The sequence below is a fragment of the Enterobacter cloacae complex sp. P24RS genome (assembly GCF_014982165.1).
Classification (GTDB): domain Bacteria; phylum Pseudomonadota; class Gammaproteobacteria; order Enterobacterales; family Enterobacteriaceae; genus Enterobacter; species Enterobacter quasihormaechei.
The window spans coordinates 1-57252 of sequence record NZ_JADCKU010000006.1 but is presented as its reverse complement, the minus strand read 5'-3'; the positions used below and the strand labels follow the sequence as shown (position 1 = coordinate 57252).

Below are 57252 nucleotides of genomic sequence, written 5' to 3'. Positions count from 1 at the left end.
GCGTCTCGGACATGTACAGGTTGCCCCAGTCGTTGATGGCCGCGCGCACCACGTAGACCAGCACGTAGCAGAGGGACAGCAGCCAGATGTACGGATTTTTCAACACGTACTTGGTGAGGATCTCCTGGCGGGACAGCCCGGCGCCCTCCTGCTGCTGGGCGATCTCCATCTCGTCGTGCCGCCAGTCGCCCACCGCAGGCAGGCCGACGGTTTGCGGCCTGTCGCGCAGGCGCCAGCAGAGGAACAGCCCGGCGACAATCGCAAGAGCACCGGCAATCATCATCCCCGTGCGCCAGCCGTAGTGCAGCGCGGCAGCCCCCACCACCATCGGGATCAGCGCCCCGCCGACGTTATGCGCGGTGTTCCATATTGCCCACCAGCCGCCGCGCTCGTTGCGCGAGTACCAGGCGGTGAGCAGGCGGGCGCAGACCGGCGCGCCCCAGCCCTGGAAAAAGGCGTTCAGCGCCCACAGCAGGGCAAAGGCCCATAGCGAGGTGGAAAAGCCGAACAGGATGTTCACCACGCCGGTGGCGATCAGCCCAACGCCCATGAAATAGCGCGCGTTGGAGCGGTCGCTGACGATGCCGGAGAAAAACTTCGACAGGCCGTAGGTGATGTAAAACAGCGTCGCCAGCAGGCCGATATCGGTGCGCGTCATCACGCCGCTGGCGAGGATTTCCGGCGCGGCGGCGTTGAAGCTTTTGCGGGTGAAGTAGAACAGGGCGTAGCCGAGCCAGAGGGTGATCAGGATATGGCGACGCCAGTAGCGGTAGCGGGCGTCGATTTCCGCTTTGTTGCTTAACGGGGCTATGCTGGCGGGCGTTTTAAACATGATGCGTCCTTAACGGCAGGCTGACGCTGACGCGCGTCCCGTGGGTGCAGGAAAGGTTCAGCGTGCCGCCCAGCGCCTTGACGCGCTCGCGCATCCCCGCCAGGCCAAACCCCTGCTGGCCGGAGCCCGGCGGCAGGCCGCAGCCGTCGTCGTCTATCACCAGCATCAGTCGCTCGTCCTGCTGCCAGCCCTGGATCGTCACCGCGCTGGCATTGGCGTGTTTGACGATGTTGTTCAGCCCTTCCTGACAGACGCGGAACAGCGTCACGCGCTGGCCTTCGCTCAGCCCAGGCTCGTTAATACGCCAGTCGAGATGGCTGACAATGCCGCGGCTTTCGAGCTCCATCTCACGCATCAGGGAGCGTATCGCCTGCTCCAGCGACAGGTCATCAAGCTGGCGCGGACGCAGCCGTCCCAGCAAGCGACGAACGGCGTCATAGACGCCCAGCGAAAGCTGTTCGATATGCGCCCCGCCCTGCTTCACGCTCGCGTTATCCGCCGCCAGACGCTGGACGATGCCCGCCTGCGTGCGGATGGCGGTAATGGTCTGCCCGATATCGTCGTGCAGCTCGCGAGCCACTTCCTGACGCACGCTCTCCTCGGTTTCCAGCAGACGCTCCGCCAGACGACGGTTGCGCGCCAGCTCGGCTTGCAGGGACTGGTTCAGCTCGCGAAGACGCTGAATGCCCGCCCCGAGCAGCAGCCCGGTCAGGCTCTGGGCCAGCAGCGAGAGCAGCAGATCCACCGGATGATCGTGCCAGGTCTGGCTGGCGATCAGCGCGATGGCATTCATCAGCGTGGCGATCAAAGCGCCCTGCCAGCCGTAGTGCCAGGCCAGAGCGATAATCGGCAGCGCCAGACAAAACGGCGTGAAACGCGATAATTCAGCGGGCAGACCCAGCTGTAGCCACAGGCTCACGACAAACAGCAGCAGATACCAGATCAGGTGCCGGGCGCGCCAGTTCACCGGCTGGGAGACCAGCGCCGGGCCGAGCGGCTGCCAGACGGTGCTGGTAAGGTAGTGCCAGATCACAAGGCAGGTCGGGGCCAGCGTCAGTCCGCCAGTCAGGGTCAGCAGCAGGGCGTTGAGCACCTCCTTTTCGCCCATCCACGGCAGAGACTGCAACAGCGCGGCGGCAATCAGCGCCGCCCCCTGACGCAGCAGCGTGCGCCAGTCGCGCTGGTGGCGGTAGCGGGAAATCAGGGCAACGGGGAGAAGCGTGAGCAGGCTTCCGGTCATCAATAAGGGAAGATGCGCGAGGGCCACTTCCTGCGCCAGCCAGATCAGCATCACCCACTCCGCGCCCAGCAAAACCGGCCAGTATCCGCGCGGGCACTGGAGCATTAATCCCAGACGCAGGCCAAAGGGAAACAGCAGCACCGCCAGCTCCGGGCGTTCCACCAGGTGCAGGCTGATGCTCCACAGGCAAAACCACGCGGCGGAGAAGATAAAAAAGCTGGCAGCGACGGCGATCAGCCTTGAAAACAGGGAGTTCATTGCCAGCTGTCAAACATGCGGCGCGCCAGCTCAACGTCGTTGCTGACGTTGAGTTTTTCCATCAGGTTGGCGCGATGAACGTGTACGGTTTTGGGCGACAGGCCCAGCTCTACGGCAATCTCTTTTACCGACATGCCCTGGGCAAGCTTCTCCGCCACCTGGCGTTCGCGTCTGGTGAGCGGATCTTGCCGTCCGGCCGCCAGCTTGATGGCGATATCCGGCGTCAGGTAGCAGCCGCCGGTAGAGACAGTGCGCACGGCGGTAATCAACTCGTCCGGGCTACAGCGTTTGGAGAGGAAGCCGCGCGCGCCCGCGTTGAGCGCCTGCTCGACCAGCGCCGGGCTGTCGTGGACCGAAAGCATGATCGTCGCCATCCCTTTCGGCAGCTGGCTCAACAGCTCCAGCCCGGAGAGATCCGGCATCGAGATGTCGCAGATACAGACCTGCACCCCGCGCCCCGGCAGGCCCGCCAGCGCCTCGCGCCCGGAGCCAAACTCGGCCACAACCTGAAAATCCGGTTCGAGGTTGAGGAGCTGGGCAAAGCCGGAGCGGACGATAAGGTGGTCGTCGATGAGAGCGATGGTGGTCATGTGTGTTCCTGCGGTCTGAAATGCCGGATGACGCTGCGCTTATCCGGCAAAAGCCTCTTACCTTAAGTGATTTACTCGAAAAACACCGCAATTTTGTTAAACATGGTGGGATCGGACTGGTTGCGCGCCACTTTGGTGACATCTTCCAGCTTGTCGATCTGCGCCATCATCTGCTCCAGACGCTGGTCGTCGTTCACCAGTAGCCAGATGCGGCTGTGCTCGCTGCCCTGAATCGGCAGACACAAAATGCCTTCTACGTTAAACGCCCGGCGGGCAAACAGCCCGCAGACGTGCGTCATAACGCCAGGGTGGTTGCGGACGGTGAGTTCCAGAATGACGTTATCGTGTTGTTTCTGCATGGCTTATTCCCCCACCATCTCAGTATTGGCCGCACCCGGCGGCACCATCGGATACACTTTTTGCTGCGCGTCGATACGCACGTGGATCAGCGCCGGGCCCGGACGAGCAATCGCCTCCTGCAACGCCGCGTGGGCATCGTCTTCGGCGTTCAGATCGCAGGTGTGCAGGCCAAAACCGGCGGCAATTTGCATGAAGTTGATCGTCCCCGGATAGGTCGCGGCAAACACGCCCTGCTTGTAGAACAGGCTCTGCTGCTGGTGCACCAGGCCCAGCGCCTCGTTGTTCATCAGGATGATTTTGACGTCCAGCTGGTTTTCGGCCGCGGTCGCCATTTCCTGAATGTTCATCATCAGGCTGCCGTCGCCGGAGAAGCAGATAACCTTGCGGTCCGGGTTGGCGAGCGCCGCGCCTACTGCCGCCGGCAGGCCGAAGCCCATGGTGCCGAGGCCGCCGGAGGTCAGCCACTGGCGCGGGCGGTTCAGCGGATAGGCCTGCGCGGTCCACATCTGGTGCTGGCCGACGTCGGTGGTGATGATCGCGCTGTCGTCCACGCAAGCGGCCACGGCGTTGATCAGCCCGTAGTGGCTCAGCGGGTCGTCCTCGGTTGGGATGGCGCCCGGGAACTCGCGTTGCAGATCGGCCACCAGCTGGCGCCAGTCGGCGCGGTCAGCTGCGTCCGTCTGCGGGATCAGCTGCGCCAGCACGTCGGCCACGTCGCCCTGAATCGCCACGTGCGGCTGCTTGATTTTACCCAGCTCGGCGCGGTCGATATCCACATGAATAATTTTGGCGTTCGGGCAGAACTCCTCGGTTTTGCCAATCGCCCGGTCATCAAAACGTGCACCCATAACAATCAGCAAATCCGCCTCTTGCAGGATGTAGTTGGTGCTGCGCGCGCCGTGCATGCCCAGCATGCCTAAAGACAACGGATGCGCTTTGGGCAGCATGCCCAGCGCCATCAGGGTCATGGTGGTCGGCAGGTTGGCTTTTTCCGCGAACGCACGGATTTCATCCGCGGCGTTAATCGCCCCGCCGCCCAGATAGAGCACCGGGCGTTTCGCCGCGTTAATCATGGCGGCGGCGTCGCGCACGCTCTCAGCGCTGAATTCCGGTGCGGGGGCACGCTCGCCCGGCGCAGGCAGCACGTCGATCTCGATCTCTGCGGTCTGTACGTCCTTAGGAATGTCTATCCACACCGGACCCGGGCGGCCAGACTGCGCAATGCGGAACGCATCGCTGATCACCTGAGGCAGCTCGCTGATATCGCGAACTAAATAGTTATGTTTGGTGATGGGGATAGAGATGCCGTAGGTGTCCACTTCCTGGAACGCATCGGTGCCGATCATCGAGGACGGGACCTGGCCGGTAATGCAGATGAGCGGAATGGAGTCGAGACGCGCGTCGGCGATGGCGGTCACCAGATTAGTGGCGCCCGGCCCGCTACAGGCCATACACACCGCAGGTTTGCCCTGAGTGCGCGCCATGCCCTGAGCGATAAATCCGGCTCCCTGCTCGTGACGCGCCAGTACGTGGCGGATCTGTGTACTTTGGCTTAACGCATCATACAGCGGCAGCACGGTTCCACCCGGGATACCCGCAACCGTGGTGATGCCCTGTCGTTCCAGTAAATGAACAATCAGCTGCGCGCCTGTAAAACGCGTCTTTGTGGATGTTGTGCCCGAACTTGCCATGCTCCAGTCCTTTTCTTCTGAGCCAGCCTTCCGGGGAGGGTCCTAAACGAAAAACCCCGCCCGGTTTGCGCCGGCGGGGTTTTGGATTCGTGTGTTGATCCAGTCCCTACGGCGCATTGCCGACGACCACCACCACACGCACGACGACCACTGCGGCTGGTTGCGCAGTTTTTAGTAGGGTCGAAGTGAAGATGGATGAAGTCATTGGGGACCTGTGTTTAGAATCATTGATTGAATTTATACAAACACAGGTTTTCGGGCGTGACAATGGAAATATTTTCATCTGCGCAAAAATGCGTCAGGGATCACGTTTCGTTTGTTGGGTGATGAAACCATAAAAAGGCTTTTATCTCACTCAATAAACAGCGCAGGCGAAACGCCAAAGCGGGCCGCCAGTTTTTTTATATGGTTCAGTGTGAGCTGACGCTGCCCATTGAGTACCCTTGAAACCATTGATTTACTACCTATTTCGTCCTGAAAATCCGAAATAGTGAGTTTGTGCTGATCCATAAGCGTTCTTAACACCGCAATCCCCACGGGAACAGATTCCATCTCCTGGCGTAGCGCGACAATTTCAGGCCGGTTTGCTTCGTAGCGGCTGATTCTCGCACATACAATATCCAGTAAAGGGCTGCCAGGTTCATGCATGAGCAGATACTCAACCAGCTCAAGTGCGTCCTGGTAATCCTTCTCGTTAGGATGTTCACCCAGCAGAGGAACAGCCGCAACAAGGTCATGCGTAGCTTTTAGTGCATCAGCAACGATCATCATTTCTTCCCCTTAGTGCGATGTTTCTCCGTAAAACGGTCATATTCCTTATGAGTAAAAACATGGCGCACATAAAACTTTTGGCTTTCAAAGAAAATGAGAGCCACTACTCTGAGATTGTTATTTGCAATATCAATAACATAATGCTTATCGAGATACTTGAAGTTATCCAGCGTTGGAAACAGTTTTCTTAGCGCAGCAGGCGTCGGGCAATGGCTTTTTTCGATAACTCTTCCCAAAAAGAGAAGTTCATCCCTGTATTGTGGAAACTGGCTTACCGCCTCACAAACTGCCTTCATTGAGATTAAATGCATACTGCATGCCTGCCGCGTCCGTTGCCATAATGGCAACAATAACATGCATTGCCAATATGTCAACGCCCGTCAATTTTTTGTCTAACCTCAGAAAACAAAAAACCCCGCCTAAGCGAGGTTTTTTTCAGGGTTTTGCGGTTGGTCGCCGCAGAACACACTGTGTTACGTCAACGCGAAAAGTATACGCGATCGAAGACGAACGCGCAATTCCGGCACGGATTTTGACGTTTTTGAGTATGGATCGCCTTCCAAATTTTGTCCATAAAATACTGTTCATGCATACAGTATTTATCTATACTGAGGGTGTTCGCAGTGAGCGAGGGGGCCGCAGTTTACCGGCGCAACGAAGTCCTGGCTGAAACGGGTGGTGCCGTCAGTGCCTTAACCCCTGAAGTGAGCACACTGTGTTACGTCAATCCAGGTGCTGGCCACAGGCGGCGGAAAGGTACGCCAGCATCGTGCTCCTTTTAACCAAAAGGAGACGCGTATGAGCGTCGTGGATATGGTCATACTTGTCCTCAAACTCATTGTTGCTGTATTGCAACTGCTTGATGCTGTCCTGAAATACGTTCGGTGATTCAGGTTCAAGTCGCACCTGAGAGGGGCGGGCAACCGCCCCTCTTTAATAACGAGGGAATGCTATGTCGCGTCTGTTAATTGAGCCTGTTACGCCTGATGAGCCGGGCTATATCGCCCTGAAGGCCGAGAGTATCGCGTTGAATTTCAACATGCTGCGCCGGCTGGAAGAGAACTGGCAGCGGGGTGAAAACCGCTTTAATGCCCCGGGTGAAAAGCTGCTGGGGGCGTTTCTTAACGGCAAGCTGGTGGGCGTGTGCGGTCTTAATCGCGATCCGTTCAGCCAGCAGCCGCGCGCCGGACGTATTCGTCATCTCTATGTCAGCGAAAAGTGCCGCGGGCTGGGCATTGGAAAGCAGCTTTTGACCGTGGTGATGGCGGATGCCAGCATCTGGTTTGATTTTCTTAATACCCATGCGCCGGAAACTGCGTACGGATTTTATCATCGGGCAGGCTTCAGGCTGGTGTCAGACGAACCCCGGGTCACGCACCGCCTTTTTTGCGCAGTGTAAGCGTCTGGCAGCATCGAAGGGTGAATGTTACAGTTGGATGACATTTCACCATTTGAAACGCCATGACCATCACCGTTTTCTGCATTTTACTGTTCGCCGCACTGCTGCATGCCAGCTGGAACGCCATCGTTAAGGCCGGAACGGACAAGCTCTACTCTGCGATCGGCGTCAGCGGTTCAGCCGCGCTTATTGCCCTGATTTTACTGCCTTTCTCTCCCCAGCCGACGGCTGCAAGCTGGCCCTATTTGTTCGTCTCCTGCGCGTTACAGGTGGTGTATACGGTACTGGTGGCAAAAACCTATCAGGTCTCCGACATGAGCCAGACCTATCCGCTGATGCGCGGTACCGCCCCGCTGCTGGTGGCGCTGATCAGCGTGCTGGCGCTCGGCGACCACCTCTCCTGGCTTGCCTGGTCCGGTATCGGCGTCATTTGCCTGTCAATTCTGGCGATGGCGATGAATGGCCGCATGCAGTCGCGCAAGGGGATCTGGCTGGCACTGCTTAACGCCTGTTTTATCGCCGGGTATACGCTGGTGGACGGCACCGGCGTGCGGTTATCAGACTCGGCGCTGGGCTACACGCTCTGGACCTTCTTCATGAACGGCTTCTGCCTGCTGAGCTGGGCGATGGTAGCCCGCCGCCGTGAAGCGTCAGCCTATCTGCGCCTGCACTGGAAAAAGGGGCTACTCGGCGGCGTCGGGACGATGGGATCTTACGGTCTGGCGCTTTGGGCGATGACGCAGGCGCCGCTGGCGGTGGTCGCGGCACTGCGTGAAACCTCGATTCTCTTCGGCGCATTAATCGCATTTGTGCTTTTAAAAGAGAAAGTTGCCGGCCTGCGCATCGCGGCGGCGCTGGGTATAGCCGCCGGTGCGGTCCTGCTTCGCCTGGCGTAATTCGCTGGCAACATTAGTTGCCGATCTTGTTTACAAATCCTGACTTCACGCCCTCTGTCATTCATCACAGTAATGCTTAAATTGTCATCTCACTGTGGTAGATTCCTCGCGCATTTATGGGAATGCGTAGTCACTTATTCTTTATTTCTCTCTTTTGGCAAAAGTATTCAGCGACATGAAAAAGCAACGGAACGTGAACTTATTGTTGATGCTGGTGTTACTGGTGGCCGTCGGGCAGATGGCGCAAACCATCTATATTCCGGCGATTGCCGATATGGCAAAAGATCTGAACGTCCGCGAAGGGGCGGTACAGAGCGTGATGGCAGCCTACCTGCTGACCTATGGCGTTTCACAGCTGGTTTATGGTCCCCTGTCCGATCGCGTCGGGCGTCGCCCGGTCATTCTGGTGGGCATGAGCATTTTCATGGTGGCGACAGTCATTGCCATTACCACCCATAGCCTGACCGTACTGATTGCCGCCAGCGCTCTTCAGGGTGTGGGCACCGGCGTCGGCGGGGTCATGGCGCGTACCCTGCCGCGAGATATGTATCAAGGCACCCAGCTCCGTCACGCCAACAGCTTGTTAAACATGGGTATCCTCGTGAGCCCGCTGCTCGCGCCGCTGATCGGTGGCCTGCTGGACACCGTGTGGTCCTGGCGCGCCTGTTACGCCTTCCTGCTGGTGCTGTGCGCGATCGTCACCTTCAGCATGGCGCGCTGGATGCCGGAAACACGTCCGCAGGACGCGCCGCGCACGAAGCTTATCGCCAGCTATAAAACGCTTTTCGGCAACGGGTCGTTTACCTGTTATTTATTGATGCTGATCGGCGGTCTGGCGGGCATTGCCGTGTTCGAAGCCTGTTCCGGCGTGCTGCTGGGCGCAGGCCTTGGCCTGAGCAGCATGGTGGTGAGTATCCTGTTTATTCTGCCGATCCCGGCGGCGTTCTTCGGCGCATGGTTCGCCGGACGTCCGAACAAACGCTTCTCCACGCTGATGTGGCAGGCCGTGATCAGCTGCCTGCTGGCCGGGCTGATGATGTGGATCCCGGGGCTGTTTGACGTGATGTCGGTCTGGACGTTGCTCGTCCCGGCGGCGCTGTTCTTCTTCGGCGCGGGCATGCTGTTCCCGCTCGCCACCAGCGGCGCAATGGAGCCGTTCCCGTTCCTCGCGGGTACCGCTGGTGCCCTGGTGGGCGGTTTACAGAATATCGGTTCCGGCGCGCTCGCCTGGCTCTCCGCGATGATGCCGCAGACCGGGCAGGCTAGTTTAGGCTTGCTGATGACTCTGATGGGGCTGCTGATTTTGCTGTGCTGGCTGCCGCTGGCGTCGCGTGTCTCGCATCACGAACAGCCTGTTTAACCGCATGATGGCCCGGCTTCTCGCCGGGCTTTTCACACCCGGGCGCAATCATCGCCTGCAATAGCCGCTCTGGCGCAGGACGCCACGCCCCCTCTTCCCCGTCATAAAACTGAACATCGGCGTTTATCGCATACGGAATAGCAGCCTTTTGCAGCTCGCAGGCCATAAACGTGGCAAACGCCATCTGCGAGGCGGTTGGCGTCAGGGTTTTCGACTCGCCCACACCCCAGCCACCTACCCAGCTCACGTGCCCGGTTTTTTGCTGCCAGCGCAGGGCGGCGTTGATTCGGTTGCGAATAGCCGTTTTCTCCGCCGCGGTTCCGGACGTCCACGGATATTTGCCGTTCGTTTTCAGCGGACCCCACGGGAAAATATGCCACTCTGCCAGCAGGTAATTCTGGCTGTGCGCGGGCAGCTTCAGGCTGGATAAATCCTCTGGCGCGGCGCGCAGGCGAGGTGCGATAAAAATCATGCGGCTGGCATCAATGGCGTGAATGTCTTTGATCGCTTTCTCATACACCCGGTTGAGGGAAACCATGTTGTGGTTGAGCTTGTCCGCCGGTTCGTAGATCAGGTCAAAGCCCAGCAACGGCGAACGCTGACCAAAATAATGCGCCACGGCAATCCACCAATCAATCACCGCTTTTTCGGTATCCGCTTTCGGGTCGTTTTTATATTCATCTGCCTGATAAGCGACGATGGGGATGATGCCGTATTGCTCGCAGGCCTCCACCAGCTTACGCAGGTGAATCAGTCGCGCTTCCGTGGGTTCGCCCGCCACCCGAATGCGGACATGACGTATGCCTTTCGCCCGAAAATCACGGACCACCAGCGGATCAAACTCGCGGATACCGCGCTCGGTGCGGGCCCAGTCGACGTCCATCCCGACACCCAGCATCTGGGCGTAACGGGCAGCCGTCAGCGGCGGCTCAGCGGCACAGGCCCAGCCGGAAGCGATCGCTAACACGGTGACAATGAAAGGCTTCAGCACGTCGCACCTTGCGAAAATCAAATCGTTAGCCTGTATTTAGCACGCTTTTTCGCATTTGGTGTAGAGCCAAAGCGTAATAATTCTTCAGTTCGCCCGCTCTTTCAGCCAGCCGATAAAGGCGTCAATTTTTGGCCATTGCCGACCCGAAAGCGTTGAGACGTAGTAGTGCTGATGACATTTAAGCGTCTTTTCGCCGAAAGGAGCAATCAGCTCGCCGCGCGCGAGATGCTTTTGCACCAGCCTTTTTCGCCCCATCGCAACGCCGGCGTGGTGCGTCGCGGCAATAATCGCCAGATCCGCACGGTCGAACCCAATCCCGGATGAGGGCGGCATATTCACGCCAAAATGCGTCGTCCAGCTTGACCATTCATCCGTGGCGGAATCGTGACTCCAGGCCTGACGGTCATGGAGCAGCGTACAGCGGTGAAGGTTATCGGGATTTTGCACCAGCGCGTGCTCCCTGGCATATTCCGGTGAGCAGACCGGCAGGATCGCTTCATCCATCAGGTAGTGATAACCGAGCTGCTTCGGCGGTGAATCATCGAAATAGAGCGCCAGATCGACGCCCGTTCGCTGCATATTCACGTCTTCATTGCCCGTCAGCACGTTCAGCGAAATAGAAGGATAGCGTTGGGTAAAGTCGCCAAGCATCGGCACCAGCCAGCACTGGGCGATCGACGGACGGGAATAAACCGTCAGCGTGCCCGACAGCGCCTGGTTTTTAATGTCCAGTACCTCCTGGTTCAGCGCGTCGAGCGAGGATTTTAGCGTCCAGTACACGCGCTTCCCCTCCTGCGTCAGCTCAACTTTGCGGTGCGAGCGTGTAAACAGCTGAATGCCCAGCTCGTCTTCCAGCAGGCTGATGCGGTGGCTTACCGCGCTGGGGGTCAGGGACAGCTCAGCGGCTGCCAGCGCAAAAGATTCATACCGGGCAGCCGCTTCAAAGGTATGCATTTTGGACAGCTGCCAGCCGTTTAGCCGTCGCTTATCTTCCACCATCGCCCTCATCTCTTCGTGGTTGGTTCAATCTGGTTCACCTGAAACGCAATTTATATCATTTGTCAGTATGCCTCTTTTTTATGCTTAATACCGGATGACCCCCCTTGCGAAGAGATGGACGATGAAAAGCGCAACGATCAACGCGTTAACCGCACGGTTTCCTCTGGTTGAGGATCTGATTACCCTGAAAGAAACCACCTGGCTCAACCCGCGTACCACGACGCTGGCTGAAGGGTTGCCCTATGTCGGGCTGACCAAAGCCGACGTTGACGACGCCCACGCGCGCCTGGAACGCTTCGCGCCGTATCTGGCGAAAGCCTTCCCGGAAACGGCGGCTGCGGGCGGAATTATCGAATCTGAACTGGTCGCCATTCCGGCAATGAAAGCGCGTCTGGAGCAGGAATATGGCGTAACGATCCCCGGCACGCTGCTGCTGAAAAAAGACAGCCATCTGCCGATCTCCGGCTCCATTAAAGCGCGCGGCGGCATTTATGAAGTGCTGGCTCACGCGGAGAAACTGGCGCTGGCCTCAGGCTTGCTCAAGCTGGATGACGATTACAGCATTCTGCTGGAGCCGCGCTTCAAGGACTTCTTCAGCCAGTACAGCATCGCCGTGGGCTCAACCGGCAACCTTGGGCTGTCCATCGGCATCATGAGCGCGCGCATCGGCTTTAAGGTTACGGTGCATATGTCTGCCGACGCCCGTGAATGGAAAAAAGCCAGGCTGCGCAGCCACGGCGTGATCGTTGTGGAATACGAGCAGGATTACGGCGTGGCGGTGGAGCAAGGGCGCAAAGCAGCGGAAAGCGATCCGAACTGCTTCTTTATTGACGATGAGTACTCCCGCACGCTGTTCCTGGGCTATGCGGTGGCGGGCGAGCGCCTGAAAGCACAGTTTGCCGCACAGGGGCGCGTGGTGGACGCTGAACATCCCCTAAACGTCTATCTGCCGTGCGGCGTCGGCGGCGGGCCCGGCGGCGTGGCGTTTGGCCTGAAGCTGGCCTTTGGCGACAGCGTGCACTGTTTCTTCGCCGAGCCTACGCACTCGCCGTGCATGCTGCTGGGTGTCCACACCGGTCTGCACGATGAGATCGCCGTACAGGATCTGGGTATTGATAACGTGACGGCGGCGGACGGGCTGGCGGTAGGCCGCGCGTCAGGCTTCGTGGGTCGCGCGATGGAGCGTCTGCTTGACGGGTTCTTTACCCTCTCCGATCAGAGCATGTATAACCTGCTCGGCTGGCTGGCGCAGGAGGAAGGCATTCGCCTGGAGCCGTCGGCGCTGGCGGGGATGGTGGGGCCGGTACGGATAAAGTCAGATGCCAACACGACGCACCTGGTCTGGGCGACCGGCGGCGGCATGGTGCCGGATGACGAGATGGCGAATTATCTGGCGAAAGGGAAGTAATTATGCCGGGCGGCGGCTGCGCCTTACCCGGCCTACAGGTGCAAAATTTGTCGAATATGGGTTACCGCAAACAGCAGCGACAGGGACAGCACGGCCAGGGCGATCAGGAACTTATCCCGCACCGCCCCTGGCTGTGCGAAATCACTGTGCGCGACGTCCATCAGGTTCCGGCTGCGGGTATAGCGCCATAAAATAATGGCTACCAGCGCCAGCACAACGATGGAGATCCAGAATGGCATCCCCGTGCGGTGCCAGTTGTGCTTAATGGCAAGCGCAATCAGCGCGCCATACCCCAGCAGCGTGCGTAGCCAGGCCAGCGAGGTACGCTCCGGCTGAAGCCCGGGGTCTGCTTCCCTCCGCGCTTTGCGGCTATCCGGCATAGAACACCAGTAACATCACGATGCCAGCCACCAGCAGCAAAATCGTACTGATGATAAGCAAACCGCGTGTGTAAGGGAGATCCTGCTTCAGACGCATCGCCTTTTCGTTGCGCAGCCACCGCAGGTAGCCGTAGATCGCCAGCACGCCGGCTAACAGACACAGCAGCAGGGACAGCGCTTCGCGGATCAGCGGGGTGGCAAAATCAGGGGCGAGCTGATCAAGGCCAACGCCTGCGGCCAGAAAGCCCAGGGCAGTACGGATCCACGCTAAAAATGTACGCTCGTTAGCCAGTGAGAAGCGGTAATCCGGTGCTTCACCGAGGCGGGAAATGTTCATGAAGGTTCCTTGTCGTACCAGAAGCAGGCTTCAGCATAGCGTAAATTAACGGGGACAAGGAGACCGGCATCGGGTGATGCCGGTCAGCGAGGCTAGCCCATCCCCCAGAACAGCACCGCCAGTAGCTGTGGGGTAATGATGCGCAGAAACATCACCAGCGGATAAACCGTGGCGTAAGACAGCGCCGCCGCACCGCTGGTGGCGTGCAGGTTATTGGCGAACGCCAGCGCGGGCGGATCGGTCATAGAGCCAGCCAGCATGCCGCACAGCGTGAGATAGTTCATTTTAGCGAACATACGCGCCAGTAATCCGACCGTTATCAGCGGGATGGCGGTAATAAATATGCCGTATCCTACCCAGCTCATTCCTTCGCCGTTCACCAGGGTATCGACAAAATCGCCGCCGGATTTCAGCCCCACCACCGCCAGAAACAGCACAATGCCTAACTCCCGCAGCGCCAGGTTAGCGCTCGGGGGCATAAACCAGTAGAGCTTACCGATGGAGCCGATACGCCCGAGGATCAGCGCCATAATGAGCGGCCCGCCAGCCAGACCCAGCTTCAGCGCTACCGGGAAGCCGGGCACGTACAGGGGGATGGAGCCAAGCATCACCCCAAGCCCGACACCGATAAAGACCGGCAGCATCTGCACCTGCTGGAGTTTTTGCTGCGCGTTTCCCACCATGTTCGCTACGGCATCAATGGATGACGGACGCCCGACCAGGTTGAGAATATCACCAAATTGCAGGCTCGCATCCTGGCTGGCCACCAGCTCCACGCCAGCGCGATTAAGACGGGAGATCACCACGTCATAGCGCTCTTTAACCTGCAAATCGCGTATTTTCTTGCCCAGCACCTTCTCATTGGTCACCACCACGCGCTCCACGCGCATATCCGTTCCACGGGTTGAGAGCGAAGTATCTACCTCCTGACCAATCACCAGCCGGGCATTGTTTAAATCCGCCGGTTGCCCTACCAGATGCAGAAGATCGCCGTGTTGAATAAGGGTATCGGGCGAAGGCACCATCAGCGTGTCATCGCGTTTCAGGCGTGAACAGATAATGGTCGCGCTGTTCAGAATGGGAACATCCTGTATCGCCATATTGTTCAGGTTGGGGTTTTCGACGCGAATGTTGATGGTTTTAATGAGCGCATGGCCGTTGGTCAGGGTGCTTTCATGCTCCTTCGCCTCCTGTTCAACGTTAACGCGGAACAGCACGCGCACCAGCCACATCGAGAGCAAAATACCGCAAATACCAAACGGATAGGCCATGGCGTAGCTCATCCCCATCTGATCGACGACATCAGCCGGGATACCCAAATCGCGCAGAATTTGCTGACCCGCCCCGAGCGCAGGCGTGTTAGTGACGGCTCCGGAGAAAATACCCAGCACGACGGGCAACGGAATAGCGAAGAGTTTATGCAGGATCGCGGTGACCAGCCCACCCATCACAACAATGCCGAAAGCAAAGAGATTAAGGCGTAAACCGGAGACGCGCAGCGAAGCGAAGAAACCCGGACCCACCTGAATGCCGATGGTATACACAAAGAGGATCAGGCCAAATTCCTGAATGAAATGCAGCATATCGGCGCTGAGCACCCACCCAAGCTGGTCGGCAAAATGGCCGACAAAAATCCCGCCGAACAGCACCCCGCCGATACCAAACCCGACGCCGCGGATTTTGATATTCCCCAGCCACAACCCGACTACCGCGACAAGGGCCAACACGCTCACGGTTAACGCGATATCACTCATGATCCACATCCTGTGTATAACCATAGTTATAATAAGGATTCTCTCAGAGCCAGCGGCGGCTGTATGGGGGATGGCGCACAAAAAAGCCCTGCCGGGGCAGGGCTTCGTGCAGTCTGTGGGTAGTGTCGGATGGCGGCTGCGCCTTACCCGACCTTCAGGATCGGCAGGTTTTGCGCAGCCTCTACCCGGCAAAAAATGTATTAGCTATTCAACGCCGGACGTTCGCTAATGGCGATGCGCTGCGGCGCAATGGCTTCGGGCACGTTACGCGTGAGGTCAATATTCAGCAGCCCGTTGGTAAACGTCGCGCCAGACACTTCCATATGGTCTGCCAGCGTAAAGCTCAGGCTGAACGGCTGAGTGACAAGCCCCTGATGCAGCCATTTGGTCTCGGTGTCTGGTTTTTCCGGCGACCCTTTCACGGTCAGGCGCGTGCCCTCAAGCTGGATGTCGAGATCTTCCTGACGGAACCCGGCCAGCGCGAGCGTGATGCGGTAGTGATTATCATCGCTTTTTTCGATGTTGTACGGCGGAAACGTCTGCTGTTCGGTCGCGCTTTGCAGCGCGTTAGCCAGTTTGTCAAAACCGATCCACTGACGCAGTAGAGGGGAAAAATCATAGTTACGCATACTAAATCTCCTTCTGAGAAGCGAGTTCGGCACAGTTTAATTTTGTGCGCAGTTGTACCTGCAAACCCTTACGGATTCGCATATGCTCCCTTTACGGCAAGCAATTTCAGGTGGGCCGCGTTAGCGACCCGCATAATTAGTTGATTTCGATACGGCGTGGTTTTTTCTCTTCCGGAATCACACGTTCCAGTTCGATAAACAGCAGGCCGTTCACCAGGTTCGCGCCCTTGACGTGGATGTTCTCAGCCAGCTGGAACTTGCGCTCAAAGTTGCGCTCTGCGATGCCCTGGTAAAGGTAGGTTCGTTCTTTCTGCTCGCCCGCATGGGAGCCTTTCACCACCAGCAGATTGTCCTGGGCGGTGATCTCCAGTTCGCTCTCTGCGAAACCGGCGACAGCAATCGCAATGCGGTAGTGGTTTTCGTCAACCAGTTCAACGTTGTAAGGAGGATAGCCGTTGCTCTGGCTCTGGTTGTTTTCTAAGTGGTTGAACAGACGATCAAAACCAATGGCAGAACGGTATAGCGGAGAGAGATCGAAGTTACGCATAGATAAAAGCTCCTGAAATCAGCGAGAAAATGTAGCCTTCCACCATGGACAGGCTTCCGTTCCCCCGAACACCCATCAGGCGTGTCCGTTATCGGGGTACATCCTTAAAATGGGTCTGGATACGGGCTTTTCAAGCGTATTAATGCGAGATTTTTTTGCACTTTGCTGGATGTCGCATAGACTCAGGGGCACAGCACAAAGGGTTAAATTGCGAGGGCGACCACAGTGCAGATGTTTTGGACTGTCCATTTTGGACGCGCCTCGCTATAACCCTGAGTTGCAGGTCAATGCCGTGCTACTAAAGATGACTGAGTGATGATGAGAAATGTTCTGATTAAGCTGGCGACGTTCAGCGGGGTTGTTTTACTTTGCGGGTGTTCGAGCGTGATGTCGCACACCGGCGGTAAAGAAGGAACATATCCGGGGACGCGCGCCAGTGCCGCCATGATCTCTGATGATGAGACAAACTGGGGTACCAAATCTCTGGCGATTCTTGATATGCCGTTTACGGCGGTTGCCGATACGCTTCTGCTGCCGTGGGATATGTTCCGCACCGACAGCTCAGTGCGCTCGCGCGTTGAGAAAAGCGAGCAGGAGACGCTGGCAACCAACTCCGTCATCCCGCCCGCAGAGATGCCCCCGCGCTAATTCCGTGCGGTTTCCGTTAGCCACAGCTGGCGGAAACCGTCCTTCTCTTCCATCCACGCGATAAAACGCCCGTCCGGGGAAAAGACCACTGCGTCAGCAGACGGCTGATTGCCATGATCGGACGTCAAAAACGTCACCTTTCCGGTCTGCGCATCGCAGCAGGCAATGCGGCTTTCGAGCACAAACCCAAGTGTGCGGCCAGAAGGATGCCAGTTAAAGGCCGACTGGATATCACTCTCACTGCGGGTCAACTGGCGCGGCTCGCCGCCCTCAGGTGAGATAAGCCACAGCTGCACAACGCCGTTATCGTCCCGCATTAAAAACGCAATCTGCGTCCCCTGCGGATTGCTGCGCACCCAGTGGCGCGGCACGTTCACCAGCCCCGGATACGCCTTCTGATGGGTGAAGGTTAAGCGGCGTTGCGTGATGCCCGCAGGAGGCGCGGGCATCGTCTCAGGCGTTCCCTGCAACGGCGCCTCGCCTGCTCGTTTCCAGCCCTGCTCATCTTTGGGGAGGTCCACAATAAACAGTTCCGGCACCTTTTCGCCTTTCGCTGACACCGTATCGCCGATAAACGCCAGCCTGTCGTTGCCCACCCAGCCCTCTTCATAGGCGCGGTTAATCTCATCGCTGCCCGGTTGCGGGTTCGGCGTTGTACGGCTTACCAGCACGCTCCAGAAGGTGCCAGCATATTCCCGCGGATGGTTCCCCTGTGGGTTTACCGGACCGAAAGGCGCAGCTACCCCGACGTTACGCAAATTCAGCTTTGGATCGCGCTCGTGCAGCACATGGTCGTTGTAGGTAAAGCTGACGAACTGCCCGTTCGGGCTAAAAACGTGGACGTGGCTGCCGCCACGCAGCGCGCCAGCCGTGTAAGGCGCGGTGATATCCATCGCATCGAGATTGCTCACCTCGCCGTTGTGCACAATCACTCCCTGACGATGGTGAAAATCATACTGCCAGTCTGCATCGGGGTTTTTCGGGCCGTGGATAAATACATATTTATCCTCAGCAGGATGAACGGTTACCACGCCGACATGCGCGCCGTCAGCGGCACGGTAGATCACCTCAACCTCACCCGTACTGACATTGACCCGCTCAATGGTTTTACCGGTAAACGACGCGCCGGATGGCCGCACGTCATAGACAAGCCACTGGCTGTCTGGCGTCCAGGTGTTGATATTGGTGAGCTGGTGGTGGCGGGAAGCGAAGGTGATTTGTTTCATAAGGATACCCTGATGCGCGGTTATCGCATCAGGGTAAAACATCCTAAGGCGTTAGCCTACTCGTTTCACGTCGCCCACCAGCAGGATGTAGGAGAGCGCGCCGATCAGCGCCACGGCAGAGATATACACCAGAGCCGGACCAAAGCCGTAGTCCTGCGCAAGGTAGCCGATAACCAGCGGCACGGTGATCCCGCCCAGCCCGCCAACGAAGTTAAACACGCCGCCGGTCAGGCCGATCAGACGCATCGGCGCCAGGGACGACACCAGAGACCAGGTGATGGAGGCAAAGCCGTTCCCGAAGAATGCCACCGCCATCAGGGTCATAATCCACACCGGATCGTTGGTGTAGTTCGCCCCCATGATGCAGGTAGAGATCAGCAGCCCGCAGATAATCGGTGTTTTACGCGCCACGCCCAGCGAGAAGCCTTTTTTCACCAGCTTGTCCGCCAGCCAGCCCGAGAGCAGTACGCCGAAGAAGGCCGCCAGGAACGGCACGGTGGTCATAAAGCCCGCCTTCAGCGCGGTGATCCCTTTTTCCTGCGTCAGGTAGTTCGGGAACCAGGTGAGGAAGAACCACAGCGTGGAGGTCACCGCGAACTGTCCCAGATACACGCCCACCAGCTTACGGTGGAAGACCAGCTTCCAGTCCGCTTTGGTTAACGGCTGGCGCGCCTCTTTTTTCACCGGAGCATCGCCGTCTACCAGACCGCCACCGTCGCGGATGTAGTCCAGCTCGGCTTTGGTGATGCTTTTGGTCAGACGCGGCGGCTGATACACCTTGAACCAGATGAGCGACCAGATAATGCCGATCCCGCCGGTGACGATAAACACCCAGTGCCAGCTCAGCAGCTCCTGGATCCAGATTAAGAGCGGCGTCAGAAATGCCAGGCCCACAAACTGCCCGGAGGTGTAAAAGCCTACGGCAGAGGCACGCTCATGTTCCGGGAACCAGCTGGTCACCATGCGGTTGTTGGTCGGGAACGCGGGCGCTTCAAACACCCCGGTGATGGCGCGCAGGCCAATCAGCGACATCAGCCCGGTGGCGAAGCCCTGGAACAGGGTCGCCACGGACCAGCCCAAAATAGCGATAAAGTAGGTCAGACGCGATCCCACACGGTCAAGGAACCAGCCGCCGGGGATCTGACAGAGCGTATACAGCCAGGCAAACGCCGAGAAGACATAGCCCATTTCCGCTTTGGTGATGCCGAACTCTTCCTGAATATGAGCCGATGCCACGGCGAGGTTGGCGCGGTCGACATAGCAAATGACCACGGTAATAAAGATCATCATCAGCGTCAGGTAACGGCGACGCCCGGTTTTTGCAGCAGTAACTGGAATATCCATCGCAATCTGTCTCCAGATTTTGGGCATAGCGAAGCCGCTCACCATGCCCTGTAATTTACAGAGGGTTATATTTTTGTATGTATGTTTTTTTGCCCGGTGGCGCTTCGCTTACCGGGCCTACGGGAGAGTAGGCCGGATAAGCGTAGCGCCATCCGGCTTTACCACTCGGCTACGGAACCGTCCTCATGACGCCACAGTGGGTTACGCCAGTCCGGCGTATTTTTACTCAGCTCAATGACTTTGGCTTCGTCAATTTCCACGCCAAGGCCCGGCTTCGTTAACGGTTTAAAGAAACCGCCTTCCATGCTGAAGTCTTCTTTGTTTTTCACAAAGTCGAGCAGTTCCGCGCCCTTGTTATAGTGAATGCCCATGCTTTGTTCCTGGAACACCGCATTGCGGGAGACGAAGTCCACGTGCAGACAGGCTGCCAGCGCAATCGGTCCAAGCGGACAGTGCGGCGCCAGCGCCACATCGTAGGCTTCTGCCATGCCAGCAATTTTGTAGCATTCGGTGATGCCGCCCGCGTGGGAGAGGTCCGGTTGCAGGATCGCAATGCCGCCCGCTTCCAGCACGCGTTTAAACTCGAAGCGCGAGAACATGCGTTCACCCGCCGCGATGGGAATGTGCGTCTGTTCTGCCAGTTTCGGATAGTATTCCGCCTGCTCGGCCAGTACAGGCTCTTCGATAAACAGCGGGCGATACGGCTCCAGCTCTTTAATCAGCACTTTGGCCATCGGCGCGCTGACGCGGCCGTGGAAGTCCAGGCCAAACTCAATCTCGTTGCCGAAAGCCTCACGGATTTGCGCCACGGTGTTCACCGCCCGGTCTACCGCGCGCGAGTTGTCGATAACGCCCATCTCTTCGCAGCCGTTGAGTTTGAAAGTGTCAAAACCAATGTTGCGCAGCTGGCGGATACCGTCGATGACTTCCGCAGGGCGGTCGCCACCCACCCAGCTGTAGGCTTTGATTTTGTCACGCACCAGACCGCCCATTAATTGCCAGACCGGGGCATTCAGCACTTTGCCCTTGATATCCCACAGCGCCTGGTCGATACCGGCGATGGCGCTCATCAGGATCGGACCGCCACGGTAAAATCCCGCCCGATACATGACCTGCCACAGGTCGTTGATGCGCGCCGGATCCTGGCCAATCAGGTATTCACCCAGCTCGTGAACCGCGGCTTCCACCGTACGCGCACGGCCCTCAATCACCGGCTCGCCCCAGCCGACCACGCCTTCGTCGGTTTCGATTTTCAGGAACATCCAGCGCGGGGGTAAACGGTACGTGGTGAGTTTGGTTATTTTCATTGCACTGCCTCTCGATACGCTTTCACAAATGCTGTCGCCTGCCGGGCGGTACGCTCAACGGACTGGCCTGCACGAAAGAGATCGCTGCCCAGCCCCGCGCCCACACAGCCCGCGTTTATCCACTGCACCAGGTTTTCCGGCGTGACGCCGCCCACGGCAAAGACCGGCACGCTGGCGGGTAAGACCGCCTTCAGCGCTTTGATGTAATCCGGACCAAAAGCCGACGACGGGAAAATTTTGAGCGACTGTGCGCCCGCATCGAGAGCGGCAAAGGCTTCTGTGGCCGTGGCGCACCCCGGGCAAACGGTCATGCCGTAATCCACCGCCCGGCGGATAACCTCGGGGTTGATATTGGGTGTGACGATAAGCTTGCAGCCCATTTTCGCCAGGTCATCCACCTGCTCCGGCTGCAACACGGTTCCTGCGCCAATCAGCGCCTTATCACCAAACGCCGCCACCACTGCCGGAATGCTTTTTTCCCACGCCGGTGAGTTGAGCGGGATTTCCACCGCGTCGAACCCGGCGTCGATAACCGCGCCAACGTGCGCTAACGCCTCGTCGGGTGTGATGCCGCGCAAAATCGCGATAAGGGGAAGATCAGTTTGCCACTGCATGAGCGATGCTCCTTATGCCTGCCTGAAATGCCGTGTCGCCCTCCACCGCGGCAACATCCCGTCCGATAGCGTGGAACGCCTGGCGGTAACGAGACGTCAGCGATGAACCCGCGACGAGCGTGATGGTCTGCTGCCCGGCGAACGCGTCGCTCAGGGTGGCGACTTCGGCGCCAATCAGCAGGCCGGACAGAAATTCGCTAACCTGCTCGCGCGGAAGATTTCCCAGCACGTGCGAGGCGCGAACCTCAAAAAGTTGCGGCAAAACGGCAGGAGATGCGATCCCGCGCTCAAGCCCGGCGGCAAACGCCACCGGCGAAGGGTTCTGCTCCGGCAAACCGGCCCCTACCAGCGAATGCGTAAGCAGCAAATGATGCAATTCGCCGGTCATCACGGTGCGAAAATCATGAATTTGCTCAGCATCCGCCTGGACCCATTTGCAGTGCGTCCCGGGCATGACGTAGACAGAAGAAGGAGAAAGGGTGCGCGCCCCGAGCAGCTGCGTCTCTTCGCCGCGCATCACGTTTTGGTTATCGTCGCGAGAGACGCATAAACCGGGAATAATCCAGACATTGTCACCAACGGACGTTAACTGCTCACCAACGGAGGCGAAATGAACCGGAACCGACAGGTAAGGTGCGACCTTCCAGCCCACGTTACTGCCGACCATTCCGGCCATCACCACCGGCGTATTACCGTCGCGCCAGCTTTGTGTCACCTCTGCTAACACCGCTTCAGGGGATTTACCGTTCAGACGCGTGACGCCTGCTTCTGATTGCCTGCTTTCCAGGCACTGCTCGCCCTGGTAGAGCCAGGCGCGCAGATTGGTCGATCCCCAGTCAATTGCGATGTAGCGTGATGTCATGTGATTTCCTTCAACCTTCGTGTCGAGCTGGCGATCATGGTTAGCGCCGCCTGCTCTGCCGCATCGCCGTCCTGATGCCGTATCGCATCGAACAGCGCTTTATGCTCCTGAAGCGTTTTCGGCATGTTGGCCTCATCGCCCATCCAGGTACGTTCAAATACTGCTCGCTGTAGCGAGCTGATCGCCACGCTAAGCTGCTGTAAAACCGGGTTATGCACCGACTGCAATACCGCCTCGTGATAGCGAATGTCCGCTTCGTTGAACGCCTCCCGATTCTGGTTATTGGCGATCATGTCGTTCAACGCTGACTCAATCTGTGCCAGGTCACCAGACGTTGCGCGCTCTGCTGCCCAGCGGGCAATGGCTGGTTCCACCAGATTTCGGACTTCGCTCATCGCGCCGATAAGCCGTGGGTCGTAGTCGTTTTCCAGTACCCATTGCAGAACATCGGTATCGAGGTAGTTCCACTGGTTACGCGGCGCAACAAACGCCCCGCGATAGCGCTTCATTTCAATCAGCCGCTTCGCCATTAGCGAGCGGAACACTTCCCGGATGATGTTGCGCGAGGTTTCAAACTCTTCGCACAGTTCGGCCTCTGCTGGCAGCGGCGAACCGGGAACGTATTTGCCACCCACAATCTGGGTGCCCAGCGTGATGACAATGCGATCGGTTTTATTGAGTGTCATGGAGAGTCCTTGTGCTCTGTAAGTCCATCACTACTTTACCGCGACCGCTGAATTTCGCCTCACTTTTGCAGTACAAACGTGAGGCCATTCGTCTTTGCCGTGGTGACAATGTAGTACAATCATTTAATGTTGTACTACAATCCAGATCACAAAAAGAACAATTCGATAAATTCAGGGCAAAAAAAAGCCCCGGTTGATAACCGGGGCTGATGATTTAAGCGTTTGTTACGACAGAACGAATTTCTCGATCGCCCAGGCAACGCCGTCTTCCAGGTTAGATTTGGTAACGAAGTTCGCCACGTCTTTTACCGACGGGATCGCGTTATCCATCGCCACGCCCATGCCTGCATACTCGATCATCGCAATATCATTTTCCTGGTCGCCCAGCGCCATGATCTCCTCAGGCTTAATGCCCAGCGCATCGGCAAGCGATTTCACGCCCGTGCCTTTATTGACGCGTTTATCAAGGATTTCGAGGAAGTACGGCGCGCTTTTCAGCACGGTGTATTTCTCTTTTACCTCAGCCGGAATACGTGAGATGGCTTTGTCGAGGATCGCGGGTTCGTCGATCATCATCACTTTCAGGAACTGGGTTGCCGGATCCATGTTTTCCGCTTCGCAGAATACCAGTGGAATGGTTGCAACGTAGGACTCGTGCACCGTGTAGTAGCTAATATCGCGGTTGGCGGTGTAAAGCGTATTACGATCGAGCGCGTGGAAGTGGGAGCCTACTTCGCGGGACAGTTTTTCCAGGAACAGGTAGTCATCATAGCTCAGTGCAGTTTGCGCCACCGTGCTGCCATCGGCTGCCTTTTGCACCAGCGCGCCGTTATAGGTGATGCAGTAATCGCCTGGCTGGTTCATGTGCAGCTCTTTCAGGTAGCTGTGCACCCCGGCATACGGGCGTCCGGTGGTGAGCACCACGTTCACGCCTTTTTCGCGTGCAGCGGCGATCGCGTTTTTAACGGCTGGAGAGATGGTGTGGTCCGGCAGCAGCAGCGTGCCGTCCATATCGATTGCAATGAGTTTGATGGCCATGAGGTCCCCGGGATAAATGAGTGCTACCTCATGCTAACGCGATTAAGCCCACAAAAATAGAGCTACTTTGCGCAACAAAAAGCCCCTTTTATGTTTATCCCGGGAACGGGAACTCACTCGCGGGTGAGAACAATTTTGCCAAACGCGCCGCGATCAAGATGTTCAAACGCCTGTTCCAGCTCGTCAAAGCGGTAGCGATGCTCAATCACCGGTTTTAAGCCAGTGACGTCAACCGCACGGACAAAATCTTCCAGCGCCCGACGGTGTCCAACCCCAATCCCCTGAATGACAGGGGATTTCAGCAACAGTTCGCTCGCGGGCAGCGAAATGTCTGTCCCGGCCAGCACGCCAATCACTGAGATACGCCCGTGAACGGCAACGGCGCGCAGGGAATGCTTCAGGTTCTCGCCTCCCACGGTTTCAATGATATGGTCAATGCCGCGATCCTGCGTGAGTACCAACGCATTTTCAGCCCAGTCGCCTTTCAGCCGATTAATGCCCTGGCTGGCGCCCAGTTTTTTGGCCAGCGCCAGTTTTTCATCACTCCCCGACGTGACAATCACCTCGGCGCCGTGCGCTTTTGCTATCTGCAAAGCGAATAGCGCCACGCCGCCCGTCCCCTGTACCAGTACCGATTGCCCGGCGCGTAAATGTCCGCGCTCCACCAGCGCGAACCATGCGGTAAGCCCTGCGCAAGGAAGCGTGCTGGCCTCAGCGTCATCCAGGCTTTCCGGGGAGGCCACCAGCGCGTTTTCACTCACAATCACATATTCAGCCAGCATGCCCTGGAAGTATCCACCGGACGTTTTGTAGGGCAAATCGCGCGCGTCTGCCTGCGGCTTGCCGTCGATCCACTCGGGGAAAAAGGTTGAGATGACGCGTGCGCCGGGTTTGAAGCGTGTCACCCCGTCGCCAATGCTGTCCACCACGCCCGCCATGTCAGACGCCGGGGTAAACGGGAAGGAAAGCGGAATCGGCATCGTGCCTTCGATAACCATTTTATCCCGGTAGTTGAGCGCAACGGCATTTACCCGTACGCGAACCTCACCCGGGCCTGGCTGTGGAACAGGCTCCTGAACAAGCTGAAGGCTCTCGCGCCCAAGGGCGTTCATTGACCAGCGCTGCATTGTTTCTGTCATTTTTTTCTCCTGTCATCAGATGATTTTCAGTTCTGACAGTCTACCGTTGACTCTGCGTCGCCAGTGGCGATAAGTTTTCCCACTATTGATGACCAAAAAGATACAATCAGTTCATGACCGATACGCTGAAAGATATTCCCGTTTTCGTTGCCTCCGTAGAAGCAGGAAGTTTTGCGCAGGCCGCCGTTCGTCTGAATTTGTCGCGCTCGGCGGTAGGAAAAAGTATTGCTCGTCTTGAAGAAAGGCTGGGGGTTCGTCTGTTTCATCGGACCACGCGCAGTCAGAGGCTGACCGATAACGGCGCGCTTTTTTATGAACGCTGCCTGCGCGCGCTGGAGGAGATTCGTGGCGCTGAATCGCTGCTTGAAACCGGAAAACATCAGGTCAGCGGCCGCCTGCGGGTTGCCATGCCGGTGCTGTTTGGTCGTCAGTGTATCGCCCCGCTGCTCACAGAGCTGACGCAGGAACACCCCGGACTTGAGCTTGAAATGTCCTTCAGCGACCGCATCGTGGATCTCGTGGAAGAAGGGTTTGATATGGCGGTGCGCAATGGCACCCTGGCTGACAGCGCCGTGCTGGTCGCCAGAAGGCTGGGTGAGCACCGAATGGTTCTGTGTGCCGCGCCGGATTATCTGCTTAAGAATGGCCAGCCGCAGGCCGTTGATGATTTACGCCAGCATACGGCCATTAACTACACGCGTGCGGGCAGAGTCTTACCCTGGCAGCTGATGGATTACGATGGCACGTCGCGCACGTTTATTCCCCGCTCATCACTCAATATGGATGATTTACAGGCGATCTGCGACGCGGCGCTGGCCGGCCACGGCCTTGCGTGGTTACCCTGCTGGATGGTCATCAAAGAAATTCAGCGGGGGAACCTTGTCCCGCTCTTAAATCAGGCCCCGGATGTACGCTTCGACGTTCATGCCGTCTGGCAGCAGACGCCGCACCTGCCGCTAAGGGTAAGAATTGCCATAGATAAGCTGGCGAGCCGTTTACCGGCAGTGATGTCGCTGGACCTTCCTGCTTCCATAAAAAAGCCGCGCTAAAGCGCGGCCAGTTATGTTGCCGTAAAGCGACGATTAAATATCGATATTCGCCGCCTTCAGGGCGTTCTCTTCGATGAACGCACGACGTGGTTCAACCGCATCGCCCATCAGGGTGGTGAACAGCTGATCCGCTGCAATCGCATCTTTAACGGTGACGCGCAGCATGCGACGGCTTTCCGGATCCATGGTAGTTTCCCACAGCTGATCCGGGTTCATTTCGCCCAGACCTTTATAACGCTGAATAGAGAGGCCACGACGGGACTCTTTCACCAGCCATTCCAGCGCCTGCTCGAAGCTGGCTACCGGCTGACGACGCTCGCCACGTTCGATAAACGCATCTTCTTCGATCAGACCGCGCAGCTTCTCGCCGAGGGTGCAGATACGGCGGTATTCCGGACCGGTCACAAATTCGTGCTCCAGCGGGTAGTCGGTATCGACGCCGTGGGTACGCACGCGCACGATCGGCTCGAACTGCTGCTCAGCGTTCTGCTGAACGTCGAATTTCCACTGGCTGCCGTGCTGCTCTTTCTCGTTCAGCTCGCTCACCAGGGTATTCACCCAGCGGGTTACGGCCTGCTCGCTGCTCAGATCGGCTTCGGTCAGGGTAGGCTGGTAAATCAGCTCTTTCAGCAGCGCTTTCGGATAGCGGCGCTCCATGCGGCCAATCATTTTCTGCGTGGCGTTGAACTCGGAGACCAGACGCTCCAGCGGCTCGCCGGCCAGCGCTGGCGCGCTGGAGTTCGCGTGCAGGGTCGCGCCGTCAAGGGCGATCGCGATTTGGTACTGATCCATCGCCTCGTCATCCTTAATGTACTGTTCCTGTTTGCCTTTTTTCACCTTGTACAGCGGTGGCTGCGCAATGTAGACGTGGCCGCGCTCAACGATTTCCGGCATCTGACGATAGAAGAAGGTCAACAGCAGCGTACGGATGTGCGAGCCGTCGACGTCCGCATCGGTCATGATGATGATGCTGTGATAGCGCAGCTTGTCCGGGTTGTACTCGTCGCGCCCAATGCCGCAGCCGAGCGCGGTGATGAGCGTCGCCACTTCCTGAGAAGAGAGCATCTTGTCGAAGCGTGCTTTCTCAACGTTAAGGATTTTACCCTTCAGCGGCAGGATCGCCTGGTTCTTACGGTTACGGCCCTGTTTCGCAGAACCGCCCGCGGAGTCCCCTTCCACGAGGTACAGTTCAGACAGCGCCGGGTCGCGTTCCTGGCAGTCAGCCAGCTTGCCCGGCAGGCCTGCCAGGTCCAGCGCGCCTTTACGACGGGTCATTTCACGGGCTTTACGCGCCGCTTCACGGGCACGTGCCGCATCAATAATTTTGCCCACCACGATTTTCGCGTCGGACGGGTTTTCCAGCAGGTATTCGCTCAGCAGTTCGTTCATCTGCTGCTCAACCGCCGATTTCACCTCAGAAGAGACCAGCTTGTCTTTGGTCTGAGAGGAGAACTTCGGATCCGGCACCTTCACGGAAACCACGGCAATCAGGCCTTCACGGGCATCGTCGCCGGTGGCGCTGACTTTCGCTTTTTTGCTGTAGCCTTCTTTGTCCATGTAGGCGTTCAGGGTACGGGTCATCGCCGCGCGGAAGCCCGCAAGGTGAGTACCGCCGTCGCGCTGCGGAATGTTGTTGGTAAAGCAGTAAATGTTTTCCTGGAAACCGTCGTTCCACTGCAATGCCACTTCAACGCCGATACCGTCTTTTTCGGTAGAGAAGTAGAAGATATTCGGGTGAATTGGCGTTTTGTTCTTGTTCAGATACTCAACGAACGCCTTGATACCGCCTTCGTAGTGGAAGTGGTCTTCTTTGTTGTCGCGTTTGTCGCGCAGACGAATCGACACGCCGGAGTTCAGGAACGACAGTTCGCGCAGGCGTTTCGCCAGGATGTCGTACTCAAACTCGGTAACGTTGGTGAAAGTTTCGAGGCTCGGCCAGAAACGCACCATGGTACCGGTTTTATCGGTATCACCCGTCACGGCCAGCGGAGCGTCAGGCACGCCGTGCTGGTAGATCTGACGGTGAATTTTGCCTTCGCGCTGGATAACCAGCTCCAGCTTCTGCGACAGGGCGTTTACCACGGAAACGCCTACGCCGTGCAGACCGCCGGAAACCTTATAGGAGTTATCATCGAACTTACCGCCTGCGTGCAGCACGGTCATGATCACTTCCGCAGCCGATACGCCCTCTTCCGGGTGAATACCGGTTGGGATGCCACGACCGTCATCGGTAACGGACACGGAGTTGTCCGCATGGATCGTGACCACGATGTCTTTACAGTGACCCGCGAGCGCTTCGTCGATAGCGTTATCTACCACCTCGAATACCATGTGGTGCAGACCGGTGCCGTCATCCGTGTCGCCGATATACATACCCGGGCGCTTACGCACCGCATCCAGCCCTTTCAGGACTTTGATACTGGAGGAGTCATAAGAATTCGACATCAACGTTTCTCGCTCATTTCAACTTGGGTTAATCCGTTATTTTACCCTTTTCCACGGTAAACATCTTCGAATTTTCGTCCGACATGTCCATAACGTGTTCAGCGCTAATGGCGCTGACGAAAACCTGCGACTGCGTGGCTTTTAAGCGGCTGGCAAGCAGCCCACGCCGCGCGTCGTCAAGTTCCGAGGCAAAATCATCTATCAGGTACAGGCAGCGTCGCCCGCTTTCGCGGGTGAGGAACTCCCCCTGCGCCAGGCGCAGCGCGCACATCAGGAGCTTCAGCTGCCCGCGCGACAGCGTATCTTCCACCGGCGCACCGTCGGCACGAATGCGGAAATCCGCCTTGTGCGGGCCGTGCGCGGTATAGGTCAACATGCGGTCGCGCTCGAAGCTTCTCTCTAACACCTCGGCATAATCCGTCTCTTTCTCCCAGCCGCGCTGGAAGGAGAAGGTGAGAGAGAACTCGGGTAAAAACTGTTTGCAGGTGTCGGCCATGTCTTCGGCGATACCTGCGCTGTATTCGGCACGCCAGCGGCTGATCTGTTCCGCGAGAGGGATGAGTTCCATGTCCCACGGACGCAGCTGGGCGTAGCGCGTGACCTGGCGCAACGCGGCGTTACGCTGTTTAAGCAGACGCTTCAGGTTGCTCCAGGCGTTAAAGAAACCGGCTTCATTGTGAAAGCATCCCCAGTCGAGGAACGCTCTTCTGTATTTGGGGCCGCCATTGAGTAAAGTAAACCCCTCGGGCGTAATCAGCTGCATTGGCATCAGTAGCGCCAGCTCTGCCACCTTGTGGCCATCGGTGCCGTCGATGCGGACCTTGCTGTCGCCCTGCTTGTCTTTGGTCAGGCCGATGGCGGTTTCCCGCTCTGCGCCCTGCAAACGCCCGTGCAGAACAAAAGAGTCCTGCTCGTGGCGAATCACGCGACCAATCTGCAAACTGCGAAACGCCCGGCCATGGCCGAGCGTATAGATGGCTTCCAGCACGCTGGTTTTGCCGCTGCCGTTCGCGCCAACCAGGAAGTTAAAGCCGGGGGATAAAGCGAGATCCGCGCTTTCGATATTGCGAAAGTCGCGGATCAACAGACGGGTGAGCGACATTACAGTCTCATTGGCATGACAACATAAGCCGCGCTTTGGCTGGCCGCATCTTCAATCTGTACGCTCGAAACGGAGTCGGTCAGCAGAATGCGCACATTCTCGCATTTCAGTGCATTGAGCACATCCAGCACGTAGCTGACGTTGAAGCCGATTTCCATCTCAGCCCCGGCGTAGGTGACGTCCAGAATCTCTTCTGCCTCTTCCTGCTCCGGGTTGTTGGCGGTGATTTTGATCTGGTTTTCACTCACGTACAGACGTACGCCGCGGAATTTCTCGTTAGAGAGAATGGCCGCGCGGGCAAACGCCTGCTTGAGGATATCGCAGCCCGCTTCCAGCGTTTTGTCCGGGTTCTTCGGCAATACGCGGCGATAATCCGGGAAACGGCCATCAACCAGCTTCGACGTAAAGACAAAATCACCCACGTGGGCACGGATGTTATTGCTGCCAATCTGCACCCGCAGCGGCGTGTCACCGCCGTCGAGCATACGCATCAGTTCAATCACGCCTTTACGCGGCACGATCACCGAATGGTTCGGCAGCGAGTCGCCAATCGGCATGGAACAGACCGCCAGACGGTGGCCGTCGGTGGCCACGGTACGCAGCTCTTCACCTTCGGTTTCGAACAGCATGCCGTTTAAGTAGTAACGAACGTCCTGATGCGCCATGGAGAACTGCGTGGCTTCAATCAGACGCTTCATCGTCGCCTGCGGCAGGGTAAATTCAACTTCGCTCTGCCAGTCGTCCAGGTTCGGGAAATCCGCAGCGGGCAGCGTGGAAAGGGAGAAACGGCTGCGGCCAGAGCGCACCAGCATGCGGTCGCCCTCCAGCTGCACGGCGATTTCAGCGCCTTCCGGCAACCCTCGGCAGATATCAAAGAATTTACGTGCCGGAACCGTGGTCGCGCCCGCGTCGTGCGGCTGAGTCAGCGTAACGCGCGCGATCATTTCCATTTCCAGATCTGTGCCGGTCAGCGACAGCGTACCGTCCGCGACCTGAAGCAGCAGGTTTCCAAGAATAGGCAGCGTTGGGCGGCCGCCTAACGGGCCACTCACCTGTTGCAGCGGTTTTAATAAATGTTCACGTTCAACGGTAAATTTCATAGCGTCACGATGATAATGTTCTGATTAAATTGGAAAAATCTTCTTTTATGTCGTGGCTTTCTTCGCGTAACTGCTCAATCTTGCGACAAGCGTGCAGCACGGTCGTATGGTCACGGCCACCAAACGCATCGCCGATTTCCGGCAGGCTGTGGTTGGTTAGCTCTTTTGCCAGCGCCATCGCCATCTGACGCGGACGCGCCACCGAGCGGGAACGACGTTTAGACAGTAAATCTGCCACTTTGATCTTGTAGTACTCAGCCACCGTCTTTTGAATATTGTCGATAGTGACCAGTTTTTCCTGCAATGCCAACAAATCGCGCAGCGCTTCACGCACAAAATCGATGGTGATCGCACGACCGGTGAAATTGGCGTTAGCGATAACGCGGTTCAGCGCCCCCTCCAGTTCACGAACGTTGGAGCGCAGGCGCTTGGCAATAAAGAACGCCACTTCGCCCGGCAGGCGAATGTCGTTCTCGTCGGCTTTTTTCATCAGGATCGCGACGCGGGTTTCCAGCTCCGGTGGCTCGATCGCCACGGTCAGGCCCCAGCCGAAGCGGGATTTCAGACGATCTTCAACGCCGTTGATCTCTTTAGGATAACGATCTGAGGTCAAAATGATCTGCTGATTGCCTTCCAGCAGGGCGTTAAAGGTGTGGAAAAACTCTTCCTGCGATCGTTCTTTATTGGCAAAGAACTGAATGTCATCGATCAGCAGCGCATCAACGGAACGGTAGTAGCGTTTAAACTCTTCGATCGCATTGTTTTGCAGGGCTTTTACCATGTCCTGAACGAAGCGCTCGGAGTGCATATACACCACTTTCGCATTCGGCTTACGCGCCATAATGCCGTTACCCACCGCGTGCAGAAGGTGCGTTTTACCGAGACCCGTGCCGCCATAAAGAAACAGCGGGTTATACGCGCCACCGGGGTTATCAGCTACCTGGCGAGCCGCCGCGCGCGCCAGCTGGTTCGACTTACCTTCAACGAAGTTATCGAACGTGTGCTTCACGTTCACGTTAGAGCGGTAGGTTGGCTCTGCGGGGGCCGGAACGTTATCCCAGCCCTGACGAGCCGGTGCAACGCGGGGCGCTGGAACGGGCGCCGCCTGTGCAGGGGCTGCCACATTGACAACTTCACGAACGGTTTGGGTGACCGGCTTTGTGCCCACTTCAAAACGCAGCTGTGGGGCATCTGACCCGCAAAAATCGTTCAGCAGTCCATTGATGTTATTAAGGTATTTATCCCTTACCCAATCGAGCACGAAACGGTTTGGCGCATACAAAGCCAGCGTGTTATCGCTCAGTTCCGCCTGCAACGGGCGGATCCACATACTGAATTCTGTGGCTGGTAACTCATCCTGCAATCGGGCAAGACACTGCTGCCAAAGCGAAAGTGACACGGCGGACTCCACTCGAACAATAAAAGAAAACTATTGAATATTCATGATTGTTGGCGCACATCGACATGACCCCATCAGGGTGATGTGCGAACCGCTATCTGCGGTTATACACGCTATCGTTGATACAACCTGAACGATGTTGTGTTTATGTCCGACCAGGATCGCTGGATCCCGATCGGGACCGCGGATCATAGCCTAAACTGAGCCAGAGATCTTCTGTTTCTCACAGATTCTTCCCGATTTATCCACAGGATGATCCGGAATCGGGTAAGTGTAAACGATCCTGACGCGAGTGCCTCGCGATTTAGCCCGCATATTGGAAAATTTAATGAGCACAGACGATTTTTGGCTTAAATGATCTAACGAAGATCCGGGACGATCCTTGCGCTTTGTGGATGACTCCGTATAATCCTCGACCCGGCGCGTGATGCTCATCTTCCTGCGTCGTCCGTTGCTCATTTTCCACGCGAAATCGTGCGGAAATACGCGGGAAATAAGGAAAGAGAATTGACTCCGGAGTGTACAATTATTACAATCCGGCCTCTTTAATCACCCACGGCTTCGGCGTCCGTCATTCGAAACTCGGTCGGGCATCCGCAAAAGTCATGAATTTTTTCAAGTTTAGGTAGAAATCGCCATGAAACGCACTTTTCAACCGTCTGTACTGAAGCGCAACCGTTCTCACGGCTTCCGTGCTCGTATGGCTACTAAAAATGGTCGTCAGGTTCTGGCACGTCGTCGTGCTAAAGGCCGCGCTCGTCTGACCGTTTCCAAGTAATAAAGCTAACCCCTGAGTGGTTAAGCTCGCATTTCCCAGGGAGTTACGTTTGTTAACTCCCACTCATTTCACTTTCGTCTTCCAGCAGCCATTACGGGCTGGCACGCCGCAAATCACCATCCTCGGCCGCCAAAATTCGCTGGGGCATCCCCGTATCGGTCTCACAGTCGCCAAGAAAAACGTTAAGCGTGCGCATGAACGCAACCGGATTAAACGTCTGACGCGTGAAAGCTTCCGTTTACGTCAGCACGAACTGCCTTCTATGGATTTCGTGGTGGTGGCTAAAAAAGGGGTTGCCGACCTCGATAACCGTGCTCTCTCGGAAGCGTTGGAAAAATTATGGCGCCGCCACTGTCGCCTGGCTCGCGGGTCCTGATAGCCCTTATCAGGGTCTATCAACGCCTGATTAGTCCGCTACTCGGGCCACATTGCCGTTTCACCCCTACCTGCTCAAGCTACGGAATTGAGGCATTGCGCAGGTTTGGAGTGATAAAAGGCAGTTGGTTGACGGTGAAACGCGTATTAAAATGCCACCCTTTACACCCAGGTGGAGACGACCCCGTCCCTCCAGGACCCTTTGATACCAGAGAACACTAACGATGGATTCGCAACGCAATCTTCTTATCATCGCTTTGTTGTTCGTGTCTTTCATGATCTGGCAGGCATGGGAGCAGGATAAAAATCCTCAACCCCAGCAGCAGACCACGCAGACCACGACCACCGCAGCGGGTAGCGCCGCCGACCAGGGCGTACCGGCCAGTGGCCAGGGGAAACAGATTACGGTTAAGACCGATGTGCTTGAGCTGACTATCAACACCCGTGGTGGTGATGTTGAGCAGGCGCTGCTGTTGACCTACCCGAAAGAGCTGAAGTCTACCGAACCGTTCCAGTTACTGGAAACCACGCCTGAATTTATCTACCAGGCACAGAGCGGCCTGACCGGTCGTGATGGCCCGGATAACCCGGCTAACGGTGCGCGTCCACTGTATAACGTCGAGAACGACACGTTTGTGCTGGCTGATGGTCAGAACGAACTGGTTATTCCGATGACCTACACCGACGCGGCAGGCAACACCTTCACCAAAACCTTCACCCTGAAACGCGGTGAGTATGCGGTGAACGTGGGCTACAGCGTACAGAACGCCGGTGCGAAACCGCTGGAAATCTCTACCTTTGGTCAGTTGAAGCAGTCCATCAATCTGCCGTCTCACCGTGACACCGGAAGCAGCAACTTTGCGCTGCATACCTTCCGTGGCGCGGCATACTCCACGCCAGATACCAAGTACGAGAAATACAAATTCGACACCATTGCCGATAACGAAAACCTGAACGTCAGCTCTAAAGGCGGCTGGGTCGCAATGCTGCAACAGTATTTCGCGACGGCGTGGGTACCGAACAACGACGGTACGAATAACTTCTACACCGCGAACCTCGGCAACGGTATTGCAGCCATCGGCTACAAATCTCAGCCGGTTCTGGTACAGCCGGGTCAAACCGGTAAGCTGGCAAGCACCCTGTGGGTCGGTCCGGAAATCCAGGACAAAATGGCTGCCGTTGCGCCGCACCTGGATCTGACCGTTGATTACGGTTGGTTGTGGTTCATCTCTCAGCCGCTGTTTAAGCTGCTGAAGTTCATCCACAGCTTCCTGGGTAACTGGGGCTTCTCCATCATCGTTATCACCTTTATCGTTCGTGGCATCATGTACCCGCTGACGAAAGCGCAGTACACCTCCATGGCGAAGATGCGTATGCTACAGCCGAAGATTCAGGCTATGCGTGAGCGTCTGGGCGATGACAAGCAGCGTCAAAGCCAGGAGATGATGGCCCTGTATAAAGCAGAGAAAGTAAACCCACTGGGTGGTTGCTTCCCGCTGCTGATTCAGATGCCAATCTTCCTTGCGCTGTACTACATGCTGATGGGTTCCGTTGAGCTGCGCCACGCGCCGTTCGCCCTGTGGATCCATGACCTGTCCGCACAGGACCCGTACTACATCCTGCCGATCCTGATGGGCGTGACGATGTTCTTCATCCAGAAGATGTCTCCGACCACCGTGACCGACCCGATGCAGCAGAAGATCATGACCTTTATGCCGGTCATCTTCACCGTGTTCTTCCTGTGGTTCCCGTCAGGTCTGGTGCTGTACTATATCGTCAGCAACCTGGTGACCATCATCCAGCAGCAGCTGATTTACCGTGGTCTGGAAAAACGTGGTCTGCATAGCCGCGAAAAGAAAAAGTCCTGATTCGGTAAGTTAACGCTAAAATAAGGGCGGTCGATTGACCGCCTTTTTTATTTGTATTGAACGAGAGCAACCATGAGCCATAACGACACTATCGTCGCCCAGGCAACCCCACCGGGACGCGGTGGTGTAGGCATTCTGCGTATCTCCGGCCTGAAGGCGCGTGAGGTGGCCGAAGCGGTGCTGGGTAAACTGCCAAAGCCGCGCTACGCTGATTATCTGCCGTTTAAAGATGCCGACGGCACCCCGCTGGACCAGGGCATCGCGCTGTGGTTCCCCGGCCCGAACTCCTTTACCGGCGAAGACGTGCTGGAACTTCAGGGCCACGGCGGTCCGGTGATCCTCGACCTGCTGTTAAAACGTATTCTGACCCTGCCTGGCCTGCGCATTGCGAAGCCGGGCGAATTCTCCGAGCGTGCGTTCCTGAACGACAAGCTCGACCTGGCGCAGGCTGAAGCGATTGCTGACCTGATCGACGCCAGCTCCGAACAGGCGGCCCGCTCCGCGCTGAACTCGTTGCAGGGCGCATTTTCCGCACGCGTAAATCATCTTGTGGAAGCACTTACTCATCTGCGAATCTATGTCGAAGCGGCTATCGACTTCCCGGACGAGGAGATCGACTTCCTTTCTGACGGCAAAATCGAAGCCCAGCTGAACCAGGTGATGAACGATCTGGATGCCGTCCGCGCCGAAGCGCGCCAGGGCAGCCTGCTGCGTGAAGGCATGAAGGTGGTCATTGCCGGACGCCCCAACGCCGGGAAATCGAGCCTGCTGAACGCCCTGGCGGGCCGTGAAGCGGCAATCGTGACCGACATCGCCGGCACCACCCGTGACGTGCTGCGCGAGCATATCCATATCGACGGCATGCCGCTGCACATCATCGATACCGCCGGCCTGCGCGATGCGAGCGATGAAGTCGAGCGTATCGGCATCGAACGCGCCTGGCAGGAGATTGAGCAAGCCGATCGCGTGCTGTTTATGGTAGACGGCACCACGACCGACGCCGTAGACCCGGCAGAGATTTGGCCGGACTTTATCGCCCGACTGCCGGCTAAACTGCCGATCACCGTAGTGCGCAACAAGGCAGACGTGACCGGCGAAACGCTTGGCATCAGCGATGTGAATGGTCACTCACTTATTCGCCTGTCGGCCCGTACCGGGGAAGGCGTGGAAGACTTGCGTAACCATCTCAAACAGAGCATGGGCTTCGACACCAGCATGGAGGGTGGCTTCCTGGCGCGTCGTCGTCACTTGCAGGCGCTGGAAGAGGCGGCTCGCCACCTTGAGCAGGGCAAAGCCCAGCTGATCGGCGCGTGGGCCGGTGAGCTGCTGGCGGAGGAACTGCGACTGGCGCAGCAGAATCTGAGCGAGATTACCGGAGAGTTTACGTCGGACGATTTGTTGGGAAGGATCTTTTCGAGCTTCTGTATTGGCAAGTAAGTTTTAGTCCATCCTCGTCCGTGAACGTTCACTAACCCGCATTAACTACCTGTTAATGCGGGTTTTTACTTTCCGTACTCGTCCATAGTCGTACGGATTCATCCGCGATTCTTGTGTCCTGAATTGTGCCCATCTTTAAATCCCCCGTGTGCCATTGTTTATTTTTTGCGCTAAAAATCACATCAAATGGACACAAAATCTCGGACGCTCAGGTATTGTTCAGCGCAGCATGCTTTTCCCAATCACGCGCCATAAAATTGAGTAGAGAGTAATTATGTTGAACTTAAATACTCATGGAAAAACTCGTCCTGCCGGCTGGTAGCAATTTTAAAAGAGGACATGATCGTCTCGTACGAAAAGGTACTATTTCAAAAATGATAAGCTGTATAATTAACCACTTAGGTCAAGTTGATTACATCTGAGACCACTCTGGTAATACGAAGAACCAGCCAGTAGGCACGTTCCAAAAGGAGCCTTCCATTATGCGCATCACCGCAACTCATCTAATCCAATGGTCAGACAAGCGTGAAGCACAAGGAATGCTTCCGATCCTGGTAAGGCGGCTTATATCTGTTACATCACGTATTACGGCAATTACCATGCCAGGTGGCGATTCTGTGAATGTTCCTGGCTGGGATGGTGTTGTCGATGTTGCGCAAGGAAATCCCTGGGTTCCAGATGGGCTCAGCTACTGGGAGCTAGGCACCTCAAAAGATCCGGCATCCAAAGCCAACAGCGATTTTGAAAAGCGTCTGGAACAGATTTCATCTGCTCAAAAAGCACAAGCAACCTTTGTTTTTGTAACACCTCGTCGCTGGCCAGGCAAAAGTACTTGGCAGGAACAGGCAAGGAAAAAAAATGCCTGGGCGGATGTACTAGTTTGGGATGCTGATGATCTGGAAGCATGGCTGGAAACCTCTCCAGCGACCAGTTTATGGCTAGGCATGCAGCTTGATATTGCCGGTCATGGCATTGAAGCAGTAGAAAACTACTGGGAGCACTGGAAAAATCAATCCTGCCCCGCAATTACTGCACCTGCGCTATTTCATGGTAGAGAGCAGTCAAAGCTTACGTTACAAAACAATATTAATCAGCATGACCCGTTGATAACTGTAATGGCTGACAGTCAGTCCGAAGCAGTTGCTTTCGTTTGCGCATTGTTGATTGAAGAAGGCCATTTCTTACGTGCTGCCTGTATAACTTCAGAACAAGGATGGCAGTTCATTGATGCTAATCCCGGCATTGAATTGGTGGTCATTACCAATAACCAGTTGAGCAAGCGACGAGCCCCACGCGAAGGTATGAGCTTAATAGTACCGATGGCATTTGGAGACCAGGCCTTCAATCTCATGGGAATTGGGTGCCAAGCAATAGATCAGAAAATAGTGGAACTTAGACGTCCGCAACCTGAAGAGTTTGAAAAATCCCTTTGCGAGCTTGGGATCGCATCCTCTGATGCCGCACGGTATACCCACTCACTGGGAAGGTCATGGACGGTTTTTCGTCGATGGCATGCGCAAAATCCTGTGTTCAAAAAACCAGATTGGATTGAAGGTGCCAACGCCAAAAATTTGTTGCTACTTACTCTCGTGGGTGCCTGGAATAGCGACTCCGAAGGGGACAGGGCTTGTGTTGAGCAGATTGCCAACCGCACCTACGAAGACATTGAAAATGAGCTATTAAGTTTAGCTGCGCTTGATGATGCACCAGTCGTAAAAATAGGTTCTCTCTGGAAAGCGAAAGCGCCAATGGAGCTATTACATCTAATGGCCCCCAAACTAACGAACACCATTCTGGCAAGATTCTTTCAGGTAGCTCGAGCTATATTTGAACAACCGGATCCTGTGCTGGAACTGGAAGAGGACAAACGATGGATGGCCTCAATCTATGGCAAAGTTCGCGAACAATCCGGTGTTGTTTTGGAGGCTATGGCGGAATCAATTGCCAAACTCGGCTATTTTTCAGACAATTTTCAGCATGTTGTTATTGGCAATTCTGTACGAGGCTTTATTACTCAACTCCTGGAAGATGCCAATGAAGAACGTTGGCTCTCCGTTTCATCCTTTCTTCGAGCGCTAGCAGAAGCGGCTCCTGATGAGTTTCTGAACGCCGCTCAAAACAGTTTGCATAGCCCTGATAAACCAGTCACTCGCCTGATTACGGAAACAACATCATCAGGTATATCAGGCCGCTGCTGGCATGCCAACCTACTTTGGGCTTTGGAATTGCTGGCATGGTATCCCGCCAGACTCGGACGAGTTGCGAATATCCTTGCGGAACTATCAAATATAGAAATAAAGGGGAATTGGGGTAATACACCATTTAATACCCTGGTTTCCTTTTTTCGCTCTTGGTATCCACAAACAGCCGCGTCCGTCGATATAAGACTCCGAGTGCTCAGAAATGTCGTCGACAAATATCCCGAAGTAGCCTGGAAACTTTTGTTGGCCCTACTACCCAACCGACATGATATGGTTTCACCCAATGCAAAACCTCGCTGGCGTGACGATGATGCGGGTACCAACGAGAGCATCACCTATGGTGAGATTCAACGCTTCATACTACCTGTTGCAGATTTATTGTTAGAGAAAGCTCAGGACAATGCCCAACATATCGCTGATCTTGTCCCGAAAATAAATGATATGGATACCAATTTCAGAGAAAAGGTAATAGAACTGGTAGGTAAAGCTACAACTTTACCCGATGATCAGCGAGAAACAGTTCGCACTGCCGTCAGACAATTTCTGAACTGGGAAAACTCTTTTAACCAAGACGGTGATAAACACGATCGATATTCAGCTGATGTGTTGAGACCATTTTTTGACAAGCTAGCTGCGGATGATCTGGTCGTCAGGCATTCATGGATTTTCTCCAATGGATGGATTGAACTCCCAGACGGGCATGAAGAAGATCATGAAAAAGCGAACAAGACAAGAAATGCATTGTGCACCTTCGCCCTTCGAGAAATATTCCAAGCATTGGGTTGGTCTGGTATTCATAGACTAGCTAAACGTTGTGGAGATCCGCGACTTGTTGGCTGGGAGCTTATTAAAGAACCATTCGAACGTGAAGAAATGGCGGAATGGCTGTGTCAATGGTATCTGGAGGCATCACAGGGTTCATCGTTATATGATTCACTGACCAGCGGTGTACTTCATGCGCTACCTCAAGCAGAACTCCTTGATTTCCTCGATACATGCTTATCTCAACTCGAGCAAAAATCCGCCTCTTCCGAAAAGATGGCTGGTTTCATGGTAAATGCTCCGCAAGGAATGAGCTTGTGGCAACTTATTGAAAATCAATATCAAATGCTTCTCGATCATTTCTGGTTGAATGTTCGACCGTCTTATTTCCAGTCGAATAAGGAGCAATTGCTCTTTTGCATCGAAAAACTACTTGCCGCAGGAAGGCCGCGAACAGCTATAAATGCTATGGGAGATCGTTCTAGTGACTTACCAGGGGAATCGCTAATCTTGATTCTAAAAGGCATCGCTGCTGGCCAAGAAGAAGATGCCGAATTCCCTCGTTCATGGCACATTTCTCGTATATTCAAGGCGCTTACTGACGCAGGATACAATCCTGCAGAAATGGTAAGTCTGGAGTTCATTTACTATCCACTGCTTAAAAGAGACGAATATGGCGCACCATATTTAATGGCTGAAATACTGGGTAATCCGGATTTTTTTATAGAGCTCATCTGTCTCGCTTACAAACCTCATAATACAGCACGCGAACCTTTACCTGAGCATCTACAAACAGCAGCTCGAACAGCCAGTAGACTACTCCACGAAGAACGCGGCGTTCCCGGTATGAACCACAATGGAGAAATAAATAGTGAGTTATTTTTCTCGTGGATCAACAGAGTTCGAGAGTTGGCAAAAGAAAACGATCGGGAGGTTGTCACGGACCTGACTATGGGAGCCTGGTTTTCTGACTGGCCTTTAAATAAAAATGTTGAATGTTGGCCACACCCAATCATTGCCGATTTATTGGATCAGGATGAATGCAAAGACATTAGGCGAGGTTTTAAAACCGGAGTTCATAACACTCGAGGTGTCACTACCCGTATGCCATATGACGGTGGAACGCAAGAACGACAGGTTTCGGAAAAATTCAGATACTTAGCGAACCATTGGAAGGATACTAAACCTAACGTTGCCATCATGATCGAAGCTCTTGCAAAATCTTACGAGTATGAAGCGCAGATGCATGATGAAGATGGTTTATGGAATCAAGAATCATGAAAATCCAAACTAAACAAATGATTACTGAAAAAAACGATCTATCAGTAGAACATCAGAATGGGGTTAAAAAAGAGTATTACGTTGTGTAACAAGCGAACTTTCTGCAGTAGAAGTACTGATTATTCATTATATACTTTTATGTCCTTGAATGTGCCCATAGCCATGTCTTCAAGGTAACGTATCGCTGATAGATTAACGAGTTAGTTCGATTTTCCAGCTTCTGTATCGTTTCCGCTAATTAATGGTGATTTCCTCTCAGGAAATCACCATTGTCCAAATGGCAACTCGCCTAATCCCTTTTCACCCCCTATTCTGCATGCCTGCATCTATGGGGGGTTTATGGCGCGTTTTCTGTTTTGTAGTTTCGCATTAGTTCTGCTTTATCCGTCCGGCATTGATATGTATCTGGTGGGATTACCGCACATCGCACGCGATCTGGGTGCCAGCGAAGCGCAGCTGCACATCGCGTTTTCGGCCTACCTCGCAGGAATGGCGTCGTCGATGGTCTTTGCCGGCAAGATCGCGGATAAGGCTGGCCGTCAGCCCGTCGCAATAACCGGAGCCATCATCTTTGCCCTGGCCTCTCTTCTCTGCTCACAGGCGCAGAACAGCACCGTGTTCCTTTCAGGACGCTTCGTCCAGGGCATTGGAGCCGGCGGCTGTTACGTGGTGGCGTTTGCCATTTTGCGCGACACCTTAAGCGCCCAGCGCCGTGCTAAAGTGCTCTCCATGCTGAACGGGATAACCTGCATCATTCCGGTGCTGGCACCGGTTGTAGGCTATCTGATCATGCTGAAATTCCCGTGGCAGAGCCTGTTCTGGACCATGGCTGCAATGGGCACTCTGGTCTTTGTGCTGTCGATCGCCGTACTGAAAGAGACCCACCCGGGCTCGCAGAATCCCAGCCATACCGCGACCATTCATCCGGCAGAGAAACTTCTCAATCGCTTTTTCCTCAGCCGTCTGGCCGTAACCACGTTAAGCGTGGCGGTGATCCTGACGTATGTAAACGTTTCCCCGGTTTTATTGATGGAGACCATGGGCTTCGATCGCGGTGAGTATTCAACGGTGATGGCATTAACCGCCATGGTCAGTATGGCCGTCTCATTTTCTACCCCCTTTGCGCTGAATCTTTTCCGCCAGCGCACGCTGATGCTGACCTCGCAGGTGCTGTTTCTCGCCGCAGGCGTGGTTCTGGCCAGCACCAGCTCGCATGCGCTGATGCTGGCGGGCATTACCCTCATCTGTGCCGGGTTCTCGGTTGGCTTCGGCGTGGCAATGAGTCAGGCGCTTGGCCCGTTCTCACTGCGGGCTGGCGTGGCGAGCTCGGTGCTGGGCATTGCGCAGGTCTGCGGGTCGTCGCTGTGGATTTGGCTGGCGGCAGTGATCGGCCTTCACGCGCTGAATATGCTGATCGGGGTGCTGATTGGCTGTAGCATACTTAGCATTATCTTACTTATGGTCATCCAGCCCGCGGCGCACTATGAAGAAGCCCATCAGCAGTCTCGATCTTAATCTTTTACTCTGTCTGCAACTGTTGTTGCAGGAGCGCAGCGTCACCAAAGCCGCGAAGCGGATGAACGTGACGCCGTCCGCGGTGAGTAAATCGCTGGCGAAGCTGCGCGACTGGTTCGACGATCCGCTGTTTGTGAAAACGCCTTTAGGGCTACTGCCCACGCCGCTGACGGTGAGCCTGGAACAGGACCTGGCCGACTGGATGCAGATTGGTAATCAGATTGTCGATAAATCCCACCATAGCTCTCCTGGCGGGCTCAAGTTTGTGCTTGCCGCCGAAACGCCGCTGATGCTGATTCGCTTTAACACCCTGCTGGCGCAGGTGAATCAGCGCTACCCGCAGGCGACGGTGAAGTTGCGCCAGTGGGATTACGATTCGCTGGACGCCATTACGCGCGGGGAGGTCGACCTCGGTTTTACCGGCCGCGAAACGCACCCGCGCTCCCGCGAGCTGCTGAAGCTGATGCCATGGTTTATTGACTACGAAATCCTGTTCAGCGACCGTCCGTGCGTCTATTTGCGAGAAGACCATCCGGCACTTCGCGAAGCGTGGAACCTCGAGACGTTTCTGCGCTACCCACACATCAGCATCTTCTGGGAGCGCAGCGATACCTGGGCGCTTGATGAGGTGCTAAAGGAGATGGGCCGCGAGCGCAACGTCGCCATGTGCCTGCCCGGCTTTGAACAGTCGATGTTTGTGGCGGCCCAGCCGGACCACAACTGCATTGCCACTGCGCCTTACTACTGCCATCACTACAATCAACTCCACCAGCGTAAACTGGTCTGCCTTCCCATTCCTATCGATGAGGCACAGGCAGAAAAGTTGACCGTCCCCTTCACGCTCATCTGGCATAAGCGGAACAGCCATAATCCGAAAATTATCTGGCTGCGCGAAACCATAAAAGCCCTGTATACCGCGCCAGGTCAGGTTTTTGCCTAAGATAATGTAAAGTTCGGTCCTCAGGCTTCTCTTATTTCTATTTACTGATTAAAACAGAAGCTGAGTTAAGCGATAATCATGTAACCGTTTAACCGACTACGACCATTATCAAGGAGCGAAAAATGGCTACGCACTTTGCACGAGGAACATTAGCGGAAGGGCATCTCGTATCGGCCAGAATGTCTTCAGCCTGCCACAGTGAGGCGCTCAAGCTACCTGAACACCGCAGGACGCGGTTTTTAGCCTCCAGAGCACTTCTCGCAGAACTGCTTTTTATGCTGTACGGCACCAGCGAATTACCGGACATACTCACCCAGCCAGAAGGTCGCCCGGTTTTTGCGGACCCGGCACTCCCCCATTTTTCCATTGCGTACACCGGCAACATTGTTGGCGTCGCGCTGACCACCGAAGGCGATTGCGGGCTGGATATGGAGTTGCAACGCGTCACGCGCAGCTTCCACGGGGCTAACGCGCTTGATGAATACCCGCTCTCCAGCAATGAAATGCTGTGGATACGTAACCAGAACGACCCCGTTGAAGCCAGAGCGCAGCTCATTACCCTTCGCCAGAGCATCCGCAAACTGAGCGGTGCGGCGTCAGACGACGCCAGCCTGTTGCAGCTGCTGCCTGGCTCCGGACGCCTGCGGGCCACAAAAGCCTCGCTGGTAGAGGCGCTCAGCGACGCTGAGGACGTGTTGATCTGGTCTGTTGCGGTGAGTCCCGCCATCGAACGGCTGAAAATCTGGGAATTTGACAGTATTCGCGGTTGGCGTAGTCTTCCGGATGTCCCCGAGCGCGCCAACGAGCCCGCCGCGCGCCTGATGCGATTAACCAGTTTACCGGCAGAAAAAGCATACACCCATAGCTGATCCGTCCAGGATCATCATGATGAAACAGGAGTAATCATGTCTGATACGTTGAAAGTTGTTACGTTACTGGGAAGCCTGCGCAAAGGTTCTTTTAACGGGATGGTTGCCCGTACGCTGCCGCAGCTGGCGCCTGCGGGAATGGAAATCAGTGCCCTGCCGTCTATTGGCGACATCCCGCTTTATGATGCTGACGTTCAACAGGAAGAAGGGTTTCCGCAGAGCGTGGAAGCGATAGCCGAGCAGATCCGCCAGGCTGACGGCGTGGTGATTGTAACGCCAGAGTATAACTACTCGGTGCCGGGTGGCCTGAAGAACGCGATTGACTGGTTATCCCGTTTACCGGAGCAGCCGCTGTCAGGCAAACCGGTGCTGATCCAGACCAGCTCTATGGGCGCCATCGGCGGCGCGCGCTGCCAGTATCACCTGCGTCAGATCCTGGTATTCCTGGATGCGATGGTCATGAACAAGCCGGAATTTATGGGCGGTGTGATTCAGAACAAGGTCGACCCGCAGACGGGTGAAGTGGTGGATCAGAGCACGCGTGACCATCTGTCTGGCCAGCTGACCGCGTTTGGGGATTATATTAAGCGGGTTAAAGCCTGATAAAAAAGCCCGGTGGCGCTAGCGCTTACCGGGCCTACACGCGTCAGTAGGTCAGGTAAGCGAAGCGCCATCTGACACCACAAACCGCACCTTAGTGCGCGTCAATAAACACAATCTTCAGCACAAACAGCAGCGCCACAATCATCACGCACGGGCTGAGTTCGCGGAAGCGACCGGTACCGATCTTCATCACACAGTAAGAGATAAAGCCCAGCGCGATCCCTTCGGTGATCGAGAAGCTGAACGGCATCATCACGGCTGTAATAAAGGCTGGCACCGCTTCGGTTAAATCTTCCCACTTCACGCGCGCCAGGCTCGAGGTCATCAGCACGCCGACATAAATCAGCGCACCCGCCGCCGCGTACGGTGGCACCATCCCGGCGAGTGGAGAGAGGAAGATCACCAGCAGGAACAGCAGACCCACCACCACCGCCGTCAGGCCGGTACGGCCGCCCACGGAGACGCCGGAAGAGGATTCAATGTAAGCGGTAACAGACGAGGTGCCGATGAAAGAACCCGCAACGGAAGAGATGCTATCCACATACAGCGCCTGCTTCATGCGCGGGAATTTGCCTTTCTCGTCCGCCAGACCCGCTTTGTCCGTCACGCCAATCAGCGTACCGGAGGAGTCAAACAGGTTGACCAGCATGAAGGAGAAGATCACCCCCGCCAGGCCCAGGTTCAGAGAGCCCGCCAGATCAACGTGACCAATCACGGTAGAGACGCTCGGCGGCGCAGAGACAATACCGCTGTAATGCACGTCACCCAGCATCCAGCCCAGCAGCGTGGTCACGATGATAGAGACCAGCACCGCAGCGTGGATGTTGCGCGACGCCAGGATCGCGATGATGAAGAAGCCCAGCACGCCCAGCAGCACGCTGTGCGAGGTCAGGTTACCGATGCTCACCAGCGTTTCCGGGTTCGCCACGATCACACCGGCGTTTTTTAGCCCCATCATGCCGATGAACAGACCGATACCGCTGGTGATACCCACGCGCAGGCTCACCGGGATATTGGCAATCATCCAGTAGCGGACGCGGAAGATGGTCAGCAGCAGCAGGCCGACCGCACCCCAGAAGATAGCGCCCATACCAACCTGCCACGGCAGGCCCATCGCCTGAACCACCACGAACGCGAAGAACGCGTTCAGACCCATCGCCGGGGCCAGCGCCACGGGCAGGTTAGCGAAAACGCCCATCAGAATGCTGCCAAGGGCCGCGATCAGACAGGTGGTAACAAAGACGGCGCTGGTGTCCATGCCAGCCACGCCCAGAATTTGCGGGTTCACAAAAACGATGTAGACCATCGTCAGGAAAGTAGTAAAACCGGCGATCACTTCGGTGCGTGCCGTTGTGCCGTGCTCGCGCAGTTTGAATACGCGCTCAAGCAGACCCTGACCAGATGTCTGGGTTGTGTGTTGTTGACTCATCATCAATTTCCGAACAAGGAGGGAAAATTCGTCGCTATCCTATACCAAAATGCGACAATAGTGGCGGTTACGGGATACTTTTTTCATTGATTTTGCTTATACGGCAACGATTGCGTCTCGTAAATCTGTCGTACGTAAACGTTAAACTTGTTAAAAGGGAAGGGCATGTCCGGAATTGAAGCGGTATTTTTCGACTGTGACGGTACGCTGGTCGACAGTGAGGTCATTTGTTCCCGCGCGTATGTCGCCATGTTCCAGGAATTTGGCATTACGCTCGATCTCGAAGAGGTGTTCAAACGCTTTAAGGGCGTGAAGCTGTACGAGATCATCGACATCATTAACGAAGAGCACGGGGTGGATCTGGCGAAAGCGGATCTGGAACCGGTGTACCGCGCCGAGGTCGCACGCCTCTTCGACGCCGAGCTGGAGGTTATCGCCGGCGCTAACGCGCTGCTTGATGCGATGACGGTGCCGATCTGCGTGGTCTCTAACGGCCCGGTCAGCAAAATGCAGCATTCGCTCGGCAAGCTGGACATGCTGCACCACTTCCCGGAAAAACTGTTCAGCGGCTACGATATCCAGCGCTGGAAGCCCGATCCGGCATTGATGTTCCACGCGGCGAAGGCGATGAACGTCAACGTGGAGAACTGCATTCTGGTGGATGACTCGTCTGCGGGCGCGCAGTCGGGGATTGATGCAGGAATGGAAGTGTTTTACTTCTGTGCCGACCCGCACAACAAGCCGATCGATCATCCAAAAGTGACGACCTTCACCGACCTGGCACAATTGCCAGAGTTGTGGAAGGCGCGCGGGTGGGATATTACGCGTTAAGCTAACGTAGGGCGGGTAAGCGCTAGCGCCACCCGCCACAAACATCACTCTTTCGGATCTTTACCCGCCAGCAGCTTGTCCAGCTCGTCGCCGCCCACGTGACGGAAGTCCTGCCCCTTCACGAAGTAGAAAATGTATTCACAAATGTTCTGGCAGCGGTCGCCGATACGCTCGATTGAGCGCGCGCAGAACAGCGCGGTCAGCACGCTTGGAATGGTACGGGAATCTTCCATCATGTAGGTCATCAGCTGACGCACAATGCCTTCGTATTCCTGGTCAACTTTCTTGTCTTCACGGTAGATACGCACCGCTTCGTCCAGATCCATGCGCGCAAAGGCGTCCAGCACGTCGTGCAGCATCTGCACGGTGTGGCGACCGAGAGACTCCAGGCTGACCAGCAGCGGCTGGTGCTGCTGAGAGAATTTCTCCAGCGCGGTGCGGCAGATTTTATCCGCGACGTCGCCAATACGCTCCAGCTCGGCGATAGTTTTGATGATCGCCATGACCAGACGCAGGTCGCTCGCGGTCGGCTGACGCTTGGCAATGATGCGCACACACGCTTCGTCGATGGCGACTTCCATCATATTGACGTTGTGATCGCCTTCGATAACGCGCTTCGCCAGCTCGCTGTCCTGGTTGTGCATCGCCGTGATCGCATCAGAAAGCTGCTGCTCGACCATGCCGCCCATGGTCATCACCTGGGTGCGAATGCTTTCCAGCTCTGCGTTAAACTGGCCGGAAATGTGTTTATTAAGATTGAGGTTGTCCATGGTTTCTCCACATGCACTAAGGCAAATCAACCGTAGCGGCCAGTAATGTAATCTTCGGTTTGTTTCTTCGCGGGCCGGGTGAACAGCGCGTCCGTATCGCTGAACTCAATCAACTCGCCCAGGTACATAAACGCCGTGTGGTCAGAACAACGGGCAGCCTGCTGCATGTTGTGGGTGACGATCACTACGGTGTAATCCTGCTTCAGCTCGGTGATCAGCTCTTCAATACGCCCGGTTGAGATCGGGTCCAGCGCTGAGCACGGCTCATCCAGCAGCAATACTTCCGGGCGAATGGCGATACCGCGCGCAATGCACAGACGCTGCTGCTGACCACCGGAGAGAGAGTACCCGCTCTGGTGAAGTTTATCTTTGGTTTCGTTCCATAATGCGGCCTTGGTCAATGCCCACTGCACGCGCTCGTCCATGTCCGCACGGGAGAGCTTTTCAAACAGTCGCACGCCAAAGGCGATGTTGTCATAGATCGACATCGGGAACGGCGTGGGTTTCTGGAACACCATCCCCACCTTCGCGCGCAGCAGGGCGATATCCTGGGTATTGGTCAGGATGTTGTCACCGTCCAGCAGAATTTCACCTTCCGCACGCTGCTCCGGATAGAGCGAATACATTTTGTTGAAGGTGCGCAGCAGCGTGGATTTACCACAGCCAGACGGACCGATAAATGCCGTGACCTGGTTCTTCGCGATATCCAGGTTGATATTCTTCAGGGCATGGAATTTGCCGTAGTAGAAGTTCAAATCACGAACCTGAATCTTACCCGGGGCAGTATCAACCATACTCATTGACTCATTTCCTCATTCGGCGCCGCGATGTGCCGCGCCGTAAAAATTTAACCGTGTTTCTTCTTCGCGAAAATGACGCGCGCCAGAATGTTCAGCAACAGTACGCAAAGGGTGATGATCAGCACCCCGGCCCAGGCCAGCTGCTGCCATTCCGCGAATGGGCTCATCGCAAATTTAAAGATCGTCACCGGCAGGTTGGCGATCGGCTGCATCATATCCGTGCTCCAGAACTGGTTGGAGAGCGCGGTAAACAGCAGCGGTGCGGTTTCACCGGCAATACGGGCGATAGCCAGCAGGATACCGGTCATGATCCCCGAGACGGACGCTTTCAGGGTGATTGCCGAAATCATCTTCCATTTCGGCGTGCCCAGCGCGTAAGCCGCTTCACGCAGGCTGTCCGGCACCAGTTTCAGCATGTTTTCAGTGGTACGAATAACGATAGGCACCTGCAACAGCGCCAGCGCAATCACACCTGCCCAGCCGGAGAAGTGTTCCATTTGCGCCACCACGATGGTGTAAACAAACAGACCCACAACAATCGATGGGGCAGACAGCAGAATGTCGTTAATAAAACGGATGACTTCAGCGATCCAGGATTTACGGCCATACTCCGCCAGATAGATACCCGCCATGATGCCCAGCGGCGTACCGAAAACGGTCGCCCACAGGATCAGCAGGCCGCTACCCGCCAGGGCGTTTGCCAGACCACCGCCCGCCGTGTTCGGCGGCGGCGTCATCTCGGTGAACAGCGCCAGGGACATTCCATCGATGCCGCGGGTGATGGTGGACATCAGGATCCAGATCAGCCAGAACAGGCCGAACGCCATCGTGGCCATGGAAAGCGTCAGCGCAATGCGGTTTTTAATCCGGCGCTTTGACTGCATTTTGCGACGGGATTCCGCAAGCTGAGCGGTGTTTTGCATGTCGAGAGTCGCCATTAGCGTGCCCCCTCGTTTTTAGCCAGACGCATAATCATCAGCTTGGAGATAGCCAGTACGATAAAGGTGATAACAAACAGGATCAGGCCCAGCTCCATCAGCGCGGCAACGTGCAGCCCGGATTCCGCTTCGGCGAATTCGTTCGCCAGCGCAGAGGTAATGCTGTTGCCCGGCATGTACAGAGAGACGCTGTCGAGCTGGTAGGTGTTGCCGATGATAAAGGTCACCGCCATGGTTTCACCCAGCGCGCGGCCTAAGCCCAGCATGATGCCGCCGATCACCCCATTTTTGGTGAACGGAAGGACGATGCGCCAGATAACCTCCCAGGTGGTGCAGCCGATACCGTAGGCCGACTCTTTCATCATCACCGGGGTTTGTTCGAAGACATCGCGCATAACCGCCGCAATGTACGGAATAATCATGATGGCGAGGATCACGCCAGCCGCCAGAATACCGATACCGAATGCCGGGCCAGAGAACAGGGCGCCCACAAACGGAACGGCAGAAAGCACGTTACCGACCGGCTCCTGGAAGTACGTTGCAAACAGCGGAGCAAAGATAAACAGGCCCCACATGCCGTAAACGATACTTGGAATGGCCGCCAGCAGTTCGATGGCAATACCCAGCGGGCGTCGCAGCCAGCCCGGCGCCAGCTCCGTCAGGAACAGGGCAATACCGAAGCTTACCGGCACCGCAATCAGCAGGGCGATAAAGGAGGTTACCAGCGTGCCGTAAATCGGCACCAGCGCACCGTAGATATCGTTCGGTGCATCCCACTCTTTGGTCCACAGGAAGGCGAAACCAAATTTCTGGATGCTCGGCCAGGAGGAAAAGATCAGGGACACGATAATGCCGCCCAGCAGCAATAGCACAATCAGCGCAGCCAGTTTCACCAGGGCGCTGAAAATCATGTCACCTTTTTTACCCGGAGGGTTAAATGCAGGCTTGGTTGCAGCCATAAATTACTCTTCTTTTTGAGACGTCTTACGAATATGCCCGGTGGCGCTGGCGCTTACCGGGCCTACAGGATGAACCGTAGGGCGGGATCGCTGCGCGCCACCCGCCATCTTCGTCAAAAATATCCTGTTAGTACAGCGCTTTACCGCTGCTGTCTTTCACGTTGGTTTTCCATGCAGCGCGAATCTGCTCAACCACGCTGTCCGGCAGGCTGGCGTAGTCCAGGTCGTTAGCCTGTTTGCCGCCGTTTTTGTATGCCCAGTCGAAGAATTTCAGTACTTCTGCACCCTGCTCAGGTTTCTTCTGATCTTTGTGGACCAGAATGAAGGTGGTAGAAGTGATTGGCCACGCATCGTCGCCTTTCTGGTTAGTCAGGTCCTGCGCGAAGGATTTGCTCCAGTCAGCGCCTTTTGCGGCGTTAGCGAAGTTCTCTTCGGTCGGGCTAACCGGTTTGCCGTCAGCAGAAACCAGTTTGGTGTAAGCCAGGTTGTTCTGCTTCGCGTAAGCGTATTCTACGTAACCGATAGAGCCCGGCAGACGCTGTACGAAGGCAGCGATGCCGTCGTTACCTTTACCGCCCAGACCGGTTGGCCAGTTAACGGTAGAGCCGGAACCGACTTTGGATTTCCACTCTTCGTTCACTTTTGCCAGGTAGCTGGTGAACACGAAGGAGGTACCGGAACCGTCAGCGCGGCGAACCACAGCGATGTTCTGCGAAGGCAGCTTAACGCCCGGGTTCAGCTTAGTGATGGCTTCGTCGTCCCATTTTTTGATTTTGCCCAGGTAGATGTCGCCCAGGGTTTTCCCGTCCAGCACCAGCTCGCCTGATTTCAAGCCAGGGATGTTAACGGCCAGCACAACGCCGCCGATCACGGTCGGGAACTGGAACAGGCCTTCCTGATTCAGTTTTTCATCAGACAGCGGAGCGTCGGATGCGCCGAAATCAACGGTATTCGCGGTAATTTGTTTTACGCCACCGGAGGAGCCGATACCCTGATAGTTAACCTTGTTGCCGGTTTCTTTCTGGTAGGTATCCGCCCATTTGGCATACACCGGCGCAGGGAAGGTTGCACCAGCGCCAGTCAGGCTTGCTGCTGCGAAGGCAGAGAAAGCGCTCAGGGATAAGGTCGCGGCGACAACAGTTGCGACAGTGGTACGCATAACTTTCATAATGTCTCCTGCAAGGATTTCGTAAATCATTGTTTAAGTGGCTACGATGAGCAAAATAGGACAAACAGGTGACAGATAAATGTACGAATTATGACAGTTTTATGACAATCAACGCATTTGCGTTAAGTGCATGATTTAAATATAAATAAAATCACATCCTTGTCATGATAATGTCACACTGAGATGCGTTAAGCCTGGTTCAAAGACGGGAATATGACAACGGCTGTCATAAACAGCCGTCGTGAGATCAGTTAGAAAATTCCAGAGTTATGGTGGCATCCGCGTTAAACGTGCCGGGCGTCGGTCTCGCTCCGGTAGCGCTGGCCGGTGCGGCAGAGAACGTAATAGTGCCATTACTTCTTCCGCCAATAATGCTTGTAGAGCCCATCTCCGTTTTGAGCGCGCCGCCGTTCACCATCACCGGGTCGCCGTTTGTATCATAGATTTTGATCCCCACGTCGTTGTTTGACGTTGAAACCATCGTGCTGTCGGCGCTGGCTGCCGTAGCGTTAAAATCAGCGTTCACCTTTTGCGAGCGGTCCAGACCGGAACAGCTCACCGTAACGGTTTTCTCAATTTTTTTACTGGTTATCGATGTGCCGGGCGTGGCGGAAAATTCAGAGGCGGGGATCTGACCAAAATCGATATTAATCACCTGCCCGTCGTTAATTTCGCACTGCTGGGACGCAATGATTGAGCCTTTAATCCTGACTTTTGCGATCGCCTCTCCCCTGGGCAAATCATTAGATATTCCGCCGTAGACTAGGGCGACATCGGTCAGGGGAATCGTGACCAATCCGGTGATCGATTTTCGAATATAAAACGAGAGCATCGAAGACGTTCCGGTATCAAGCGTAATATCGTTTGACGAACCACAGGTGTGAGAGGCCGTACTGCGATTAGAAACGTGCTCAAAAGGAATCGCCGTATAACCCACGTTTTTGATGAAGATCTTTACGCCGACATCGAGATATTCATTTAAATTGTAATAAGAGACCTCACCAATCTTTTTATCAAATACGAGACCGCCAGTTGGGTCCGCCGTGTAGTAGATTGCCGAAAATCCCTTATTAAGCCGGTGCTTTGAATCGCAGGAACAGTTGACCTGATAGCTGTCGCTGGCCGTCGCCTCGGCGACATCCACCATCGTCTTTCCCGGAACGTTATCTTTAGCGCTAATACTCGTTTGGGGAAAATTCAGGTTAAGCACATGCGTGCCTGAAGTGGTCGTGCAGGTTCCTGCCACCTCAGCGAACGCCGTCGGGCTGGCCAATATCAGCAGGCCAGCGATAAGTAAGCTCTTCATCTAAAATCCTTTTTAGTTACATACTACGGTTTGTTGGACCAGCGATGCTCCGGTCTGAGGGGAAATATGGAACGGTGCCCGGCATTCCACGCCGTTACCCGCCCCCCACCGCAGCGCAAAAGTACCCTCTTCCGGAACGCCAGACAGGTAAAGTTGCCCGTTTTCTCCCACGATGCCCGTCAACAGTTCGCCTTTACTTTCGCCGTTCGCGACGGCACCAAACGGTGCAGGCTTGCCGTTTGCCAGTATGACGTTGAATAGCACCCGATAACCCAGGTGGGTCAGAAACTCTGCTTTGACAATCGCCCCGCGGGTCGGAACAAGATCGATCACGCTATTTTCAAGCTCCACGTTGGCTAGGGAGAAATAGTCGTTGTCGATGGCAACACGGTTTTCGTCATAAGGATTAAGCTGGGTTTTCACCGCATAACCGCGCCAGTCGGTGGCTACGCCAGAGGTGTTTTCAACGGCTAGCCCCGACGCGCCAGGCGTTTTGATCAGCGCAACCGTCTCTCCAAGCTGCTGCGAGAACGTGACGCCTTCACCGTGCACAATAACGCCCCCGCGCGCGCCGAAATTAAGGTGTTCGGCGTTTGCGCTGTAGGCGTAGCTGCCGTCCAGCGTGCCGTAAGTGCCGTTATAGGTCATCGCAAGGTTGCTGGCATCCGCTGCGCTATCGCCTGTCCAGGATTGTTGCAGGTTATACGAGAGATTATCCCGTTCCAGCAGCGTTCCGCTTAACCCCACCTGATGGGATGCCTGCGCATTGTCGTTTTGCGTCATGGCATAGTTGAGGTAACTGTTTTTCGCCCAGCCGGACAGCGGAACCGAAAGAGAAAACATAAAGATATTTTCACCCCCGTTGTTATCCTCATCTTCGCTGGCGCTGTCGTGGTGCGTCGCGCTATCGGTGTAGCTCCACGACACGTTCCAGGAAACCATGCCGAGATTGTTGCTGTAGCCCGTCTGAATCAAGCGCTCTACCGCGTCGGTTTGCCAGTACTGTTGACGGCTCAGCGTCAGATAAACGTTCCCCCAGCCGCGTCCAAAAGACTGCGTCCATGTTCCCTCCAGACGGCTACGGCGGTTGCCCGTTTCCCAAAAATCACTTTCATCTCCCTGACGCGATGACCACTCGTTAAGGGTATAAAAACCCTGGGTAGAATAGCGGTAGCCCACCAGCCTGAAATTCGTGTCGGTGGCATCAATACGCTTGGAGTATAAGAAACGATAGGATTGCCCCTGGGATTCATCGCCCTCATCAAACCGGGCTTTCGCCTGCGTCACGTCCATAGAAAGCGCACCAAACGCGCCCAGATCTTTACCCACGCCCAGCGCCGCCGCGCGGTACTCGTCCGCCAGTTGCACGCCGCCATAAAGCGTGACGCCGGCTGGCAGCCCGCGCATGATTTGCGCCTGCATGACGTTTGGGGTAAAGCGAGTGTCTTCCCGCATTTCGCCAATGCTGACGTCGAAGTCGGTTTGTCCTTCACGTTTCAGAATGGCCAGTGAAGCATAAGGCTGGATAAAATGTTGCTCGCTGCCGTCCTCTTCTTTGATGGTCACGTCCAGATCCCCACCCGAGCTGGTGGTATTGAGATCGGTAAGGGCAAACGCCCCCTGCGGCACAGCAGACTGATAGATGACGTAACCGTTTTGCTTGATCGTCACCATGGCGTTGCTTTTCGCTACGCCGCGCACCACGGGTGCGAAGCCGTTCATGCTGGCGGGCAGCATGTCATCATCGGTGTAAAGCCGCACCCCGCGCAATCTGGCACCCTCAAAAACATCGCTTGCCGACCAGGTATCGCCCACCATGAACTGGCTGCGCAGCCCGGGAATATCACGCTGTAGCCACGAACTGACGGAGTGATATTCTGCATTGCCGCCTTCAGAGCTGAACGTGCTGTAGTTGCGTACCCGCCAGGCACCGAGATTCAGACCATTTTGCAGGTTGAGGTAATAGCTATCCGCCGTGTCGTCGTAGTCAGAGCGTACGGTATGGGAGCCTGAAAAATCATAATTAACCGAAAGCGCATTGATCCCCTGGTCCCAGCGTTCGGGGCTGATATAGCCCATGGCATAGTTGTCAAGCCAAATCTGAGGTATCACAATATTGAGCGTCAGCTTGTCCGTATCGAACTGCCATACGGAACCTTCAACAAGCGGCCCCGGCGCGACGCAGGCATCGTCATCAATGTTTGTAAGCGCTTTGATGGCATCCGCTTTTACACCGAACGCTTTCAGCTGGCTGGACAGGTGGGTGAAGCAGGGCTGAATCTCCCCCTCCGGCTTATCCGCTATAAATGTGACCTCGCGGCGCTCACGTTTTTTCCCGTTAATAAGGATATCCACTTTGTACGTGCCGGGTGGCAGCGTGTTTGCGCGATCGAACTGATGAATATCGATACCCGCCGGATGGTCAATCTCCAGCAAGGCGGGGTTAAAGAAGGCTTCTTTCGCCTGTAGCTGGCAAGCCAGCAGAAGCAGCGCCCCGGAGGCAAAGAGAACGTGAACAGGTGAACCGGCCATCTCGCATCATTCCTTGTTTTGCACTTAAAGGGAGAGATTCAGAGGCTCGCTAATCGCACCGTAGTCATTGATAAAACGCCAACGAAGCGTTTTGCCAGCCGCCCCTGCGGGTAAAGGCAGCTCTAGCTTCTCGAAGGGTTTGAGCATATTGAGCGGAACTTCTTTGCCGTCGACGAACACATCCATCACGTTGATATGAATTGGAGCTGGGTTTTCTATTTGCAGATGGTTTCCCACGCGATGCCATTTCACCTTCATATACGCTTTTTCGGGCGTCATATTGAGCGCCGCCGGGCGCCAGAACAGTTTGATTCGGGTTTTTATGGCAATTTCCATCGTGTTGCTATCCGCACTGCTCCCGGATGGTGGAATATTTTTGATATTCAGCCAGAAAACCGACTCCCGATCTTCGGGAAGCGCACCCTTGGTTTTAATAATGCGCAGGATTTTTTCCTGCTGCGGCTCCAGACGTGAAACCGGTGGAATAGCCGTGAAGGGAGGTGGGGTAGTCTCTTTTTTATCAAATGGCTCAACCCAAACCTGGATCAGGTAGGGAACGTTTGCCTCTTTATTGAAGATAGAAAACGTTTCATCAGCGCGATCGCTATTAAAAATCACGCGGGTGCCGCCGATAATGACCCCAGCCCAGGACGAAGACATATTCAAAAGACAAATAACAACGAACAGCGACTTAATAAGATTGCACAACATAATTTCATCCGTGAAATGAGCCTGCTAAAGGAAAATTCGCCAGTACTCTCGCTTTTAACGTCAGCAGGCCCGGGCGAAAATCGATTACTTCATGTATTCGATGGTGAACTGTGAATCAGCGTTAGCCGTGCCTGGCGTAACGGTGGCAGAAGTAGAGATATAACGCGCGATAAACTTCAGCTCTGCATTACCGGAATCAATAGTTGTATAAGAGGAATCTTTGTACAGCTTAACCTGTGAGTTATCAGCGCGGTTATAGATACGAATTGCCACGCCCGTCGCCGCAGTCTCTGTACCCTCACCGGTATAATCACCTGGAGTCGATGCAGTTATCGGGGTGCCGATGGCCAAATCACCATTGCCGTCAGAGGCTTCGGTGCCGTCAAAACGCGCTGCCGCCTGAGTGTAAGTGGGCGGGCAATTTTCCAGCTTAATACTAAATTCGGTGGGAGCCGCAGTGGAGCCGACAATCGGGCCAAAAGCCGATCGGTTCACCTTACCCAGGGCAACGGTCTGGCCAATAGTATCCGTGGTGACTTCACAAGCGCTGTCAATAACCTCACCGGTAAAATGCACCACGCCATCAGACGCGAGCGCCTGGTTTGCCATAAACAGTGAGCACAGAACAAAAGAACCTGTAATCCAATTACGTTTCATTACCACTCCGTTAAATCATGATTAATTCATTCATAAAACAAATATCAGCGAAAGAATTCTTCGCCTGAATGAGATTATATTTTATTAAGATTAACGGACAAAATCGGGAGCAGATAAGAAC

General features: G+C 55.6%; 55 protein-coding genes and 1 other annotated feature (1 of these 56 only partly in view). Of the genes, 18 read left to right on the top strand and 37 right to left on the bottom strand.

The features are described 5' to 3' along the window. The 8 genes from INF58_RS08100 to INF58_RS08065 form a co-directional block, all read right to left on the bottom strand. A protein-coding gene (locus INF58_RS08100) for an MFS transporter (protein ID WP_112792466.1) crosses the window boundary here: on the bottom strand, positions 1–832 show its 5' portion. Its footprint begins 479 nt before the window's first position; 832 of the gene's 1311 nt are visible here — the first part of the coding sequence; it begins with the start codon at positions 830–832; the stop codon falls past the left edge of the window. Continuing rightward, complete coding sequence (gene uhpB / locus INF58_RS08095; RefSeq protein ID WP_193527474.1) at positions 825–2330, bottom strand: signal transduction histidine-protein kinase/phosphatase UhpB; 1506 nt, start codon at positions 2328–2330, stop codon at positions 825–827. The genes INF58_RS08100 and uhpB overlap by 8 nt, the downstream gene beginning before the upstream one ends. After that, the gene (gene uhpA / locus INF58_RS08090; RefSeq protein ID WP_193527473.1) at positions 2327–2920 is read right to left on the bottom strand and encodes a transcriptional regulator UhpA; all 594 of its coding nucleotides are present in this window, start codon (positions 2918–2920) and stop codon (positions 2327–2329) included. Before uhpA ends, uhpB begins: the two co-directional genes overlap by 4 nt. Positions 2921–2991: 71 nt before the next feature. After that, the gene (gene ilvN / locus INF58_RS08085; RefSeq protein ID WP_010426528.1) at positions 2992–3279 is read right to left on the bottom strand and encodes an acetolactate synthase small subunit; all 288 of its coding nucleotides are present in this window, start codon (positions 3277–3279) and stop codon (positions 2992–2994) included. 3 nt (positions 3280–3282) lie between these two features. Then, positions 3283–4971 carry an acetolactate synthase large subunit gene (ilvB, locus tag INF58_RS08080; RefSeq protein WP_193527472.1) on the bottom strand — a complete coding sequence of 563 codons (1689 nt, stop codon included), beginning with the start codon at positions 4969–4971 and terminating at the stop codon, positions 3283–3285. A gap of 106 nt (positions 4972–5077) precedes the next feature. Then, positions 5078–5176: an ilvB operon leader peptide IvbL gene (gene ivbL, locus INF58_RS08075; protein WP_057979964.1), complete on the bottom strand. Its 99-nt coding sequence runs from the start codon at positions 5174–5176 to the stop codon at positions 5078–5080. 146 nt (positions 5177–5322) lie between these two features. Continuing rightward, a complete protein-coding gene (locus INF58_RS08070; protein WP_063452214.1) occupies positions 5323–5739 on the bottom strand; it encodes a type II toxin-antitoxin system HigA family antitoxin in 417 nt (138 codons plus the stop codon). Further along, positions 5739–6053: a type II toxin-antitoxin system HigB family toxin gene (locus tag INF58_RS08065; RefSeq protein ID WP_193033066.1), complete on the bottom strand. Its 315-nt coding sequence runs from the start codon at positions 6051–6053 to the stop codon at positions 5739–5741. The genes INF58_RS08070 and INF58_RS08065 overlap by 1 nt, the downstream gene beginning before the upstream one ends. A 487-nt stretch (positions 6054–6540) precedes the next feature. Between INF58_RS08065 and tisB the strand changes: the two genes are divergently transcribed. The 4 genes from tisB (at position 6541) to emrD (ending at position 9397) form a co-directional block, all read left to right on the top strand. Continuing rightward, positions 6541–6630: a type I toxin-antitoxin system toxin TisB gene (tisB, locus tag INF58_RS21085; protein WP_017383683.1), complete on the top strand. Its 90-nt coding sequence runs from the start codon at positions 6541–6543 to the stop codon at positions 6628–6630. Between the two features lie 64 nt (positions 6631–6694). Then, positions 6695–7141, top strand: coding sequence for a GNAT family N-acetyltransferase (locus INF58_RS08055; RefSeq protein ID WP_063868644.1), 447 nt, complete (start codon positions 6695–6697; stop codon positions 7139–7141). 62 nt (positions 7142–7203) lie between these two features. After that, positions 7204–8037 carry a DMT family transporter gene (locus tag INF58_RS08050; protein WP_063868642.1) on the top strand — a complete coding sequence of 278 codons (834 nt, stop codon included), beginning with the start codon at positions 7204–7206 and terminating at the stop codon, positions 8035–8037. Between the two features lie 175 nt (positions 8038–8212). Then, positions 8213–9397, top strand: coding sequence for a multidrug efflux MFS transporter EmrD (gene emrD, locus INF58_RS08045; RefSeq protein ID WP_107535638.1), 1185 nt, complete (start codon positions 8213–8215; stop codon positions 9395–9397). On the opposite strand, the gene INF58_RS08040 is transcribed toward emrD, so the two are convergent. Further along, positions 9300–10388, bottom strand: a complete 1089-nt coding sequence (locus INF58_RS08040) for a cellulase family glycosylhydrolase (protein ID WP_193527471.1) — start codon at positions 10386–10388, stop codon at positions 9300–9302. The two genes, emrD and INF58_RS08040, sit on opposite strands and share 98 nt — an antisense overlap. A gap of 84 nt (positions 10389–10472) precedes the next feature. Then, positions 10473–11387: a DNA-binding transcriptional regulator DsdC gene (gene dsdC, locus INF58_RS08035; protein ID WP_227415044.1), complete on the bottom strand. Its 915-nt coding sequence runs from the start codon at positions 11385–11387 to the stop codon at positions 10473–10475. A gap of 121 nt (positions 11388–11508) precedes the next feature. Between dsdC and dsdA the strand changes: the two genes are divergently transcribed. Continuing rightward, positions 11509–12795 carry a D-serine ammonia-lyase gene (gene dsdA, locus INF58_RS08030; RefSeq protein WP_193527469.1) on the top strand — a complete coding sequence of 429 codons (1287 nt, stop codon included), beginning with the start codon at positions 11509–11511 and terminating at the stop codon, positions 12793–12795. Positions 12796–12827: 32 nt separating this feature from the next. Here the strand turns inward: dsdA and INF58_RS08025 are convergent, their stop codons facing one another. The 5 genes from INF58_RS08025 to ibpA form a co-directional block, all read right to left on the bottom strand. Beyond that, positions 12828–13175, bottom strand: a complete 348-nt coding sequence (locus INF58_RS08025; protein WP_112792460.1) for a DUF202 domain-containing protein — start codon at positions 13173–13175, stop codon at positions 12828–12830. Beyond that, a complete protein-coding gene (locus tag INF58_RS08020) occupies positions 13165–13512 on the bottom strand; it encodes a YidH family protein (RefSeq protein WP_063452060.1) in 348 nt (115 codons plus the stop codon). The genes INF58_RS08025 and INF58_RS08020 overlap by 11 nt, the downstream gene beginning before the upstream one ends. A 92-nt stretch (positions 13513–13604) precedes the next feature. Next, positions 13605–15266 (bottom strand): putative transporter, encoded by a 1662-nt coding sequence (locus INF58_RS08015; protein ID WP_193527468.1) that lies wholly within the window; start codon positions 15264–15266, stop codon positions 13605–13607. A gap of 200 nt (positions 15267–15466) precedes the next feature. Next, on the bottom strand, positions 15467–15895 hold the full coding sequence (gene ibpB / locus INF58_RS08010) for a small heat shock chaperone IbpB (RefSeq protein ID WP_006808781.1): 429 nt from the start codon (positions 15893–15895) through the stop codon (positions 15467–15469). A 136-nt stretch (positions 15896–16031) separates the two neighbouring features. Beyond that, complete coding sequence (ibpA, locus tag INF58_RS08005) at positions 16032–16442, bottom strand: small heat shock chaperone IbpA (protein WP_003861094.1); 411 nt, start codon at positions 16440–16442, stop codon at positions 16032–16034. Beyond that, positions 16436–16509, bottom strand: a sequence feature (ROSE (Repression Of Heat Shock gene Expression) occurs in the 5'-region of heat shock genes and acts as an RNA thermometer to modulate expression.). (Overlaps the previous gene by 7 nt.) 248 nt (positions 16510–16757) lie before the next feature. Between ibpA and INF58_RS08000 the strand changes: the two genes are divergently transcribed. Further along, positions 16758–17090: a YceK/YidQ family lipoprotein gene (locus INF58_RS08000; RefSeq protein WP_063868628.1), complete on the top strand. Its 333-nt coding sequence runs from the start codon at positions 16758–16760 to the stop codon at positions 17088–17090. Here the strand turns inward: INF58_RS08000 and INF58_RS07995 are convergent. The 8 genes from INF58_RS07995 to INF58_RS07960 all read right to left on the bottom strand — a co-directional run bounded on the left by INF58_RS07995 (position 17087) and on the right by INF58_RS07960 (position 25306). Next, entirely contained in the window at positions 17087–18316 is a 1230-nt protein-coding gene (locus tag INF58_RS07995; protein ID WP_193527467.1) for a DUF3748 domain-containing protein, read from the bottom strand. The two genes, INF58_RS08000 and INF58_RS07995, sit on opposite strands and share 4 nt — an antisense overlap. A 51-nt stretch (positions 18317–18367) precedes the next feature. Next, entirely contained in the window at positions 18368–19705 is a 1338-nt protein-coding gene (locus INF58_RS07990) for an MFS transporter (RefSeq protein ID WP_077221130.1), read from the bottom strand. 113 nt (positions 19706–19818) lie between these two features. After that, complete coding sequence (dgoD, locus tag INF58_RS07985) at positions 19819–20967, bottom strand: galactonate dehydratase (protein ID WP_063868621.1); 1149 nt, start codon at positions 20965–20967, stop codon at positions 19819–19821. Further along, entirely contained in the window at positions 20964–21581 is a 618-nt protein-coding gene (locus INF58_RS07980) for a 2-dehydro-3-deoxy-6-phosphogalactonate aldolase (RefSeq protein ID WP_193527466.1), read from the bottom strand. The genes dgoD and INF58_RS07980 overlap by 4 nt, the downstream gene beginning before the upstream one ends. Further along, the gene (locus INF58_RS07975; protein ID WP_193527465.1) at positions 21565–22443 is read right to left on the bottom strand and encodes a 2-dehydro-3-deoxygalactonokinase; all 879 of its coding nucleotides are present in this window, start codon (positions 22441–22443) and stop codon (positions 21565–21567) included. Before INF58_RS07975 ends, INF58_RS07980 begins: the two co-directional genes overlap by 17 nt. Then, the gene (gene dgoR, locus INF58_RS07970) at positions 22440–23129 is read right to left on the bottom strand and encodes a D-galactonate utilization transcriptional regulator DgoR (protein WP_003861109.1); all 690 of its coding nucleotides are present in this window, start codon (positions 23127–23129) and stop codon (positions 22440–22442) included. Before dgoR ends, INF58_RS07975 begins: the two co-directional genes overlap by 4 nt. Before the next feature lie 225 nt (positions 23130–23354). Next, positions 23355–24167, bottom strand: coding sequence for a sugar-phosphatase (gene yidA / locus INF58_RS07965; protein WP_045308263.1), 813 nt, complete (start codon positions 24165–24167; stop codon positions 23355–23357). Positions 24168–24280: 113 nt separating this feature from the next. Further along, a complete protein-coding gene (locus tag INF58_RS07960; protein ID WP_107534315.1) occupies positions 24281–25306 on the bottom strand; it encodes an NAD(P)-dependent alcohol dehydrogenase in 1026 nt (341 codons plus the stop codon). A gap of 113 nt (positions 25307–25419) precedes the next feature. Here INF58_RS07960 and INF58_RS07955 point away from each other — a divergent pair, with 113 nt between their 5' ends. Then, positions 25420–26355 carry a LysR family transcriptional regulator gene (locus INF58_RS07955; RefSeq protein ID WP_193527464.1) on the top strand — a complete coding sequence of 312 codons (936 nt, stop codon included), beginning with the start codon at positions 25420–25422 and terminating at the stop codon, positions 26353–26355. A 33-nt stretch (positions 26356–26388) separates the two neighbouring features. Here INF58_RS07955 and gyrB read toward each other — a convergent pair whose 3' ends face one another. From gyrB to dnaA, 4 genes are read right to left on the bottom strand one after another with little or no spacing between them, the layout of a single operon-like run. Next, positions 26389–28800 carry a DNA topoisomerase (ATP-hydrolyzing) subunit B gene (gene gyrB / locus INF58_RS07950; RefSeq protein ID WP_063452049.1) on the bottom strand — a complete coding sequence of 804 codons (2412 nt, stop codon included), beginning with the start codon at positions 28798–28800 and terminating at the stop codon, positions 26389–26391. A 28-nt stretch (positions 28801–28828) separates the two neighbouring features. Then, positions 28829–29902: a DNA replication/repair protein RecF gene (recF, locus tag INF58_RS07945; protein ID WP_059294145.1), complete on the bottom strand. Its 1074-nt coding sequence runs from the start codon at positions 29900–29902 to the stop codon at positions 28829–28831. Further along, complete coding sequence (gene dnaN, locus INF58_RS07940) at positions 29902–31002, bottom strand: DNA polymerase III subunit beta (protein WP_003861122.1); 1101 nt, start codon at positions 31000–31002, stop codon at positions 29902–29904. Before dnaN ends, recF begins: the two co-directional genes overlap by 1 nt. A 4-nt stretch (positions 31003–31006) precedes the next feature. Then, positions 31007–32401, bottom strand: coding sequence for a chromosomal replication initiator protein DnaA (gene dnaA / locus INF58_RS07935; RefSeq protein ID WP_131637290.1), 1395 nt, complete (start codon positions 32399–32401; stop codon positions 31007–31009). Between the two features lie 637 nt (positions 32402–33038). Between dnaA and rpmH the strand changes: the two genes are divergently transcribed. The 10 genes from rpmH to INF58_RS07885 all read left to right on the top strand — a co-directional run bounded on the left by rpmH (position 33039) and on the right by INF58_RS07885 (position 45030). Then, positions 33039–33179, top strand: a complete 141-nt coding sequence (rpmH, locus tag INF58_RS07930; protein WP_000831330.1) for a 50S ribosomal protein L34 — start codon at positions 33039–33041, stop codon at positions 33177–33179. Between the two features lie 16 nt (positions 33180–33195). Beyond that, the gene (gene rnpA / locus INF58_RS07925; RefSeq protein WP_006808764.1) at positions 33196–33555 is read left to right on the top strand and encodes a ribonuclease P protein component; all 360 of its coding nucleotides are present in this window, start codon (positions 33196–33198) and stop codon (positions 33553–33555) included. Further along, entirely contained in the window at positions 33519–33776 is a 258-nt protein-coding gene (gene yidD, locus INF58_RS07920) for a membrane protein insertion efficiency factor YidD (RefSeq protein ID WP_001307474.1), read from the top strand. The genes rnpA and yidD overlap by 37 nt, the downstream gene beginning before the upstream one ends. Before the next feature lie 2 nt (positions 33777–33778). After that, the gene (gene yidC, locus INF58_RS07915) at positions 33779–35422 is read left to right on the top strand and encodes a membrane protein insertase YidC (protein WP_003861138.1); all 1644 of its coding nucleotides are present in this window, start codon (positions 33779–33781) and stop codon (positions 35420–35422) included. Positions 35423–35494: 72 nt separating this feature from the next. Beyond that, positions 35495–36859, top strand: coding sequence for a tRNA uridine-5-carboxymethylaminomethyl(34) synthesis GTPase MnmE (mnmE, locus tag INF58_RS07910; RefSeq protein WP_006808762.1), 1365 nt, complete (start codon positions 35495–35497; stop codon positions 36857–36859). 482 nt (positions 36860–37341) lie between these two features. Further along, positions 37342–41103 (top strand): hypothetical protein, encoded by a 3762-nt coding sequence (locus INF58_RS07905; RefSeq protein WP_193527463.1) that lies wholly within the window; start codon positions 37342–37344, stop codon positions 41101–41103. A gap of 339 nt (positions 41104–41442) precedes the next feature. Further along, on the top strand, positions 41443–42618 hold the full coding sequence (locus INF58_RS07900) for an MFS transporter (RefSeq protein ID WP_193527462.1): 1176 nt from the start codon (positions 41443–41445) through the stop codon (positions 42616–42618). Further along, positions 42587–43558: an HTH-type transcriptional regulator YidZ gene (yidZ, locus tag INF58_RS07895; RefSeq protein ID WP_193527461.1), complete on the top strand. Its 972-nt coding sequence runs from the start codon at positions 42587–42589 to the stop codon at positions 43556–43558. The genes INF58_RS07900 and yidZ overlap by 32 nt, the downstream gene beginning before the upstream one ends. Before the next feature lie 122 nt (positions 43559–43680). Continuing rightward, positions 43681–44427, top strand: a complete 747-nt coding sequence (locus INF58_RS07890) for a 4'-phosphopantetheinyl transferase superfamily protein (RefSeq protein WP_063868604.1) — start codon at positions 43681–43683, stop codon at positions 44425–44427. 36 nt (positions 44428–44463) lie between these two features. Beyond that, the gene (locus INF58_RS07885; protein ID WP_003861147.1) at positions 44464–45030 is read left to right on the top strand and encodes an NADPH-dependent FMN reductase; all 567 of its coding nucleotides are present in this window, start codon (positions 44464–44466) and stop codon (positions 45028–45030) included. 91 nt (positions 45031–45121) lie between these two features. Here INF58_RS07885 and adeP read toward each other — a convergent pair whose 3' ends face one another. Beyond that, complete coding sequence (gene adeP, locus INF58_RS07880) at positions 45122–46459, bottom strand: adenine permease AdeP (RefSeq protein ID WP_139152660.1); 1338 nt, start codon at positions 46457–46459, stop codon at positions 45122–45124. 165 nt (positions 46460–46624) lie between these two features. On the opposite strand from adeP, the gene yieH reads away from it, so the two are divergent. Beyond that, a complete protein-coding gene (yieH, locus tag INF58_RS07875; RefSeq protein ID WP_022649879.1) occupies positions 46625–47290 on the top strand; it encodes a 6-phosphogluconate phosphatase in 666 nt (221 codons plus the stop codon). A gap of 44 nt (positions 47291–47334) precedes the next feature. On the opposite strand, the gene phoU is transcribed toward yieH, so the two are convergent. The 9 genes from phoU to INF58_RS07830 form a co-directional block, all read right to left on the bottom strand. Further along, positions 47335–48060, bottom strand: coding sequence for a phosphate signaling complex protein PhoU (phoU, locus tag INF58_RS07870; RefSeq protein WP_003861153.1), 726 nt, complete (start codon positions 48058–48060; stop codon positions 47335–47337). A 26-nt stretch (positions 48061–48086) separates the two neighbouring features. Next, the gene (gene pstB, locus INF58_RS07865; RefSeq protein WP_003861154.1) at positions 48087–48860 is read right to left on the bottom strand and encodes a phosphate ABC transporter ATP-binding protein PstB; all 774 of its coding nucleotides are present in this window, start codon (positions 48858–48860) and stop codon (positions 48087–48089) included. Between the two features lie 47 nt (positions 48861–48907). After that, complete coding sequence (pstA, locus tag INF58_RS07860) at positions 48908–49798, bottom strand: phosphate ABC transporter permease PstA (protein WP_003861156.1); 891 nt, start codon at positions 49796–49798, stop codon at positions 48908–48910. After that, positions 49798–50757 carry a phosphate ABC transporter permease PstC gene (gene pstC, locus INF58_RS07855; protein WP_022649877.1) on the bottom strand — a complete coding sequence of 320 codons (960 nt, stop codon included), beginning with the start codon at positions 50755–50757 and terminating at the stop codon, positions 49798–49800. Before pstC ends, pstA begins: the two co-directional genes overlap by 1 nt. Positions 50758–50884: 127 nt before the next feature. Further along, positions 50885–51925: a phosphate ABC transporter substrate-binding protein PstS gene (gene pstS, locus INF58_RS07850; RefSeq protein ID WP_063452042.1), complete on the bottom strand. Its 1041-nt coding sequence runs from the start codon at positions 51923–51925 to the stop codon at positions 50885–50887. A gap of 247 nt (positions 51926–52172) precedes the next feature. Continuing rightward, positions 52173–53231, bottom strand: a complete 1059-nt coding sequence (locus INF58_RS07845; protein WP_063868596.1) for a fimbrial protein — start codon at positions 53229–53231, stop codon at positions 52173–52175. Between the two features lie 12 nt (positions 53232–53243). After that, the gene (locus INF58_RS07840; protein ID WP_193527460.1) at positions 53244–55763 is read right to left on the bottom strand and encodes a fimbria/pilus outer membrane usher protein; all 2520 of its coding nucleotides are present in this window, start codon (positions 55761–55763) and stop codon (positions 53244–53246) included. A gap of 24 nt (positions 55764–55787) precedes the next feature. Next, positions 55788–56474 (bottom strand): fimbrial chaperone, encoded by a 687-nt coding sequence (locus tag INF58_RS07835; protein ID WP_193527459.1) that lies wholly within the window; start codon positions 56472–56474, stop codon positions 55788–55790. Positions 56475–56558: 84 nt separating this feature from the next. Next, on the bottom strand, positions 56559–57131 hold the full coding sequence (locus INF58_RS07830; protein ID WP_193527458.1) for a chaperone-usher fimbrial major subunit: 573 nt from the start codon (positions 57129–57131) through the stop codon (positions 56559–56561). Positions 57132–57252 lie beyond the last annotated feature (121 nt).

Excerpts from the sequence above, each read along its gene's own strand:
- INF58_RS08070 (WP_063452214.1), bottom strand. The coding sequence starts at position 5,739 with ATGATCGTTGCTGATGCACTAAAAGCTACGCATGACCTTGTTGCGGCT.
- INF58_RS07900 (WP_193527462.1), top strand. The coding sequence starts at position 41,443 with ATGGCGCGTTTTCTGTTTTGTAGTTTCGCATTAGTTCTGCTTTATCCG.
- dsdC (WP_227415044.1), bottom strand. The coding sequence starts at position 11,387 with ATGGTGGAAGATAAGCGACGGCTAAACGGCTGGCAGCTGTCCAAAATG.
- tisB (WP_017383683.1), top strand. The coding sequence starts at position 6,541 with ATGAGCGTCGTGGATATGGTCATACTTGTCCTCAAACTCATTGTTGCT.
- INF58_RS07995 (WP_193527467.1), bottom strand. The coding sequence starts at position 18,316 with ATGAAACAAATCACCTTCGCTTCCCGCCACCACCAGCTCACCAATATC.
- uhpA (WP_193527473.1), bottom strand. The coding sequence starts at position 2,920 with ATGACCACCATCGCTCTCATCGACGACCACCTTATCGTCCGCTCCGGC.
- pstB (WP_003861154.1), bottom strand. The coding sequence starts at position 48,860 with ATGAGTATGGTTGATACTGCCCCGGGTAAGATTCAGGTTCGTGATTTG.
- INF58_RS08015 (WP_193527468.1), bottom strand. The coding sequence starts at position 15,266 with ATGAGTGATATCGCGTTAACCGTGAGCGTGTTGGCCCTTGTCGCGGTA.
- INF58_RS07975 (WP_193527465.1), bottom strand. The coding sequence starts at position 22,443 with ATGACATCACGCTACATCGCAATTGACTGGGGATCGACCAATCTGCGC.
- INF58_RS08065 (WP_193033066.1), bottom strand. The coding sequence starts at position 6,053 with ATGCATTTAATCTCAATGAAGGCAGTTTGTGAGGCGGTAAGCCAGTTT.
- gyrB (WP_063452049.1), bottom strand. The coding sequence starts at position 28,800 with ATGTCGAATTCTTATGACTCCTCCAGTATCAAAGTCCTGAAAGGGCTG.
- recF (WP_059294145.1), bottom strand. The coding sequence starts at position 29,902 with ATGTCGCTCACCCGTCTGTTGATCCGCGACTTTCGCAATATCGAAAGC.
- INF58_RS08020 (WP_063452060.1), bottom strand. The coding sequence starts at position 13,512 with ATGAACATTTCCCGCCTCGGTGAAGCACCGGATTACCGCTTCTCACTG.
- dgoD (WP_063868621.1), bottom strand. The coding sequence starts at position 20,967 with ATGAAAATAACCAAACTCACCACGTACCGTTTACCCCCGCGCTGGATG.
- ibpB (WP_006808781.1), bottom strand. The coding sequence starts at position 15,895 with ATGCGTAACTATGATTTTTCCCCTCTACTGCGTCAGTGGATCGGTTTT.
- INF58_RS07845 (WP_063868596.1), bottom strand. The coding sequence starts at position 53,231 with ATGAAGAGCTTACTTATCGCTGGCCTGCTGATATTGGCCAGCCCGACG.
- pstC (WP_022649877.1), bottom strand. The coding sequence starts at position 50,757 with ATGGCTGCAACCAAGCCTGCATTTAACCCTCCGGGTAAAAAAGGTGAC.
- uhpB (WP_193527474.1), bottom strand. The coding sequence starts at position 2,330 with ATGAACTCCCTGTTTTCAAGGCTGATCGCCGTCGCTGCCAGCTTTTTT.
- dnaN (WP_003861122.1), bottom strand. The coding sequence starts at position 31,002 with ATGAAATTTACCGTTGAACGTGAACATTTATTAAAACCGCTGCAACAG.
- INF58_RS07840 (WP_193527460.1), bottom strand. The coding sequence starts at position 55,763 with ATGGCCGGTTCACCTGTTCACGTTCTCTTTGCCTCCGGGGCGCTGCTT.
- INF58_RS07835 (WP_193527459.1), bottom strand. The coding sequence starts at position 56,474 with ATGTTGTGCAATCTTATTAAGTCGCTGTTCGTTGTTATTTGTCTTTTG.
- pstA (WP_003861156.1), bottom strand. The coding sequence starts at position 49,798 with ATGGCGACTCTCGACATGCAAAACACCGCTCAGCTTGCGGAATCCCGT.
- INF58_RS08055 (WP_063868644.1), top strand. The coding sequence starts at position 6,695 with ATGTCGCGTCTGTTAATTGAGCCTGTTACGCCTGATGAGCCGGGCTAT.
- phoU (WP_003861153.1), bottom strand. The coding sequence starts at position 48,060 with ATGGACAACCTCAATCTTAATAAACACATTTCCGGCCAGTTTAACGCA.
- dsdA (WP_193527469.1), top strand. The coding sequence starts at position 11,509 with ATGAAAAGCGCAACGATCAACGCGTTAACCGCACGGTTTCCTCTGGTT.
- ibpA (WP_003861094.1), bottom strand. The coding sequence starts at position 16,442 with ATGCGTAACTTCGATCTCTCTCCGCTATACCGTTCTGCCATTGGTTTT.
- rpmH (WP_000831330.1), top strand. The coding sequence starts at position 33,039 with ATGAAACGCACTTTTCAACCGTCTGTACTGAAGCGCAACCGTTCTCAC.
- yidC (WP_003861138.1), top strand. The coding sequence starts at position 33,779 with ATGGATTCGCAACGCAATCTTCTTATCATCGCTTTGTTGTTCGTGTCT.
- INF58_RS08050 (WP_063868642.1), top strand. The coding sequence starts at position 7,204 with ATGACCATCACCGTTTTCTGCATTTTACTGTTCGCCGCACTGCTGCAT.
- INF58_RS08025 (WP_112792460.1), bottom strand. The coding sequence starts at position 13,175 with ATGCCGGATAGCCGCAAAGCGCGGAGGGAAGCAGACCCCGGGCTTCAG.
- INF58_RS07890 (WP_063868604.1), top strand. The coding sequence starts at position 43,681 with ATGGCTACGCACTTTGCACGAGGAACATTAGCGGAAGGGCATCTCGTA.
- yidA (WP_045308263.1), bottom strand. The coding sequence starts at position 24,167 with ATGGCCATCAAACTCATTGCAATCGATATGGACGGCACGCTGCTGCTG.
- yidD (WP_001307474.1), top strand. The coding sequence starts at position 33,519 with ATGGCGCCGCCACTGTCGCCTGGCTCGCGGGTCCTGATAGCCCTTATC.
- INF58_RS07905 (WP_193527463.1), top strand. The coding sequence starts at position 37,342 with ATGCGCATCACCGCAACTCATCTAATCCAATGGTCAGACAAGCGTGAA.
- ilvN (WP_010426528.1), bottom strand. The coding sequence starts at position 3,279 with ATGCAGAAACAACACGATAACGTCATTCTGGAACTCACCGTCCGCAAC.
- INF58_RS07980 (WP_193527466.1), bottom strand. The coding sequence starts at position 21,581 with ATGCAGTGGCAAACTGATCTTCCCCTTATCGCGATTTTGCGCGGCATC.
- INF58_RS07885 (WP_003861147.1), top strand. The coding sequence starts at position 44,464 with ATGTCTGATACGTTGAAAGTTGTTACGTTACTGGGAAGCCTGCGCAAA.
- yidZ (WP_193527461.1), top strand. The coding sequence starts at position 42,587 with ATGAAGAAGCCCATCAGCAGTCTCGATCTTAATCTTTTACTCTGTCTG.
- INF58_RS07955 (WP_193527464.1), top strand. The coding sequence starts at position 25,420 with ATGACCGATACGCTGAAAGATATTCCCGTTTTCGTTGCCTCCGTAGAA.
- INF58_RS07990 (WP_077221130.1), bottom strand. The coding sequence starts at position 19,705 with ATGGTGAGCGGCTTCGCTATGCCCAAAATCTGGAGACAGATTGCGATG.
- emrD (WP_107535638.1), top strand. The coding sequence starts at position 8,213 with ATGAAAAAGCAACGGAACGTGAACTTATTGTTGATGCTGGTGTTACTG.
- pstS (WP_063452042.1), bottom strand. The coding sequence starts at position 51,925 with ATGAAAGTTATGCGTACCACTGTCGCAACTGTTGTCGCCGCGACCTTA.
- INF58_RS07960 (WP_107534315.1), bottom strand. The coding sequence starts at position 25,306 with ATGACAGAAACAATGCAGCGCTGGTCAATGAACGCCCTTGGGCGCGAG.
- ivbL (WP_057979964.1), bottom strand. The coding sequence starts at position 5,176 with ATGACTTCATCCATCTTCACTTCGACCCTACTAAAAACTGCGCAACCA.
- mnmE (WP_006808762.1), top strand. The coding sequence starts at position 35,495 with ATGAGCCATAACGACACTATCGTCGCCCAGGCAACCCCACCGGGACGC.
- INF58_RS08000 (WP_063868628.1), top strand. The coding sequence starts at position 16,758 with ATGATGAGAAATGTTCTGATTAAGCTGGCGACGTTCAGCGGGGTTGTT.
- adeP (WP_139152660.1), bottom strand. The coding sequence starts at position 46,459 with ATGAGTCAACAACACACAACCCAGACATCTGGTCAGGGTCTGCTTGAG.
- dgoR (WP_003861109.1), bottom strand. The coding sequence starts at position 23,129 with ATGACACTCAATAAAACCGATCGCATTGTCATCACGCTGGGCACCCAG.
- INF58_RS07830 (WP_193527458.1), bottom strand. The coding sequence starts at position 57,131 with ATGAAACGTAATTGGATTACAGGTTCTTTTGTTCTGTGCTCACTGTTT.
- ilvB (WP_193527472.1), bottom strand. The coding sequence starts at position 4,971 with ATGGCAAGTTCGGGCACAACATCCACAAAGACGCGTTTTACAGGCGCG.
- yieH (WP_022649879.1), top strand. The coding sequence starts at position 46,625 with ATGTCCGGAATTGAAGCGGTATTTTTCGACTGTGACGGTACGCTGGTC.